The sequence below is a fragment of the Photobacterium arenosum genome, from assembly GCF_014841115.1.
GTDB lineage: Bacteria > Pseudomonadota > Gammaproteobacteria > Enterobacterales > Vibrionaceae > Photobacterium > Photobacterium arenosum.
On record NZ_JACYTP010000002.1, the window covers coordinates 229,750 to 286,530 of the forward strand.

The following is a 56,781-nucleotide window of genomic DNA, read 5'->3' on the forward strand; positions in this document are numbered from 1 at the left end:
GGTAGGGGTTTTGCTCGGGCAGCAAGAGCGCCGGGTTGTTGCCCGGCTCAGCCCAGGCAGTTAACTGTGCTTCGGTAAACGGCGTGACCGAATAAGGGGTGTGATACCAGTCGGCCACTCTGTCGTGCTTTTGGCCTTTTGCCACCAGCGTCAGGCGAAGATTGTCCGGGCGAAGATAGCCAAGTACGTCTTTCAGCAGCGCTTCATCGTACTGGCTCATCATATAATCGCCGTAGACGATATCGTCCGGGGCGTAGTGCAGCAGGTTCATCACCAGATAGCTGACGGTATCAAGCGGCCTGCTTTTCTCCTGATAGCGGAACGCCTGCTCCAGCACTGCTTGCTTTTCCAGGTAGCGCCATTCTGCCAGCCCTTGCTCTGTGATGAGCCGGATATACTGGAAAATAGTGGTGACGATATGATCGACACGGTTCAGGCCATCGGGTGTCAGGTTCAGGCCGATGGTAAATTCCCGGAAATTACTGCCACTGATCCCGCCGCCCGCTGCCAGAGTATTGATCAGCCCTTCACTTTTGAGGACAGACATCAGGCTGCCTGTGCCTTCATTGCCCAGTAAATGCGCCAGATAGGACAATGGCTTGCTACGATAATGGGCATCCATGGGGGGCAGAGTAAAAGACAGCGTGAGTTTCCGTACTTCCTTAATTGGCTCAATCGCAATAAAACAGGCGTTTTCTCTGTCTGTTATCAGGGGAACCTCAATGGCGGGTTTGTCCTGGCCTGAGTTGGGAATAGCGCCAAAGAACTGTTCGGCGTAGGTCGCCAGTTCGTCCAGAGATTGCGGCCCCAGTAGTACCAGCCCCATCTGATTGGCGGAATAATGTTGCTGGTAGAACGCAATCAGTTCATCGCGAACCGGGTTATCCGGCCTGTCTTCCAGGGTGGTGATATCGCCCACTGAAAATTTAGCAAACGGGTGCTCAGGGTTAATGGTTTCTTTGTGCACCTGATAAAGACGGCGTACATCGTCTTTGAGCTTGAGTTTGTACTCGGAATCGACAGCCTGACGTTCTTTGTCAACCGCGTCGACATTGAACAGCGGGGCAATAAAAAATTGCCCGAAACGTTCCAGACCGGCAGCAAAGGCCGGCGGGGCGATTTCAAAAAAGTAGGTGGTGTTTTCCGTGCCGGTCCAGGCATTGTTGCTGCCGCCGTACTGGTTAACAAAAGACTGGAATTCGCCCGGATTGGGAAACTTTTCCGTACCCAGAAATAACATGTGTTCAAGAAAGTGCGCCATTCCCTGACGATCCAGCGGATCATCAAAGTGGCCGATGCCGACAGACAGCGCTGCTGCAGCCCGGGGTGCCGTTTGATCATGAACCAGCAAGACCCTGAGTTGATTGTCCAGTGTCAGATAGCGGTACTCTTTGGGATCGTTCGGACTTTTGAACACAGGAAGCGCCTATATTTACAGGGAATTAGGGTAATTATGACGCCCATTAATGGCACTGGCAAATTCTGTCTGGCAATGATGTGTGACTGCGCGTCAGTAATAAGAGCGATTCAGCCGTCACGCTTTCACATCGCGTAATATGAAATGGCTACCCTGTCTGTACCAGCCTTTGCTAGCATAACGACAGAAACGCGCAATCGGACTGGAGACTATGCGAATTTTTATCATGCGTCATGGCGAAGCACAGCATTTTGCCCCAAGTGACGCGGAGCGGCCCCTGACAGCCCAGGGCAAGACGTATTCCCGGCAGATGGCCAAGCAGTTAGCGAGTCATCTGGACGGGCAGCTTGATCTGGTGTGGATCAGCCCGTATCTGCGCGCTCAGCAAACCTGGCAGGCGATGTCAGAAGAGCTGCCTGTGCCAAACACTCTGATGACGGTTGATGATATCACGCCCTACGGTGACGCCAGTCAGGTGGCAGACTACCTCAAAGCCGTGATTGCGCTGGAGAAGCCGCAAACGGTTCTGGTGGTGTCGCATTTACCGCTGGTGGGCTATCTGAGTGCCGAGCTGGTGCCGGGATTGCAGCCGCTGATGTTCCGCACTTCTTCCATTGCCGCAGTGGATTTTCATGCTGAGGGGGAACCGTCCGCCTTATTATGGCAGGAGAATCCTGTTGATGTTGTCCAGCCTAATCACCATTGATTGGCTGCGGTACGCAGTTTTAGATTGCCGGCCTGTCCTGATCCGACAGGTCTGGTACAATAAACGATAAAAATAAAGACTGATAAATTAAGTGGTTATGAAAAAAATTGTATTCGTATTGCTTGGCTGTCTGGGACTGACGGCCTGTGTGGCAAACATGGTGACACCCAATATTGTCGCCAACGGCGCGATAAAATGGGCAAATGGTGTGAGAGAAGAGATGAACATTTCTCAAACCGGCAGCACCTTAACCTTTGTGAGCCCGCCTTCTATGCTGAATCCGGGCGGTATCACCATTTTTTCCCGTATCGACAGTGCCCGTAACGGTAACTGTGAGCACTATTACAACGAAGGCTCGGTCAAAGTACGGATGCAGGTGTGTGATACCGGCGAAGTCACTCTGATCCAGGATGGCCAGGTGGTGAACGTCGGTTCATTGTCTCAGGCTGTGTATTGATCAGATCAGATCCGCTGAGCGAGGCGTCAGGCGCAGCTGCCTGACACGCTGTCGCTCCGGAGAATTGTGCTACCGCTCGGGCACTTCAATCAGCACCAAGAGGGCACCGGCGCCACCAAACTCCAGCGGCGCCTGGTGAAATGCCATCACGTCCGGATGCTGTGCCAGCCAGAGTGGCGCTTTTTGCTTCAGAATATGCTTGCCGATCCCGTGCATCACACAGGCACACGACACCCCGTCTTTAATGCAGGCCGCAATCATGGCCGCCAGCTCACGTTTGGCTTCTTTTTGTGTCATGCCATGCATATCCAGAAAAATATCCGGCACATAGACACCGCGCCGTAACTTTTTCACTTCATACTTGGAAACGCCGGATCGGGCATATTGCATCGGGCCATGTTCGCTCAGATGAGGTTCGAACTCGTCAGAGAAATAAAACTCGTGATTATGGCTCTCTTTGGCATTCACATTGCGCTTATCGGCTTTCGGGCTCTGTCGGCGCGAAGTGATTATGGTATCATGCGACAACTTTTTAATGCCCTTCACTGCATCCCGAAAGAGCGAGAAATCGTCTTCCAGTGCAGGGTCTTTTTTACTCATAATGAATTTCCAACTACTTTATCGCGGTATTGTAGCGCCATTTGGAGGCTATTTTGGATAAGATTTTTGTCGACGAAGCTGTCAACGAACTTCACACACTGCAGGATATGCTACGTTGGACCGTCAGCCGATTCAACGATGCAGGTCTGTTTTATGGCCATGGCACTGACAATGCGTGGGATGAAGCGGTGCAGCTGGTGCTGCCGACCCTGCATCTGCCGATTGATATTCCGGCTGACGCGCGCTTCTCGCGCCTGACCAGCAGCGAGCGCCGAACGATTGTCGAGCGCGTGGTTCGCCGGGTGACTGAACGCACCCCTGTGTCTTACCTGACCAATAAAGCCTGGTTCTGTGGCCTGGAATTTTTCGTCGACGAGCGTGTGCTGGTGCCTCGCTCACCGATTGGCGAGCTGATTGATAACGGCTTCGAACCTTTCCTGACCCGTGAACCCACCCGTATCATGGACTTGTGTACCGGCAGCGGCTGTATCGGTATCGCCTGTGCCTATGCGTTCCCGGAAGCCGAGGTGGATCTGGTAGATATTTCTACCGATGCCCTGGCCGTGGCCGAGCAGAATATTCACGACCACGGTCTGGAACAGCAGGTAATCCCGCTGCATTCGGATCTGCTGCGTGACGTACCCAAAGACAAGTACGACATCATCGTGTCCAATCCGCCTTATGTGGATCAGGAAGATATGGACAGCCTGCCGGAAGAATTCCGCCATGAGCCGGAACTCGGCCTGGCCGCCGGTTTTGACGGTCTGGATCTGGTGCGCCGTATTCTGGCCAATGCCCCGGACTATCTGGCCGACGACGGTATTCTGATCTGTGAAGTGGGCAACTCCATGATTCACATGGAAGCGCAGTACCCGCACATTCCGTTCACCTGGCTGGAATTTGAAAACGGCGGCCACGGCGTCTTCATGATGACTCGCGAACAGCTGGTCGATTGTGCGGGCGACTTCGCCGACTACAAAGACTGATCTCTGCTTCACCGCACTTAAATAACGAAACAGCCAGATTGCGATCTGGCTGTTTTTGTCAGGCATGACTTTGCGGTTGGTCGCAAAAACGGCGTTTCGTTTTTTCACTCCGGCAGTTGAGGCCTAAACATGATGCAAGTATGCCAGGCGCTTATTTATCTCCGTACCAACAATCAATTAAAAAAGGAACTTAAGATGAGTCAGATTCAATCAAAACATGGATTCGCTCTGGGAGTTGTGCTGACAGCGTTATCCATGACCCTGTCCGGATTTGCATCGGCGGCTGATCAAACAGGGACGACACAGCTGATCATCAATGATGGCAAGCAGGATCAGCTGACCGAGGATGTAAAAGCAACGTCAGATTCACTGGAAAAAAGCGCTGTTCAGAAAGAAGCGTCACAAGAGCAATTAAAGCATCCTGATGCGGATAAAGAGAAACATCAGCAGGATAGCCAGAAGGGGCATTCATCATACGGCAATACAGCAGTTTCTGATTGAATTCATAACGCGCTGAAATCTCAGGGGACGCGCTCAGCGTCCTCTGAAGATTGCAAAGACCACAATTTCCCGTGCGAGCCCCTCTCAAGAAATATAATGCGATGACGCATCTTTGACGAACAGACGGGCGTGGTTGCTTGTTGCAAGCGCACAAGTGCAGCCAGGCTAATACCGGATAATCTGGTTATGTCTTCATTGACAGTTCTTATCACCTCCCCGCGAAACTTGCCCTAAACCACAAAGTTGACACTGCGATGCCATGTTTTAGTGAAACCTGTCCCATATGCCAATAATATGTCTGACTCATCAGACGAAAATACCCTGCTTACGTGACTTCACTGTCAGGGGCGGTAGCGTCTTTCACCGTGAGCATGAATTGAACCGAGGGGGATCGAGATGACACCTTCAGCGCTCCTGGTGCATGTTCCAGACGTGCAAGCCGGGCTGGATTGGTACCGCAAAGCTTTCCCGCAAGCTAAACCTGTCTATATAGAAGTATTTGATTTCACTGTGCTCGACATGAACGGATTGTCACTGGAAGTCGTTCAGGCCGATGAAAAAGTCAGCGCAGGCGCAAAGGGCACAGTGCTTTATTGGTCCGTCCCTTGCCTGCAAACCGCCCTTGATCATTTTCTCGGTTTAGGCGCTGAACTTTATCGTGGCCCGATCAATATCGAAAACGGATTGAGCATGTGCCAGCTTCTGGACCCCTTTGGGAATCTGATTGGGTTGCGGGGGAAGAGGGTGGAATGAAAAACAGTATCAGCTTTGATAGCGTTATATGGTGTTATTTAATTTAAGCCATTTAAAATAAATTTTTAATGGCTTAATCATTTTTACTTAAAGTGGACATAATACTATAGACAGATTGCGGTACGGTAGCCATTAGACTTATCAAGTGTGGCAAAGCCTGATGAGGGGAGTTCATGTCATTCGTTAGCTATCAGTGTTTATCGAAATTATTGGATTATATTAATATTACTAATTTTTAATAGGAACTTTTGTGAAAGAATTAGATCCAAATAAAATTGCTCTAGAATTAGTTAAGCAGTTTTCTAAACCCATATTTGATGGTGTTAGTAAGATGACTAAAGATGGGTGTGATAAATTAAAGGTTACTTTAAATGCCTGTTTTTATAAGTATATTTCTAGAAGTTATGATAGGTACTCAAGAACAAAAACACTCTTGTATCGTGATGCTCCAGTTAAAATTAATGAATTCTATGTTAGAACGGATCTTGAATTAGGATTTGATCATAAAATAAAGGAGTCTGATTTTATAAGTGAACTTCAGAAAAACAAACGATTGGTTATTTCTGGTACTGCTGGATCGGGGAAGTCGACATTTTGTAAAAGTGTTCTTTTGGACTTAATTGAAAACCCAATAGGGATTTTTCCTATTTTTGTTGAGTTAAGACATTTAAATTCTGACTCCGAAACTAGTTTGTTTGATTTTATATTAAAAACTTTAACCGAAATAGAGTCTACTTTTACAAAGTCACAATTAGATTATTCTTTAGATTTAGGTAAGGTTTTACTGATTTTTGATGGTTTTGATGAGCTGAATAATGAGTTGAGAGAAAGATACGAGAAAGAAATTGTTGGAATAGCTTCAAAATACCAAAACATATTGTTGCTACTTTCTAGCCGACCAGATGGGCGTTTTCATTCATGGGAGGAATTTTATGTATACAAAGTTCTCCCTTTAGATAAAGAAAAATCAAAAGCCCTTATAAGCAAACTAGATTATGACAGACAAGTCAAACGTAAGTTCTTAGATGTTCTTGATAAAAAACTTTATGAAAAACACGAGAGTTTTGCGAGTAATCCTTTGTTATTAACAATGATGCTTTTAACTTACGAACAAATTGCAGAAATACCAAATAAGATACACTTGTTTTATGAGCAAGCATTCTTAACTCTTTTTAATAAGCATGATTCATTAAAAAGCTTATATAAAAGAAAGTCATTCTCTAATTTACCTTTAGACGACTTTAGGAAGCTATTGTCGGCATTTTCAATAGTTAGTTATTCGGATAGGAAGTATTATTTCTCTGAAGTTGAAATAAAAAGATACTTGGAAAATGCTTTAAGGATCTCAGGGGTTGAAGTAGACCAAGTTCACTTTTTAAATGATCTATTAGATACAGTTTGCATCATGCAGCGTGATGGTAACGGATATACTTTCACTCACCGTTCATTTCAAGAGTATTTCACTTCTATTTTCATTGTTAATTATGCTTCGGATAATAAATTCAAAATAATTGATAAAATTGCATTCGTAAATGATAGAGATGATGTAATACCTATGATTTACGATATAAATCAAGACTTTTTGGAGCAGGAGTGGGTGATTCCACGAATGGAAAAGATGATTAATGAATTATCTATTATTCCGGATACTAAAGAAGGGAAAGCAAAGTTATTGTCTATGATGTATAAAGGCTTAACAACTATCGACAATGAGGGCGAATTTAGTATTGCTTTCAGGCTATATAGTCGAGAAGGTGACCATACACGCTTTGTGCATATCCTTTTCAAAATATATGGTGATGAATTTCATCAATATTATAGAACTCAAAGAGATATTGATGAAAGTGATGAAGTAAAAGAAGCACGAAAGCAGTTAGTTGAATTAATTATCAAAGGTGATGGGAAAGAACATGATTTCCTAAGTTTGGAGGATACATGTTCAATGCCATCCGAAGTAATTACATTGATCTATAATTCTAAATGTTACTGTCACGTAAATACTAATCTAAATTTTTCAAAAGAAAAACTATCATCTTTGAGAGAAATATATACTTGTAAACAAAAAGAGTTGTCTGAGTTATTATTTGGCTAAATACGGATAACAAGTAATAATACGTTTGCGCAGCAGATATTTTATCCGGTGATGGATAAGCCCAAAGCGGAATTATTATGGAAATAGCTTGGTTGAACGCCGTAGGGCGGCGATGCTGGCTGTTTTTAACTAGCTCTCGGGCCCTGTAACGAGAATCACTGCAGGCTTCCATCCCGATAATCGCGGGTGGGATATTAGCAAACGTCTCAAGGACTTTTGAGAGCGTGATTGATTTGTGGATTAACACCTTGCCTTGGTGAACCTCACCGTGGGTACGAAACTATATTTGGCTAAATCAATGCTATACGTAGAATTGCGGAATGATAATCTCCAGTGATTTCGTGTTCAAATATACCCAGTGTGATAACGCCTGATGAAAGGAAACCCATGTCATTCGTAATATATGAATAAGGAAATTTTATGGCATTTTCTGATCGTGAAAGAGAAGTGCTCTTGGCTGTGAAAGGCGTCGGCCCGACTGTCATCAAAAGGTTTGAGGAAATTGGAATCAACACATTGTCTGATTTGGCCACTTATCAAGTTGATGAAATCGCTGAAATGGTGGCTTCTATGTTACGAACCACGTGCTGGAAAAATAGCCCCCAAGCAAAAGCCGCTATCGCGGCTGCCATTTTATGTGCCAAAGAAAGTGTGTAATCAGGGCTGCAATAATACAGAGTAAGCGATTTAGATGTAATCACGGGTTTGCGCTGTTTTTGTCAGTAACAATGCCATGTTCTGATTTGTTTCGGAGAGAAAATGCAGTTATCTAAAGCGTTTCAATATAAACAATGGGCCAATGCTGAGCTGCTTCAATTAGGGGAACAGCAGTTTTCAAAATTACCGGAAATTGATGCCACATTTTTCGTTCGGATTCTAAATCATACAACAGTTGTCGATAGTCTGTTCATCAGTCGAATCATCGGTGAATCTGAAAAATACAGTAGCGATAATACAGTAGAAACTCCTTCCTTATCCGAACTGCGTCAGACAATGAATGAGCATGATTTGTGGCTTGTAAATTATACGCAGTCAGCCACGCCGGAAGAACTCAAGCGCATTGTTTCGTTTAAGTTTATAGATGGTGCCTTAGGGCAGCTCACCGTTGAAGAAATCTTGCTGCATTTACTGACCCATGGCAGTAACCACCGAGGCATGGCTTCAAGAGTGTTAGCTGAAAATGGTCTTGAGCGTCCAAAAAGATACATTTACGCGTTATCTGCATGAAACAGAGCCCACAAGAAGAGCGCGTGCTGGCACCGAACACTGATGAGTCTTCTCGAAGGTAAAAGGGACTGCCAACGCATGACATTATTAGTTTTGCAGTCAGTGCGATGACTCGGCTAAATCAATGCCATAGATAGGTGGCATAGTGGCCTCCGGCTCATCCAGTGCAGTAAAGCCTGAGAAGGGGGCGATGTCATTCGCTATACATCAGAAGGGAGACGTAAGATGAGTAACACATACCAAGGGTCTTGTTTGTGCCGGGGCGTTCAGTTTTCTGTTAGCGGTTTCAGTGAAAAGGCAGCGAACTGTTATTGCACAATGTGTCGTAAATTTCATGGTGCAGCCTTTGGAACCCTGGTTGGGGTGCAGGGTTTAAACTGGCTTTCAGGAGAGCACTTGCTGAAAGAGTTTGTTGCCCCCAATGGCACGATACGAACCTTTTGTTCCCATTGCGGTTCCAGTTTAGGTTTTCGCGTGAAAAATGCGATTCCTAATGACATTGAGTTAGCTATCTCGACGTTTGACGACGATATACCCGTCAAAGTCGATGCTCAAATTTACACCGCCTACAAGCCAAACTGGTGTCAATTGCATTCCAATTTACAGACGTTTTCCGAAGGGCGTGAAGATTAAGTGTCTGTGGTTGTCTGATGCGGGTTATCTTATTGCGGGTTACATGAACATCTGGAGAGTATTGTGCTGGATAGAGATATCGCTAAGTTTTCGTACTCGTGTATGTCCAATGCGAAATGGAGAAAACTATTTCGCATAGTGAATGACTCACACTTAGGACTGAAAAATTGTATTTGGAAACTCGTAGGTGAAGACGAGCCAAAACATGGTTTTGTTCCCGATGACGAGCAACTTGGTGAAAACTATGTTGGTGATTGTGGGGCTTTGAATGGGCCGTTTGAATTCAAGAAAATTGAGTGGCTTAAACTGCCAAATCGCGTTGGATACAAGCCTTATGAAAATGCACCGACACAGTATAAAACGCAAGATCTTTCTATCATTATCGAACAGCTCTGTACGATAGGGAGCTTTGAAATTGATATCGATTCCGAAGGTGTCACAATCTACGGGTACAAGGCGTAATTAGCACATGTTGTTGGTCAAATATCTCAATGAGGGATAAACAATAAAATCAGTCTTCATCAGCCCAAACAGGGAGTCAGAAAACAATGGAAGAGATTAATTATCTGCTCATTATTGTGTCTGCTTTCGCAGCGATTGCCAGTCCCGGACCTGCGACGCTGGCGATAGCCGGTGCTTCCATGAAGCATGGGCGCTATTTGGGTTTATCACTGGCTGCTGGCGTGCTTACCGGTTCATTGTTGTGGTCTGCTTTTGCTGCGTTTGGGCTGGCAGCCTTAATGCATACGAATGTGTGGTTTTTTGAAACGATGAGGTACTGCGGGGCGTTGTATTTGCTGTATTTAGCATGGAAGTCGTTGCGGTCTGCTTTTCAATCGGCTTCGTCCACACTGCCAGACAATCAAATATCCACAGTTAAGGGCAATTACTTCAAAGGTCTGCTGATTCATCTGACGAACCCCAAAGCCGTGTTGTTTTTTGGCGCTCTGTATTCCATGGGCGTGCCAGCAGCGGCCGGATCCGCTGATCTGATCTCTGTCATTCTTGTGGTTGGGGTGGTCAGTTCATCCGTTTTTCTGGGTTACGCAGCGCTTTTTTCACGCTCAGGGATCCGGCAGCTTTACCTCAGGTCCAAAAGGGGATTTGAAATTCTGTTTGCACTGTTTTTCGGAGCCGCCAGTTTGAAGTTGCTGCTCGGTGCGAGTGGAAAATAAGCTTTACTGTGACATGAGCAATTGATAGGGCTTGGCTCGCAAGTCTGGTAAGATCACCGCTCTCCAGCAATCGTGTTGATTGCCATGGCATACCTAAGACTAGGATCTATTTTGACCAATAATGATATCTTGCGTCGTGTACGTGATACCTTTGATTTTAAAAACAATACTATGATTGAAATCTTCGCGATGGCGGATTTCAGCGCAACCGAAGAACAGGTTGCGGGTTGGTTAGAAAAAGACGCTGCCGAGACCTTTATCAAGCTGACTGACACTGAGTTAGCCGTGTTTCTGAATGGGCTGATTAATTTCAAACGTGGTAAGCGTGATGGCGAGCAACCCAAACCGGAAGATCATCTGAACAACAATATGGTGTTCCAGAAATTACGTATTGCGTTGAATTTAAAAGCGGAAGATATTCTTGAGATGCTGCAGACTGTCGGTGTGAGCTTAAGCAAGCATGAACTGAGCGCCTTTTTCCGCAAGCCAGACAACAAGCACTTCCGGGAATGTAAAGACGAAGTCCTTCGTCAATTTTTATCCGCTGTTCAGCGCCAGTCAGGTGCCAACGCTAGCGAGTAAGAATCCGGCGCGTAATGATAAATCAATAGCTTACTCTGTGCTATTCAGGACAGACTGAAGATGGCGTCAATCAATGAAGTGAAGGTGTATGACTCAGCTTTATTCGCGATTGACGTCATTTCACCACATTGCACCTGGCGGCCTTCAACTTTCTCACTTCTATGCTATCGTTTGCAAACGACATCATCTTAACGTTCAGAAATAGAAAGGAAATCGAATGACAAGTCGCGTTTATGTGTTGGCACAATTTAAACCCAAAGCAGGCAAAGAAGCCGAACTGTTTGACGTACTGAAAGCACTGGAGCCGGATTCGCTTCGCGAGCAAGGCTGCGTTCAGTACACACTGACCCGCCAGATCGACCACCCGAGTGCGACAAGAAACGACTATCCCATCGTGTTTAACGAGATCTGGGCAAGTGCAGAAGACTGGTCTGCGCATGGTCGCCGGCAACAAATTCAACACTTTTTTGAAACCCAGGTTAAAGCGGAATCAGGCCTGGTTGACGATGCAATCGTGACCGCTTATTCCGATGAAGGGTACAACTTTGACGCTCCTGTTTACGACTAACCTCAGCTTGTAGTGTTCATCTTGCCTTCTGTTAATCGCAAGCGGCTCAGAGACTTGGGCCGCTTTGTTTCCCGAAGCATCATCTCCCCTGAATATTTCTCAACAACTCTTCACTCAGCTCGCGCAACACACCAGGTGCGGGGCAGGTGTGGGAATAGGCGCGGATGCCGTAAATTCCCATGACCAGGTAACGGGCAAGTGTTTTTGCATTGCGCTGATTTGACAATTCGCCGTTCCGTTGGGCAAGTTCAAATTTACAGACAAACAGCTGCTCCCAGTCTTTCAGTTTATGGCTGATCAGGCGCTCAATCTCTTTATCGTCCCGCGCCAGTTCACTCAGGGCTTTTTGCAACAGACAATCTTTAATCTCTTCCTGCTCGCATTCGATCACCATTTGCTCCAGATAAGCCGCAATACCAGCCATGATTGTGGGTTGGCTGTCAAATAACTGCACAAAAACTTTGTCCCGTTCAGCCTGATAGTGCTCCAGAGCTGCCACCAGCAAGCCGCGTTTATTGGTAAACGCACAATAGATGGACCCCGGATGCAGCCCTGTGGCCTGTTTGAGATCCTGCATGCTGGTTTTGCTGTAACCCTTGGCGATAAAGGCATCCATTGCGGAATGTAATACCGTTTCGCGGTCAAATTCGGCGCTGCGCATTAATTTTCTCTTATCCATGTGGCTTGCAGGGATTTTATCCGATCTTGAATGGGCATTCAAAAAATACTTGAACGCACATTCAAGATCGACTAATTTGAATGGGCGTTCAAGAAATGATCACAGGGTGTCCCTAATGGAAAATTTGTTTCAACCTCTCGCACTGAATAGCTCAATCACACTGAAAAACCGTATTCTGATGGCGCCGCTAACCCGCTGTATGGCGGATGATGAGCTGGTGCCGACTCAGGCGATGGCCGATTACTACGCCCGTCGTGCGGAGATTGGTCTGATCATCAGTGAAGCCACCATCATCCGTCCGGACGGGCAGGGCTATCCGAACACACCAGGGCTGTACACACCGGCACAAATTGCAGGCTGGCGTAACGTTACCGATAAAGTGCATGACAACGGCGGTAAAATTTTTGCTCAGTTATGGCACACCGGCCGTGTGGCACATCCCCATTTCTTTGGCGGCGATTTTGTGCTGGCTCCTTCCGCGCTGGGTGTGGAAGGCACAGTGCCGCGGATGCGTGAGCTGACGTATCTCGAACCGAAACCGGCGAGCAAGGAAGAGATCGAAGAGCTGATTGCCGATTACGCTCAGGCCGCCATCAATGCACTGGAAGCGGGTTTTGATGGGGTCGAGATCCATGGCGCGAACGGTTATCTGATCGATCAGTTCCTGCATTACAGCAGCAACGTACGTGAAGATGAATTCGGCGGAAACCCAGAAAACATGGCGCGTTTCCCGTTGGCTGTGGTCGATGCTGTCGTGAAAGCCATTGGTGAAGACCGCACTGCGCTGCGCCTGTCGCCGGGGGCTTACTTCAATATTGATGCCGATGCCCGCGATCGCGAAGTATTTGACTACCTGCTGGGTGAGTTGGAAACCCGTAACCTGGCCTTCCTGCATGTGGGCGTGTTTGACGACCAGATGGAATTTGATTATCTGGGCGGCACGGCTTCTGAGTATATGCGCTCGCGTTACAGCAAGACGCTGGTCGGCGTGGGCGGTTTTACGCCGGAAAGCGGCAGTCAGGCGATTGCCAGCGGCAAGTTCGATTTGCTGGCGATTGGTCGTCCTTTGATTGCCAATCCGGATTATGTTGCCAAAGTCCGAGCCGGTGAAGCACTGACCGAATACTCAGATACCATGCTGGCCGAGCTGGTATAAGCAAAGTTTTACCTTGTTACATAAATCGAACGGAAGGCTCTGCCTTCCGTTTTTATGTGAAGGGCCGAAGGTTAGTAACCGGAGCGGGACTCAGAATCAGATCAAAGCCATCATTGCCGATTACGCTTCATCGCTCTCAATATCGGGTGCTGATCCTGATACGATAGGGCAGTGAAATTACACGCTAGGGAAGGATGACAGTGATAGAAATAAAACGGCCGCAGGATCTGGCGCGTTTACGGCGTCTGGCGTTGGCTGCACAGGGGTTACTCCAGGCTCAGCCTTATGGACGCGGCCTGGCCGGAGCACGCAAAGCGATTAACCACTTAGGTTATGTGCAGATAGACACCATCTCTGTGGTGGAGCGCGCGCACCATCATGTTTTTCACGCCCGGGTACCGAATTTCAGGCCGGACATGACTCATCAGCTGTTGCTCGATGGCGACATTTTTGAGTACTGGACCCATGCGGCGGCATTTATCCCCATCGAAGATTTTCGTTTCTCCTTACCCTACAAACACGCGATCAAATGCGGCCAGACGCATTGGTACAAAGAGCGTGACAGCAAACTCATGACAGAACTGCTGGCACGCATTCGCGCCGAAGGCCCGATACGTTCGCGTGATGTGGACACCAATTCCAGCAAGCGGGCAGGCTGGTGGGACTGGAAACCCGCTAAAAAAGCGCTTGAACAGCTGTATATGGAAGGCGACCTGATGGTCAGCAGTCGCGAAGGCTTTCAGAAAACCTATGATTTAACCGAGCGGGTATTGCCTTCGCATGTGAACACTCAAATGCCGGATATGGCGGAATTCGCAGCGCATTTGCTGGGCCGTCAACTGCGTGGTCATGGGTTGATGTCGATGAAGGGGCTGACTTATCTGCGCCGCAGCACCGACCTGCGCAAAGCGGTGAAAGATTTAGTGCAGGAAAAGCTGGCGATGGGCGAGCTGGAACAAGTGAAAGTCAGCAGCGGAGAAGTCTTTGTGATGGACGCCGGGGCACTGGAGCGCCCGGTTCCCCGGCTGAATCAGCGGATGCTGATCCTGTCGCCGTTCGACAATGCCGTGATTCAGCGGGATCGGCTCAAATCGCTGTTTGACTATGACTATCAGATTGAATGCTATGTGCCCGCCGCCAAACGAAAGTATGGCTATTTCTGCCTGCCGCTACTGTACCGCGGTGAATTTATCGGACGGATGGATTGCAAGGCGCACCGAAAAATCAGCCATCTGGAAATCAAATCCCTGCACATTGAAAATCATAGTTTTGATGAGGAGCTGCTGATGGCGGCGTTTGCTGCGGCTGTCGCGCAGTTTTGTCATTTTCAGGCGTGCAGCACTGTGTCTCTGACTCAGGCTCATCCCAAACAGCTTGTGCTGCCATTACAAAGTGCACTGAAGGCGCTGGAAGACAAGCAGGAATTTGCAACAGGTCGCTGAAAAAGCCACAGACGGCTGGAAAAGAGGCGGAGCTGCCTGCGTATGAACATCAGGTTTTTGTCGTTCATAGGCAGGTCGCTGAAAGATGCTCTGGTATAGATGCTCAGGCAAAGCGACTCAGGTCGCGTTAGCCACAGCACTTTTTGAATTTTTTACCGCTGCCGCAAGAGCAAGGATCGTTGCGGTTGGGTGTCTTTTCAAAGGTGATGGTGGCGGGCTTGTTCAGCAGCGTATCCAGCTCAACCGTGTTTTCTTCCTGAGCGGCATCGACGACAATCTCGGCCACGAGCGCGTGTTCAGCTACGAGCGCTTCAATCTCCGCTTTACGTGCTTCTGTGTTCACCACGACAGAAACGGGCGCTTCTTCAGTACCTGCCTTGACGCCACGGTTTACGTTATAACCCGACTGCGCATGGTTTTGCATTACATCCCTGCGGCCTTTGAAAAAAAATTTTGACATTGGAGATTCATCACTCGTTGGTATGACGTAACAGAGCGGCGATTATACGCATAAATGGTCATTGATAAAGCAGTGATCAAACAAACCCGGTAAGAAAACGCCCTTCAGGCTATGGCTGAAGGGCAGTATGCAGATCACGCAAAATGGGTTGATGTTTTTCCAGCGGCCGTGCTTATTTTACAGCCCGTACCCGCCATTGACTTCCAGCACGGCATTACGCATGGCCAGCGATTGATTGGAAAGCAAGAACTCAATGGCACCGATTTGATCGTCAGGCGTTAGCACCCGGCCCAATGGCGTGCTATCCAGTGAGGTAAACAACGCCTGTTGCTGCTCAGTGGTCATCCCGGCTTTCGACTGAATTTCTGTCGCGGTGACACCGGGGCGAACCGAGTTAATCCGAATACCCTGCGGCGCGAATTCGAGATTAGCAACACGGGCAATCGCTTCAAATGCGGCTTTACTGGCAGAATACACTGCACTGTTGGCAAACGCCTTGTTGACGACAATGCTGGAAACAAACACCACGCTGGAAGGATTGCTGAGGATCGGATGAAGCTGCTGCAGCGTCAGCCAAGGCCCTTTGGTGTTGATGTCCATGGTCAGATCAAAGGCTTCTTCTGTGGTCGTCAGCATGGATTCGGGATAGAAAATACCGGCGTTGAGCACCAGACCATCAAGCTGAATATTGTCACGTTTCAGCGTGGCTGCAAGCTGTTTAATGTGTGCTGAACTGGCACTGTCTGCCACATACCCGGCGCAGCCAATGGCCTGTGCTGCCGTATCAACTCTGGCTTGATCACGGCCAGTGATGATGACCTGATGGCCGGACTGAACCAGATGTTCCGCCAGTGCCCGTCCGATACCGGCTGTACCGCCAGTGATTAAAAATGTCTTTCCTTTCATGGTATTTCTCCTGCCTGTGAGCTTGTCTCTAACTGTGTGGACAGCGTATCAGCTTGATCTGTTGCCAATAAGGCACCAATATGGCTACAGACTGGTTCCAAAATGGAAATAAACACACAGGGATGGATATGTCTTACCTTAATTTGCCGCTGCTGCACGTCTTTCATCTGGTGGCAGAGCGCGGCAGCTTTCAGGCAGCAGCGACTGAGCTGCATTTACCGCGATCTTCGGTCAGCAAGAAAATTCGCCAGCTTGAGCAGTTTATTGGTCAGCCTTTGCTGCACCGTTCCACCAGGCAACTGCAGCTGACGGATGTTGGCCGCAACCTGTTGCTGGGCACTGGTGATCTCAGGGTGGTATTATCGAACCTGCATGGCATCATTGACGAAACGCAACAGACACCGAAAGGGCGGGTGAAAATCAGTGCCAGTATTCTGATGGGGCAGCGCTTTGTGGTGCCGGTACTGAAACAGCTGCGCCAGACGTATCCGGATATTGTGATTGAGCTGAGTCTGGATGATCAGACGGTCGACTTGCTGGATGCGAAAATTGATATTGCCATTCGTATCGGTCAGCTACCGGACTCTTCCCTGATTGCCCGAAAGATCGGGAACAAGCACTGGGGATGGTTTGCCTCGCCGCGTTACCTCGCTGAGCGGGGCCGCCCTCAAGCGCCGCATGAACTGGCGCAGCACGATTGCCTGGTGTTTGAAAATACGACCAGTCGCTTTAATTTCTGGCCTTTTCAGGACGCGAGCGGCGACACAGAAACGGTTGAAGTGGCCGCGGCAATCAAAACCGACAACAGCCGGGCTTTGGTGGACATGGCGTGTGAAGGGCTGGGGATTATTATGGTTGACCCTGCTTTTGTGCAGCAGGAATGCCAGCAGAACCTGTTAGTGCCTGTGCTGACAGATTGGCGCCATCCGGAGCGCAGCCCGATACAGCTTGTCTGTGTCGGCGAACGGACCAAAGCATCGCAGGCGGTCTGGCAATTTCTGCTGACGCATTGGCCGGGGTAAAATCATCATCGGCATTCAATCAAGAAAAGGAGAGTCAGGTATGTATCAAGGCCAGTGCCATTGCGGCAATGTCCGGTTAACCATTGCACGACTTACCGAAACCGCCACCCGCTGTAATTGTTCGCTCTGCTACCGTTACGGGGCACTGTGGGGGTATCTGACCGAATCAGAGGTGGATATTCAGGTGGGGGAGTTTGGCTCCGAGTATTATGAGCACGGTGATAAATGCATTCATTTTCATCGCTGCAAACGCTGCGGCTGCGTGACACATTATTCTTCTGCGCCTGCTTCCGGCAGTGATCGGCTCGCGGTGAATTACAGCATGTTTTCAGCTCAGGAGATCAGGCCGATTCGCATCCGTTTATTTGATGGAGCGGATACCTGGCAGTTTATTGACGAGTGAGTGGGTAATAACTCAGCAACCCACCCAATGTAACAATTGCCAGCGGCGTTTCGTCGGCTTCAGTATGTAATGACTGGCTGATGTGACAGACCGCAATAAAAAGGAAAGTGACTTTACTGTTACTTTCCTTTTGTTCTTTTCCGGTTGTGTCAAAGGATGGTACTGAAAATTGAGCCGGAGTGCGGCTCAACCGAACGCTATTGATAGAGTTGTTTTAAATTATTGTTTTTTATTGTTATTTGTTGTCATTTCTGTGACGTATTTTTGAAATAAAACTGTCATAAGACCGGTGTAAATTGCCTGACTCAAATCTGTCATGATTCTGAAAATAATTTGTAACGTGAAACAATAAAAACATGGAGTGTCTGATATGTCAGTTTGCAATTTATTGGAATTTTCAGAGTCTGGTGGCTGCGGATGTAAAATCCCGCCTCAGATGCTGACGAATATTCTGAAAACAACACAGCAGAAAAACACCGTTAAAAATAACGATATTTTATTGGGCTTTGAAACCTCTGATGACTGCGCCATTTATAATTTTGGTGGTAAAAAGCTATTATTTTCGACTGACTTTTTTAGTTCAACCGTCAGTTCTCCCTATCTGTTCGGGAAAATAGCTGCAGCCAATGCACTGAGTGATATTTATGCGACCGGCGGCCGTCCTTTAATTGTCAATTCCATCCTGGCTTTTCCACCCGATGATATCCCCATGCCGTACATTGAAAAAATGATTGAGGGTGCCCAGGAAGTGATGGCGGAGTGCGGGGCAACTGTGGTCGGTGGCCATACCATTAAAAATGCGCAGCCCTTGTATGGCTTTGCGGTGATTGGTGAAGTTGAGGATGCGCATATCCGGCAAAATAATACCCCCCGAAATCATGATCTGGTGATTATCACCAAACCGCTGGGGATTGGCATTATTTCAAATGCCCTGAAAGTGGGGAGATTGAGCGAAGCAGAGTTACCCGAGTCAACGCTCGAAATCATGAGTCGCGTGAATCGGATTGGTTACACTTTGGCTCAGCATCCTGGTGTCAGTGCGATGACAGATATTACCGGTTTTGGTCTTGCCGGACATTTGAGTGAGCTGGTGGACAACACTGGGTTTAACGTCAGCATTGATGGGGATGCGGTGCCTGTCATTGAAGGTGTGGAAGCTCTGAGTCTGGCGGTGACTAAGAATCCGAGCGGTACTTACAACAATATCAGCCGTTATGCCCGGTTTGTGAAATATGAAGCCGACATCAGCGATGCGCTTCGTCTGATTCTGCACGATCCGCAGACGAACGGCGGATTATTGTTTACCGTCGACGAGGAAACCTATCGGGATCATATTCTGCCGCTGTTTGAAGCGGAACAGTCTGACCATTATGTGATCGGGACAATCAGCGCAGGGCAAGGGCAGATCATCATCAAATGAGTCAGGAAATTATCGTTGGCCTGTTAGGGATCATCACAGGCAGTTTGTCGGGTTTACTGGGTATCGGTGGCGGCATTTTGCTGGCACCTTTACTGATTATTTGCATGCCCTGGCTAAACGGAATAGCACTGCCGATGGTGACCATTACCGGATTGACGGTCGCCCAGAGCTTCTTTGGTTCCGTCAGTGCCCTGTTTCATCACTCAAAATATCAGCAACGGGATAGAAATCTGATTTACCGTTTCGGCGTCCCTATGGGCGTCGCCAGCCTGGCGGTTTCTTTATTCACGTTTCATTTATCCGACCAGGTGATTTTAATCACGTTCTCTGTGCTGGCGATCAGTTCCGTGGTGATCACGACCTTAGGCCCGGAATTCTGGCGAAAGTGGCTGGGTGAAATCCGGTTAGATTCTGTGGTGTTGCCGATAATTGGTCTGTTGCTGGGCTTTACTTGCGGGATTGTCGGTCAGGGCGGCGGCTTTATTTATCTGCCGGTGATGATTGCTCTATTTGGCTGCCTTCCCAAACTGGCCATTGCGACAGCGCCTGTTATCGGGATTATCTCTTCTTTTTCATTGTTTTTCGGACGTGCGGCTTCAGACACTCTGGACTGGACGCTCTGTGGTTATCTGGTGGCGGGCATATTCGTCGGCGCAAAGCTCGGTAGCTACCTGTATTTTCGGTTGAACGAAAAGATGCTTGCGCGTTGCGTGAATATTTTCGTGCTGCTGAGTTCTATCAAAATCATGTCGATGGCTATCGGCTGATCCAAACCGATTGGTGGAAAAATGATTAATGCGGATGTAAGCGGGTCTGACTGGATCAAGCCCGAGGTTTTTGATTACCTGAAAAAGCAGTTTTCAGAACAACGTTTTGGCAACCCGAACTCGAATCATTTCATCGGAAACAGATTGTTTCAGGAGATTGAGATGGCGAGGGGGACATTGTGCGGGGTATTGTCCTGTGACAGCCACCAGCTGATCTTCAATGGTGGTGCAACCGAAGGGATCAGAAATGTGTTTTTCAGTTTCTTTGAGCACCACAGTTATCAGGATGCAGTGATCCTGCATTCGCCCTATGAACATTCTGCGACGCTGGAAAACATTCGTTACTGTCGTGCGAAAGGTGCTGATTCTATTGTCCTTGCGCATGAACAAAACGGGCTGCTGGATTTGGCCGGGTTACAGGTCGCACTGAAAGCCTGTCAGGGGAAAGCGGTTCTGGTGGCGGTGATGGCTGCGCATAATGAAACGGGGGTGATTCAGGATTATCAGCAGATTGCTGAATTGTGCCATGCATATGATGCGGAATATCTGTGCGATACCACGCAACTGATTGGCAAGCAGCCTTTTGATTTCGAGCGAAGCGAAGTGGATTATGCCGTCGCTTCTGGTCATAAGTTTGGCGCTTTACCCGGCACCGGTTTTCTGCTGGTGAAAAATTCCTGGCATTTCAGCCCGCTTTTGCTGGGCGGCGGACAGGAATCCAGCCTGCGGGCAGGTACCCAGAATTATCTGGGCATTGCTTCTATGGCCATTGCTTTGCCGCTCGCACAACAACAGATGGTGAATCAGGCGGAAGTTACCGCGGTGCAGCGACGCTTTGAACAAGCGCTGAAGCACCACTTTCCCGGAACCGTCATTATCGGCGAAACGGCACCGCGTGTTCCTGGACTGACTTTCTGTGCTATTGGCGGCGTCAGCCGGGAAGTTTTGCAGACGGTTCTGGATGATGCCCGCATCATGGTGTCATCCGGTTCGGCCTGCTCAGACCGGAAATCAGCCTTGTCGAAAGTGGCTATAGGGCTGGGGTATAGCAATGATGTGGCAAAAAATACCCTGCGTTTCAGTTTGGGGTACTCCGGGACAGAAGCCGTCTACGCCAGCCTGGCAGATACGCTCCGGCGTGTTGCGCCCAAAGCGCTGGTCGCCTGATGTTCAGGGACAGTCTTTGTGTAAAGAGCCAGCTATCTAGCTGGCTCTTTTTTATTTTCACCGTTTCAGTACGACAGCGGTCATCGTTAAACCAGTGCTGATGTTCTCTGGTGATCTCAGAGTCACCACGAGAAAACGTTCGCCATCAGAATTAATGAAGCTTATTTCATATTGGTTTATGATGCTCTGCCATGCGCCGCTTGCAGGCGCTGAATCCAGGAAGCATTGCCGGTGAGTGGCCGGCGGTGAAAGCGAATCTGCTCAGTAAGCTCAGAGACTAGGGAAGGGCCCGATAGAATCATTGGGTTGGGCTGTTCAAGTCGGTCCGGTAGGTTCAAGCATCGGCCATTTCAGCTTTCAGCCACGCCATGAATACCTTTAGCCGTGCCAGTCTGGCTGAGTTCGGGTCATAGACCATATAGCGCCTGACCGGATTAGGGTGAGGCAACTGAAAAGGGATCACCAGTTGCCCGGCGTCAAGCGGGCTCTGATATAAATAGGGCACGGCCAGCGTGACGCCATGGCCGTTTAACACCGCAGTCAGTGCCATATCTGTGCTGTTGACCCGAGTCCACTTGGCGTGTTGGTTGCTGGCCTGCACACCTGCATTTTCAAACCAGCTTTGCCAATCGTAGGCGCCGGGGTTTTCCAGAGTGACTAGCCAGGTGGACAGAAGATCGTCGGGGGAACTGAGTGCCAGATCGCGGGCAAGTTGCGCAGAACAAACCGGATAGACAGCGGATTGACCAAAGTACTCACAGGACAGGCTGTCCTGTGTGTATTTTTCCACCTCAGTGCCGAAACGAATTGCCAGATCAATATGTGCTTGTCTGAGATCATCAAACCCCGCGGACGAGATCACACGAATCTGGATGTCCGGATGCAGTTCGGAAAAGCGTTGCATCCTTGGCATCAACCAGAGCGTGGTAAAAGCCTGTGTTGAGCTGATGGTGAGCTCACCAGCAATCTCTTCCTGATGAAGTTGGTTCACCCCCTGATGAATGATGGCCAAAGCTTGTTGCGCGCACTTGAGCAGGCTTTGGCCTTGTTGGCTCAGCAGCATTCTTTTGCCTTTCCGGACAAATAAGCGACATCCTAAACTCTGTTCCAGCTGTCGCATTTGTTGGCTGACGGCGGCCTGGGAAATACAGAGTTCAGCGGCCGCCAGACTATAGCTGTTGTGTCTGGCAGCGCATTCAAAGGTGACCAGTAGATTGATATTTTTCAGCAAAATAGGGGCGTCTGTCTGTATTCGGGTGCAATATTATAAGTTTTTCTTATATTTAAAGTCGATTCGTATCGTTGGTGTTAAACCTCGCCTGAAAACAAAATAGGCATTCCAGGGATCAGCCCTGCCTATTCGTGGTTTTCCAGTCAGGAGACAGACATCATGCAAGAATTTAAACAATTACATCAGCAAACGACGCCTTTCATCATCGGAAATGTTTGGGATGCTGCCAGTGCCCGTTGCGCCCAGCAGGCTGGTTATCAGGCGTTAGGGACTTCCAGTGCAGCCATCGCCAGCCTGCTGGGCTATGAGGATGGCGAACAAATGCCGTTTGCTGAGTTAGTTTTTATGGTTCGGCGCATTACCGCAGTCAGCCAGCTTCCCGTTAGTGTGGATATTGAAGCCGGGTATAGTCGTGAGCCGCAGCATATTGCCGATCATATACAGCAATTGACCGGGTTGGGTGTGGTCGGAATCAATATTGAAGATAGCCGTGTTGATGAATCCCGAATGTTAGTGGATGTCGATCAATTTGCAGCGAAATTATCGGCAGTGCGCAATATATTGCGGCAACGTCAGGTTGAGGTGTTTATCAATGTCCGCTGCGATGCATTTTTACTGGGTTTAGATAATGCTTGCGCCGAAACGGTGAAGCGCGCCCAAATCTATCAGATGGCAGGTGCTGATGGCTTATTTGTGCCCTGTCTCACACAGGCTGACGATATCAAAGCCGTTGTTGCAGCAAGTTCGCTGCCGGTGAATGTAATGGCAATGCCTGATCTCCCTTGCTTTGAAGTGTTGGCAGGCTTGGGAGTGAAACGGATCAGTTCAGGCAACTTTGCTCATGATGCGATGCACAGGCATCATCTCAATCAATTGGTTGAGATGAAACAATCCGGATCGTGTAAATCGCTGTTTGATTAGAGCACAGTCGGATGAGCTGATTCGCTGCTGATCTTTTTCAAGTTCAGAATGGGAGCGGAGAAAGCGTTCTCAAGTGAGGAGGTTAAGTCTGTGTGAAACAGCATTAAGGTGTTGTGGCTGCCGACCGCATGATGCGGCCGGCTTTGGCTGGGATGACCCAGGCTTTCATTTAAGCCTGGTTTGCAGCCTGCTTGTCGGTCAGCGCTTTCATCACTATGTCTTTGTTGCTCTGGTAGGACTCCAGGCCTTCACGGCGCAGATCGCAAGACGGGCAGTTGCCGCAGCCGTCGCCAATAATGCCGTTGTAACAGGTCAGGGTGTAATTGCGGATGTAATCCAGCTTACCGTGCTGATCGGCCAGCGCCCAGGTTTCAGCTTTGTTCAGCCACATCAGTGGGGTGTCTATTTTGAGCGGACGATCCATGCCCAGTACCAGTGACTGATTCAGTGACTTCACAAATTCATCACGGCAATCCGGGTAGCCGGAGAAGTCGGTTTCACACACACCGGTAATGACGCCTTCTGCGCCTATCTGGTAAGCGTAAATGCCTGCCAGCGTCAGGAACAGTATGTTACGACCCGGCACAAAGGAATTGGGTAAGCCGTTATCTTGCAGCTCATGGGACACAGGAATATTGTCACGGGTCAGTGAGCTGATGGCCAGTTCATTGAGCAGGCCGACGTCCATCACCTTGTGCGCGGCAACACCTAAGTCTTTGCCAATGGCCTCTGCAACTTCGATTTCCAGTTTATGGCGTTGACCATAGTCAAAAGTGATGCAATGGACTTCATCATAATTGGCCATAGCCTGAATTAAACAGGTGGTAGAGTCCTGTCCGCCACTGAAAACGACAACGGCTTTGCGCATGGTGTTGCTCCGAATCTGGTTCAAAAAAGAAGGCACATCCTACCCTGAGAGTCAGGATATGCCAAGCCACCTGCCTTGTTACAAGCACTTACCGGGAGAGTAGGATCAACTGAGTTGCCCTGTCTGTTCGAAGACCGCCAGTTGCTCAAGGTAAGGCTGAATATCACCTATGTTACTGGCCACCCAATCGGTGTCGAAATAGGTATCCAGGTAGCGCTCGCCACTGTCGCACAGCAAGGTCACGATGGAGCCTTGTTCGCCGCGTGCTTTCATATCACTGGCCAGTTGCAGCACGCCGTACAGGTTGGTGCCGGTAGAAGCCCCGGCTTTTCGGCCCAGCAGTTTTTCCAGCCAGTGAACGGTTGCGATACTGGCTGCATCCGGAATGGTGCGCATGTCATCGACCACGTCCGGGATGAAGCTTGGCTCGACACGCGGGCGGCCAATCCCTTCAATACGGCTGCCGCGCTCACCTTTCAGGGCGGGATTCCGGGTGAGGTAGTAATCGTGAAACACCGAATGCTCAGGATCCACCACACATAGCTGGGTGTCGTGCATCTGATAACGAATATAGCGGCCTATGGTGGCGGAGGTGCCGCCTGTGCCGGCGCTCATGACGATCCAGGTTGGTATCGGGTGCGCTTCTAACTGCATCTGTTCAAAAATGCTCTTGGCAATATTGTTATTGCCGCGCCAGTCGGTGGCACGTTCCGCGTAGGTGAACTGATCCATGTAATGACCGTTCAGTTTTTCAGCCAAACGACGAGATTCGTCATAAATCTGGCAAGGGTCGTCTACAAAATGTGCCTGGCCGCCATAGAATTCAATTTGTTCAATTTTTTTACGGGCAGTCCGGCGGGGGACCACGGCAATAAACGGTAAGCCCAGCAAGCGGGCAAAATACGCTTCAGAAACCGCGGTGCTGCCAGACGAGGATTCGATGATAGTCGTGTGCTCGCCAATCCAGCCATTGCACAGGCTGTAGAGGAACAGAGAACGGGCAAGACGGTGCTTCAGGCTGCCGGTCGGGTGAGTACTTTCATCCTTCAGATACAGGTCGATCCCTTCAATGGCCGGAATGTCCAGCTTGATGAGATGGGTATCGGCTGAGCGCTGAAAGTCGGCTTCGATTTTTCTGATGGCCTGGTTCACCCAGAGTGGATCGTGACGCATGAAACATCCTTGAAAATTGGCTGATTAACTCAATGAAAGTTTACGCTAACGGGAGGAAATTTCTTTGCTATTATTATTGTTGCTTTGATTAATTATAGAAATTTTTTCTTAAAAATAAACATTTCAGGGAAAAATATGGCCGAAAAGAATGCAGCGGAAATAGATACCACGGACCGATTGCTGCTGGACTTGCTGCAAATGGATGCCAGTCTGTCGCTTAATGATTTAGCAGAAGCGGTCAATTTGACTACTACTCCTTGCTGGAAACGTTTAAAACGGCTGGAAGAAGCGGGGATACTGAAGCGGCGGGTGGCTTTGCTGGATCCGGTCAAATTAGGGCTGTCATTCATTGCCTTTGTCCAGATAAAAACCAGCGATCATTCTCAGGACTGGTATCACCGTTTTGTCGCGACAGTGAGTGAGTTTCCGGAAGTGATGGAGTTCTACCGGATGGCCGGAGAATACGACTACATGATGAAAGTTCAGATGGCAGATATGTCTGCGTTTGACAGCTTTTATAAAAAACTGGTCAACAGTATCAGCGGATTAACCAATGTGACCTCTACGTTTGCCATGGAACCCCTGAAATACACCACAGCGCTTCCTTTATAAATCTCTGATTTGTATTGAAAAAGTACTGTATAAAAACAAATATTCCGTTAACGCTGTGAAAATAGGCAGCATCACCTGCTGTTTTGCTGCCATTCCTTACATTTGGGTTGATAACCAGCCTGCCTTTTTGCCAATATGTTGCTAGATTGTCACCTCAGTGTGACGAGTGATTTTATCCTCTCGATCCACCCGACTTTATAATATTTTTCTGTTCTTCGGCTTACTTCTCGTGAGCAGACCGTGCTTTGCTGGAGGAAACATGCAGGTTTTTTGGCAACTCAGGTGGTACTTTCGGCAAGAGTGGCGGCGATATGGCGGCGCGATCGCTATTTTTGTCATTATTGCTTTTTTTGAACTGATTCCACCCCGGGCCATAGGCTGGATAGTCGACGGTGTGGTTGAAGGCAAAATGACCATCAACACCATGCTGATGTGGCTGGGCGGACTGGCCGCGATGTGGGTGCTGGTGTATGTGTTGCGGATAGTCTGGCGTCTGTGGTTGTTTGGCAGTGCCGCGAAACTGGGCACTGTGCTCAGAGACAAACTCTATCGCCATTTTACCCGGCAGGCGCCGAATTTTTTTGAGCGCCACAAAACCGGTGATCTGATGGCCCGTTCAACCAATGATGTCAATGCGCTGGTGATGACAGCCGGAGAAGGCGTACTGACTGCGGCGGATTCGCTGATCACCGGATTGGCGGTTTTGCTGATCATGACGACCCAGCTCAGCTGGCAACTGACGATTTTAGCGCTCCTGCCTATGCCTGTTATGGCCTTGCTGGTCTCGCGCTTTGGCAGCCAGCTGCATGACAGATTCAGCGAATCGCAGGCCGCTTTTTCCGCCCTGACGGACACCACGCAGGAATCGCTGAACGGCGTCAGGATGATCCGTGCTTTTGGTCTGGAGCAAAGGCAGCAGGCCGCGTTTGAGAAAGTCGTTGACCATGCCGGTGAAAAGAATTTCGGGGTGGTGCAAGTGGATGCCAAGTTTGACCCTGTGATCCAGCTGACAATCGGGATGTCCTTTTTCCTCAGTGTCGGTGGCGGGGCCTATTTAATTCATCAGGGGGAACTGACTCTGGGCGATCTGACCGCTTTTACTCTGTATCAGGGGTTGATGATCTGGCCGATGCTGGCCATTGCCTGGCTGTTCAATATTCTTGAGCGCGGCTCTGCGGCATGGAAACGCCTGCAGGAAATTTTAGATCAGGCCCCGACTATCGTCAGCGGCGCCAAAGCACTGGCGGACACCCGTCAGGCGCTGGATATCCGGATTGAGGCATTTTCCTGGCCGCAGCAGCGCCAGCCTGCCCTGCAGGAGCTGGCGATCCACTTGTCGGCAGGTCAGATGCTGGGGCTGGCCGGGCCGGTAGGTTGCGGTAAATCTACCTTGCTGGCGCTGCTATTACGCCAGCAAGAGCTGAGCCATGGGCGCATTGCGTATGGCGGCGTGTGTATCCGCGATGCACTCCTGGAGCAATGGCGCAGCCGTTTTGCGGTGGTTAGCCAGAGTCCCTTCCTGTTTTCCCGCTCGATTGCCGATAACATTGCGCTGGGCAGGCCGGATGCCAGTATAGATGCCATCCGTCACGCTGCCGGATTAGCCTGTATTGATGAAGATATCATGCTGTTTCCTGAGGGGTATAACACTCTGGTCGGAGAAAAGGGCATCACGCTGTCCGGCGGCCAGAAACAGCGCATTGCGATTGCCAGAGCGCTGCTGCTCAATGCTGAAATTCTGGTACTGGATGATGCGCTGTCGGCCGTCGACGGCAAAACAGAACACAGGATCCTGCGTAATCTGCGCAGTCAGCCTCAGCGGCAAACCGTGATTGTCATTGCCCATCGCCTGACCGCGCTGGAGCAGGCCGATGAAATCGTCGTGCTGCAGCACGGTCAGGTGAGCGAGCGCGGAACGCACGCGGACTTGCTGATCAATGATGACTGGTACGCCGAGATGCACCGCTACCAGAAACTGGAACAAGCCATTGAGGAGGGGCAATGAAAAGACAGGCAGTTAACCGGGCGGTATTACAACGGCTGCTCAGGTACGCGCTGGACGATAAGCGCAACCTGTTCATTGCTATCGCGTTATTGTTCGTGGCCTCACTGGCGGATGTGTCCGGTCCCTGGTTATTGCAGCGCTTTATCGACCATTATATTGCCGTCGATCAGTTTCCGGCGGCCGATGTCGCGGCGTTAGTGGCGGTGTATATTGCGCTGATGATGCTGGCGGGAGCGTTTAAATACGCCCAGTCGCTGCGTTTTAATCAGATTGCCATCGGCGTGGTGCAGAAAGTCCGCAAGCAATTGTTTACCCGGGTGATGAACCAGCCTCTGTCGGCCTTTGATTACATGCCCAGCGGCAAGCTGATCTCCCGGCTGACCAATGACACTGAATCGATTAAAGATTTCTACGTTTTTGTGATTGCGACCTTTTTAAAGAACGTCACTTTGATTGTGGTGATGCTCACTGTGATGTTTATCATGAGCTGGCGTCTGACCCTGGTGGTAATGGCGTTGTTGCCGGTTGTGGTGGGTGTGATGGTGGTGTACCAGCACAAAAGTGCCAGTGCCTATCGACGCATGCGCGATTTGCTGGCGGACATTAACTCCTCGATGAGCGAGTCCATCCAGGGGATGAGTCTGATCCAGCTCATGCGGCAGGAAAAAGCCTTCAGTGCCTATTTTGCCGGGCTGACCGATCAGCACCTCAAGGCGCAAATCGGGGTGACCAAACTGAACAGCGTGTTATTGCGGCCCCTGATTGATCTGCTGTCCGGGATAGCCTTGCTGACGCTGGTGGCGCTGTTTGGTTTTGGTGGCACAGATCTTATCGGGGTCGGGGTGCTGTATGCGTTTCTGAGCTATCTGGGCCGGGTCACCGAACCGCTGATTGAAATGACACAGCAATTATCTTTGCTTCAGCAGGCACTGGTGGCCAGCGAGCGGATCTTTGCGCTGATCGACTCGCGCCAGCAAGCATACGGTGAGGATGAAAGGCCGCTGACCAGCGGGCATCTGGCATGCCGTAAGCTGAGCTTCAGCTATGACGGCAAGCAGAAAGTGCTGGACAACATCGATCTTGAACTGCCGCATCAGGGATTTCTGGCACTGGTCGGGCATACGGGCAGCGGCAAAAGTACCCTGGCTTCGCTCATGATGGGCTTTTATCCAAGCTCCGAAGGCGGCGTCGAGTTAGATGGTCGTCCGCTGGAAAGCCTGAGCCGGCCTGTGCTTCGTCAGGGCATCGCCATGGTCCAGCAGGATCCGCACGTACTGAGTGATACCGTCAGGGAAAATGTCAGCCTGGGGCGGGAGATGACTGATGATCAGATCTGGCACGCATTAGAGACGGTCGGCCTGGCCGGACAGATAAAACAGTACGAGTTTGGTTTAGACACTGTGCTGGGAGGCGGGGAAGTGAACCTGTCTGCCGGACAGAAGCAGTTACTGGCACTGGCCCGTGTACTGGTGGAGCAGCCGAAAGTGCTGATACTGGACGAAGCGACTGCCAATATAGATTCAGGAACAGAGCAAAAAATTCAGCATACGCTCTCGGTGCTGCGTCAGAACATGAGTATTGTGGTAATTGCGCACCGGCTTTCAACCATCATGGATGCCGATGAGATTGTGGTATTGCATCATGGGGAAGTGATTGAAAGAGGCACGCATTTCAGCTTGCTTTCTGAGCGCAAACAGTACTGGCAAATGTACCAGTTGCAGCAGGTAAGTGATCATCTCCAGCATTTGGAAGAAGCACCTGCCGAGACAGCAGAAAATTGACATCAGCCTGACAAAAATGTACAAGTCATTCACTATAAATGGCTCCCGGGATAATGGTGGCATATTGCTATTCCGGGAGCTTTGCCGTTAGTGAGTGCTTAAGGTCTGTAAGGTGAATGTCTGCAAGATGAACGTCTTTTAGATGATCGTTTTCCAGATAAATCAGTCTTCACGTTTACGCATCAAACCTTCCTGTACGGCGGAAGCAACCAGCTCGCCGTCACGGTTATAAATCTCACCCCGAACCAGACCGCGTGAGCCGCTGGCTGATGGACTGTCAATGACATAAAGCAGCCAGTCGTCCATACGGAACGGGCGGTGGAACCACATGGAGTGATCTATGGTGGCCACCTGCATTTTCGGGGTCAGTAACGTGACGGCATGTGGTTGAAGGGCGGTGACCAGGAAACCCCAGTCTGAGGCATAGGCCAGCAGGTACTGGTGAATGCGAGGATCGTTCAACATTTCACCATTGGCTCTTATCCATAGGTATTGTTTAGCCGCCTCTGATTGAGGATGGAGCGGATTGACCACAGTGACCGGACGAACTTCAATCGGTCGCTCGCAGCCAAAGGTCTCGACAAATTTGCGGGGCAGCTGGTCTGCGATGGCTTTGACATGATCCTGTTCAGGCTTCAGAGACTCGGGTGGTGGGGCATCTTCAGGCATTGGGAACTGGTGGTTAAAGCCGTCTTCCAGCGCCTGATAAGACGCTGTCAGGTAAAAGATAGGGCGACCGTTCTGAATTGCTTTTACCCGGCGGGTGCTGAAGCTTTTACCGTCACGCAGGTTTTCGACATCGTAGATAATCGGTTTTTGCGGATCACCCGGCAGCAGGAAGTAGCTGTGGAAGGAATGGACAAACCGGTTCTCAGGCACAGTTTCTTTCGCTGCTGACAAGGACTGTCCGATGACCTGGCCACCATAAACCTGGGGTAAACCAAGATGTTCACTCTGGCCGCGGAACAAACCTTGTTCCAGTTGTTCTAAGTGCAACAGATTGAGAAGTTCGTTCAGTTCTTTGCTCATCGGAGCTCCAGTTATAATGCTATTATTAGCCAAATTTTTACAGTTAGTTATCCATAAACTCAAGGCGAAAGGTTCTGAAGTGTTAGAACCATCAGTTTGTGGGAGGAATATCAAGGGCAGGGTACAACGATGAAAAAGATGTTTGCGTTACTAACCTTATTGGTCACGGCTATGGTTATCTCAGCATGTACAAATATGATCAATAAAGAAGCAGGTGTCGAAAAAGTTGAAGGTAATCTGACGTATCGTGAGCGTATGGCGCTTCCGGATGATGCGCTGATTACGGTGACCTTGTCAGATGTTTCTCTGATGGATGTGCCCGCGACAGTGATCAGCCGCCAGTCGTACCTGGCTGCAGGCAAGCAGGTGCCTTTTTCATTCAGCCTCCAGTATATGGAAGAAGAGATTAAGCCATCTCATACCTATGCCGTGAGCGCGCGAATCGAAGTGAACGGTAAGCTGCTGTTCATCACAGATACTGCCAATCATGTGATTACCGATCCGGCCAAAACCACTCAGTTGGATCTGATGCTGGTACGCGCAGCACAATAACTGCATAACCGCACCCTTATACTTAAAACCCGGCTTTTATGCCGGGTTTTGCTTATTCAGGAGATCTCTCTTCTGGGTATCCATCCCAACGGTAACGCTTCAAAGCAATCCTGCCCGTAACAGAAACCTCAATGCCATCAGCAATCAGACATTGCCGCTGGCGCAGGAAGTCATCACCCTGCTGTGAAATTTTCCCCTGACTGTTGATCACCCGGAACCAGGGCAGTGTAGAGCCTTCCGGCAACTGGCCTAACAATTTTCCCACGTGACGGGCATAACCGGGAAAGCCCGCAAAGCGGGCAATATCACCGTAAGTCGACACTTTGCCGTCGGGGATCTGCGCGATCTGGCTGTAGATTTGATTCTTAAAGTCGTCCATATTGGGATCCTGGGTAACAATTTGTGCAGGGAGGTGCAAATGTTATATACCACAATCCTGGCTGTCATGAGCATGTTACTGACCATTGTCGGGGTCAGCGCCCTTGGGCTCGCACAGCATCATTTAACCGTGCTTGCGGTGGCCATCCCCGCACTGTGGCTGTTGCCGCAAGGCGGCGTGTCCGCTGTGTTGCTGTTAATGGGTATCGGCATGTTTGGCGCCGTATTGCCTTTTCAGCCGCTCGCCCTCTCGGTGAGCCTGCTGATGATGCTCCCTGTCCTGACTGTCTCTTTCTCGCCCCGGGGCAACTGGCAGGTTGCGGCGTTACTCTTTGCTGTGGTGATCGCCATGGATGCCGGCTTACTGGCCTTGCAGGGCGAAGAAAAACTGGCAGGCCAGGCCGCGTATACCTTGCTGCAGGTGCTGGCGGTCTGTTTCATCTGGCTTGCCGCTCGCTACTGGCGCCCGGTTAAAGCGAATTATGGCTGGCCATTACTGCTGGCAGTGCCTTTATGGCTCGGTGGGCTGACACCGGCCGCCTTGGTTGTACTGTGCATCATAGGTGTCATCGTCGCACTTCAGACACTGTACCAGCAGAATCAGCTTGTCTGGGTAACAAGGCTCAACTGGGTATTACCGGCGATTGCCTTTGCCACCCTGGTGGTGATCCCCGAATTTGAAGTGCCTAATCCCGTTTTAGTCGCCTGGCTGCTGGTGCTGGGCAGCGCCTCGCTGGCCGAATATTTACTCAACGAATTCGAAAGTACATAAAGGGAACCCGGCAGATGGGTAATAATCCAGCAGTCAGCAGCACGCGGCTTGCCAATGCCTTGCATTGTCTTTGGGGTTAGTGGATAATCCGTCCCGTTCTCGCAATTACCTGAAAGGGTTATCAGTGAGACATCGAATCTATGGAGGCCCCCATTGGTCCTCCCGCAACACTAACTCGTGAACCCGGTCAGGCCTGGAAGGGAGCAGCCGCAGCGAGCGACGTGTGTGCCGGGATGTGGCTGGCGGGGGTCTCCACCCATCTGGCGTTTGTGTAGTTTTCACCATAAGCCTGCATAATTCCCCTAAAAGCGTACATAATTAGCACCATAAGCGTGCATAAGCTATTTTTGTTGTAGTTTAACAACAAAACGGGCTAGGCATTATGTATCGTCGTCAGCTCAAACACTCCCGCGTAAAAAACTATTTAAATTTGTAAGTACCAAGTGCAGTGGTAATGACCCCGAACAGCATTTTAGGTGGTCAAGACAGCACTAAAGAAAGAGCTGTATCATTATAAGATAACGTCGTTCATTTTCTGCAAAGATCCAACTTGAAGCTGCATGTTTGGTGCTTAACCAGAGGTACTCAATTTCTAAAGCCAGTCACTTCTAAAATATGAATGAAACGGTACTATTCTGAGAACTAGCTATTTAGGAACCTTAACTTTTATCTAATATGAGACCAGAGGCACAAAAGAATAGGTAAACAATTTAGTTCTTGCAATTCCAGTCAATCGGTTAATGATTCTACTCTAAATGTTTATCCTAGCCTAATCTTCTGATTTTTATGAATATGGTATGTAACTAGGCTGTTTGTTTTTATTGGGAGCACTTTGAAAGATAAGTTATTTTCTGTGACAATACAAAAATTGGGAATGTTAAAAATTAAGAGATCTTGCCCATGTTTCGCCGGGAAGCGGTAAATCATCAATATAATAAACTTTGGGGAGATGTAACTCTTTCTCAACCATTAAGCCACCGGGCTTTTTTCTTTCTTTTGGTTTTAATATTCCTCAGTGGTATGTTTTTTATTTTTAATGCAGAGTATAAGAAAAAACAAACAGTAAGTGGTTATTTACTGCCGAATAAAGGTGTTATTAAAACTTACTCGCCTGGCAGTGTTTATGTGACAGAGGTTTTTATTCAGGAAGGGCAGTACATAGAATATGGAATGCCTTTGTTTAGGCTTAAATACAAGCACAGTACAGATTTAGGGATAGACCTGAATGATATTCTTTCAGAAGAAATTAATAAGCAGCTTTCAATAATTAATGATCAGAAGATTCGAACACATAAGATTTTCGAAAACAGGAAACGAGCATTCAATGAAGAGATTAACTCGAAACAGACTCAGATCGAATTGATTAATCTGAAAATTATTCAGGCCGAATCGCGTAAATTAATGGCTGAAAATCGACTTTTTAATTATGAAAAGATGTCAGAGAAAGGCTTTTTGTCAGACATTGATGAAGAGAGTCAAAGAGACCTTTTGTTAACACTACAACAAGATATTGTCACCCTAAAAGCAAAAGTTGCACTTCAAGAGCAGGAGATACGTAACCTCAATATAGAACTCGAACAGTTACCCCTCGAAGAAGAAAAAGAAATACAAGACCTGTTATTATCTGAGTCTCAGAAAAAGAATCGTTTGACTGAATTATCCGGAAAAAGTGAAATCCTTTTACGTAGTTCATCAACTGGCCGAGTGACGGGTTTAGATATAAAAGTAGGTCAATTACTTCGGCCACAGCAGTATATGTCGAGTATTTTGCCTGAAGGATCGGTTTTATATGCAGAGCTGATGGTTCCCACGAGTGCTTTCGGCTTTGTTTCTAAAGGTCAGGTCGCAAGAATAAAACTCGATGCATTTCCGTTTCAAAAATTCGGCATGTTGGATTCTGAAATATATGAAATGACAGGAAATATTATTCTTCCAGGAGAATTCACTCTTCCTATTGCGAATACTGAACCTATGTATCGAATTAAAGCAAAGCTTGCCAAACAAACAGTTCAGGCATACGGAAAAGAAGTGCCTTTACAAGCAGGAATGCAACTTGAAGCTGACATTATTACTGATACACGGTCATTAGCTGAGTGGTTAATGGAACCGTTGTTTAGTTTGAGAGGAGTTGTGGAGTTTTAGGGCTTTAGGTCTATCTGCATGGTAAGGTTAATAAGGGAATATTAAGCATTGAAAACAATACTCCAGTCAGAAGCTGCAGAATGTGGCTTGTCGTGTTTAGCTATGATTGCGGACAGTTATGGTTATAAATCAGATTTGAATTCTCTTAGAAACAAGTATGCGCAGACCCTAAAAGGCGTTAATTTACAACAGCTTATTAATATTGCTGACGAGTTGAATTTAGCTGGTCGAGCGTTAAAACTGACTCTCGAACAGCTGGGCCATTTAAAATTACCCTGTATCATTCACTGGGACATGAATCATTTTGTGGTGCTTCTATCTGTATCTAATAAGTCTGTGACGATTGTTGACCCTGCTATAGGTAAACGGACTCTGTCTCTGGAGAGTATAAGTGATCATTTTACCGGAATAGCGCTAGAGTTAACGCCGACAAAAGCCTTCAAAAAACAAGATGTCAGGGTGAAGATGAGACTTTCTCAGTTTATTCACTCGGTAAATGGCCTAAAACCTGTTCTTTTTCAGCTTTTTGCGCTGTCGTGCATATTGCAGGTGTTTGCTTTGGCGAGCCCGTATTATATGCAACTCGCGATAGACGAAGTGATCGTGAGTTTTGATCAAAGCCTGCTCTCAATGCTCGCACTGGGCTTTGGCTTAGTGGTTTTACTTAATGTAGCGACCAGTGCATTGCGTGGCTTTGTTGTTATCCACCTTGGTGCGACCCTTAACCAGCAACTGGCCTTCAATCTTTTCCAGCACTTAATGCGTTTACCCTTGAGCTTTTTTTCAAAGCGCCATATGGGCGACATCGTATCCAGATTTGGGTCGTTGGAACAAATAAAGCAAATGCTAACAACAGCTATGGTGGAAGCCGTTATTGATGGCATCATGGCAGTGATGACGTTAGTCATGATTTATCTCTATAGTCCGCAACTTGCGTGGGTAGTATCAGCGGCTATGCTGCTATACCTCTTATTGCGTTGTTTGTGGTACCGACCACTTCATGAAATTTCCGAAGAAGCCATTGTGGCTGATGCAACTGAAAACACCAACTTTATGGAAAATGTGCGTGCAATGCAGACCATAAAGCTTTTTGGTATTGAAGCAAAACGACAGGCTCTTTGGCAGAACCATTATACAAAGGCGTTGAACCTCAATGTACGAGTAGAGCGGTTAAATCTGGCCTATAACCTTTCCAAGAATTTTCTTTTTGGTGTTGAAAATGTTCTGGTTATTTTTCTTGGCTCACAGCTTGTTATGGCTTCAGGTGGAGATGAAATTTTTACTATCGGCATGTTCATGGCGTTCATGGCCTATAAAATGCAACTTATACAGCGCTTCTCTTCACTAGTCGATAAGCTCATTGAGTTCAAAATGCTGGGTTTACATTTAGAACGCCTTTCTGATTTGGCACAAGCTGAACAGGAAACCCACTTACACTCCAAGCAAAATCATGATATGTCAGGTCAGCTGAGCATCAATAATATATCTTTTCGCCATTCCTCGGGAGAGCCTTATTTATTCCAGAATCTGAGAGCAACGTTTGAGTCCGGAGAGTGTGTGGCAATCGTTGGGGCTTCAGGAGGTGGAAAAACGACATTGATGAAAGTCATGCTTGGGCTGTATCAACCTGAATCTGGTGAAGTAACTGTCGATGGGAAAAGCCTGGATGAACTGGGACACCTTCAGTATCGACGTCAAATAGCGACCGTTATGCAGTCGGATGAATTGTTGTCGGGATCTATTGCCGAAAATATCGGTCAATTTGATCCAAATCTCGATATAGATAGTGTTAAGGCATGCGCAAAAATGGCAGCCATTGATCAAGATATTATGGCGATGACAATGCAGTACAACTCGCTTGTTGGTGACTTGGGCTCAAGCCTTTCGGGTGGACAAAAGCAGCGAGTGCTTCTTGCGAGGGCGTTATATCGCAGCCCTAAAATTCTGTTCTTAGATGAAGCGACTTCTCATTTGGATATTGCTTCAGAAAGTGCCGTTAATCGTTCTCTTTCTGAACTTAACATTACTCGCATTCTTATCGCTCACCGCAAGGAAACAATACAAATGGCTGATCGAGTATTGGAGCTTAGGGATGGGCAGTTGTTTGAAGTAACCGCTCAGTACAAAAGTATCAGCAAGATTACTGAATACTCCCAGTGACTAACATAACAACCAGAGAACAAGCTATGAGTTCAATTTGGGCGAAGGAACCTGATCGTATAAACATTATTAACAGCTTACTTCATGATATTTGTTCTTACTTAAATGAAAAAGCGACGGACACTGATCCATCGCTCTATCGTGGATTGGCAGGTCAATTGCTCTTTCAATGGAATTTGAGAAAGTATAACGAATCCTTAGTCGACCTAACGCGCTTTGAAAAAAAGTTCGATATGTTTCAATCTCAAATGAGTGATCTGAAGGATATCTCGTTTGGTAAAGGATTGAGTGGGTGCTGCTGGCTCCTTGAGTTGTTGTCTGCTGAAGCTGATGAAGCAGAGTATGATCAGGAGATTAATCGAGATTTCGAATTGTATCTGGCTGAAACGTTTAGCGATCATCAATGGAGTGGTGATTATGAACTCGTATTTGGTCTGGCTGGCTATGCGGCTTTTTGTCGCAGGCGTTTTATTAATAATCCCCACGAAAAGGCGTATCGTTCAATACTTGAAACATTAACCAGAAGTGCAGTGAATACAAAAGACGGATTGAGCTGGAGTACACCTGTCTCATCAGCACTACGTTTTAATTGTTCCTCTGATAATGAATTTAATCTTGGTGTAGCGCATGGCGTAGGCTCTGCTATTGCAACACTCAGTTTTGCTCTTCCGCTAATTGGGGACGAATGGCAGCAAATCAAAGGGATCTTAGTGCGCTCTTGCCAGTGTTTATTGGCTAATCACAACTCGCCCGAAGCCAGTACATTTTTTGGTTATTATGCTGGACAGACATGCGAGACACGCCTTGGTTGGTGTTATGGTGATCTTAGTGCTGCCTGGGTACTGTCAAACGCCGCTTCAGCATTGAAAGACGAAGCAATGTTGAGTCGTGCAAAGGAAATTGCATTGGCTTCGACTCATCGTACATTGCAGGAATCGGGTGTGGATGACGGTGGATTATGCCACGGCAGTTCAGGTTTGTTTCATATTTATCGTAAGCTGTACAAAAAATTTGGTTTATCTGAGTTCTATGACGCCGCTGACTACTGGCTTGACTATACATTGTCTCTTTATCGGGAAAAAGGATTATCCGGACTCAATCAGTATGTATCTGAACAGGGTGTTTCTATCGAAAATGCAGGACTTTTGGAAGGCTATTCTGGTATTGGTCTCTGTCTACTAACTGCAGTTGGCGTTGATGACAGTTGGGATGATTGTTTGCTCCTCAGTTAATCAGAACTTCCTTTACAATAATCAATCACATTAAGCACCGCTGCTTTTCTTCATTCAATTTACCGTCAATCTAGCCTTAGTTTACTTAGGGGGGAATGACGATTTAAGACATGGACAATGATATGAAAAAAATAAAGTGTGACAATTTCTTTGTTATGAGAACACCAAGTCTGCCTGTGACTGATTATTTTTCATGGGAAGGTGACGACGAGCAACTTACCAACACTTTGGAGAACTGGCTCGAATATCCGAAAGTCAGGGAAGCACTGTATCTATCTAGTCCATCATTATTGTCAAGAATCCCGATATGGAAAAAAGATCCCAACAGCAAACAAGGGAAAAAAATTGGGTGTGCATTGCTCAAATACTATATACGGATGCATTGTCGCCCTACGCCATTTGGCTTGTTTGCTGGTATCAGCAAAGGGGAATTTAGCCATACAACAGATTTGTGTTGCTTACCGTGGGAAGAAGATAAACGAAAAACCAGGCTCGATATGTTATATCTTTCAGGGATACGTGATTATCTTTCCCTGGAAGAAAATATTACAAAACACACTGTAGTGAAATCGAACACTACCCTTTATCACTCAGGCCACCGCACATTGAGGTATATCGAGTCTTATCAATCTGGTAATGCATTGAATTACCAACTTAGTGAGGCTGAAACAGATGAGTACCTTGACTCCATACTAGAGCTCACAAATAAAGGCATAACTTTAAATGTGTTAGTAGATAAATTTTCAGATGCTTATCCGTTAATTGCAAGGGACGATATAAGGCAATACGTAGAAGATCTTCTTAGTGAGAAGATCTTAATATTGGATATGCCTTTGCCTCTCACAGCAGAAGAGCCATCTTCGCATTTGGTGAAATCTCTCTCTATGTCAGGGCTAATGAAGTACTCGTCGGTATTACATTCGGTAGTTGACACCCTCCAAGATTTCGACACCAAAACGCATGTCAGCACTGAAAGTTATTCAGAGGTGGTAGATAAGCTAAAAGCATTACCTTTTCCGCTTAATCCTACAAAGTTGATTCAGGTAGATACGGAGCGTAATTTTTCATCAAAGCTCCTCAGCAGGGATATTGCTGATTCCATTGAAACAGCATGTTCATTACTAGCAGGGGTCACGCACGAAGCAGCGAATCCACTCAAAAATTTTATCACTCAATTTCAGCGTCGATATGAGGGGCGTTTTGTCCCTCTCAATAAAGTGCTAGATGATGAATCAGGGATTACCTTTGGATCTGAGAAAGGCTACGAATCACCTCTATTGGCAGGTATTCCCCTGAGTGTGAGTTCAGCTAATGGTAAAGCTCTAGAAAGCACACCGTTGGATGACCTGCTCTTGAAAAAATTATGTCGTAGGGGGGCCTTTGCTGAGGAAGAAATTTACCTGGATCGGAAAGAGCTAGAAAAGTGTGCAAGGCCGGGTAAGACGGAGTTGCCGGTTTCGTTTGGAGTTCAGGCCTCCTTATTCGAAACAGGAGATGAAAAGGAAACCTTGATTCATTTTCAGGGTTGCTATGGTCCATCAGCAGCGAATTTTTTAGGTCGTTTTTGTCATCTGGATAAGGATCTCACAAAAAAAGTAAGAGAGCACCTTCAAAGAGAAGAAAATTCGCGACCTGAAGCTATCTTTGCGGAAGTGATCCATTTACCGGATGGTAGACCTGGAAACGTTATTTCACGCCCTAAGCTGAGGAATCATGAAATTGTATTTTTGGCGGATTCGGATCTCGATGAAAATTTTCAAATCCAGCCTAAAGAGCTTTTTGTTTATGTTGAAAACAATCGGGTACGTCTGTGGTCAAAACGGTTGGGTAAAGAAGTGATTCCCCGAATGTCTTGTGCCCATAACTTCAATGCAAACAGTTTGGGAATATATAAATTTCTCTGCCAGATCCAACAGCAAAATATACAACTCCCCCAATTTATTTGGCCTAAAGCACTGAGCGTGGCGGAAGTATTACCAAGGGTGAAGCTTGGTAATATTATCTTATCTCCCAGAACGTGGAACCTTCAAAGGAAACTATTCATTGAATTAGAAAAGATGACGAAATCTCAGTTTACTGAGCAAGTTAACCGTTTTCTTTCTAAGTATGACCTGCCAGAAAATGTTGTATTTTCACTACATGACAATGCATTGACATTGAACTTAAGAAGCGCTAAGTGTCTTCAGGTTCTTTTGAGCGAAACGCAAGGTTTGGATACCGTAAAGCTTCAGGAGTCTCTAAATCATATTTATTCACCACTCGTGAAAGAGCAGAGTGATAGCGTTAAAAGATATGCAAACGAAGTTCATTTTTTGTGCATGAATCAGGAAAAGAAGGGAGTCGGTTCAGTGCCGGAATCGACAGCAACATTTAGTGAGCCGAGCCAAGAGAAAAGGCGTTTTATGCCAGGAAATGAATGGCTTTCTTTGCATATTTATGGAGGAAACTCAGATGTTGAGAACCTTCTTACTAAACATTTATCTCCTCTTATTAAAACAATGCAGAAAGAGAATCTTTTCAGCAATTGGTTTTTCATACGATATAGCGATCCTGATTGGCACCTCCGTCTTCGATTTAGAGGCGAACCGAAAACCTTGCTAAGTCGAGTACTCCCTGCGGTTTCAGAGGTGCTTTGCTCATTAACAGAGGTTGATAAGCTTGCTCATTTCACAGTCGCACCTTATGAGAGAGAAATAGAAAGGTATGGGGGGGATGCTACTATTGCTATTGCTGAGTCCTTGTTTGAGGTTTGCTCAGAAACCACACTTAAGGTTTTAAGTCAAATTGATATGCATGGAGAAAGTCTACGCTGGAGAGCTGCTATTATGATTTCAGACAGCGTACTTTCATCATTTGGTTACGAGTTAACTGATAAACTTTCGTTAATTAGTCGGTTACGTAGGGCGTTTGGGAAAGAATTCTCTGAAACGTCAGCGCTTCGTAAAATATTGGGGCGTAAGTACAGAGAATTGTCTGGTTTCCTTCATTCCGATTTATCTAGAGATAACTCTTTCCCTGTGAATTATCCCCCTTCTGAGCTCTTTTCAATTGTCCAGTCTCATGAAAAAAGTGTTTCAGTATTCAGCAGTAAGTTACTTAGTTTAAGTGGTGATGAAACAATAATATCGAAAGACGAGTTGTTGGCTTCTCTTCTTCATATGCAACTTAATAGAATTTTTAGGGCTTACAATAGGCAGCACGAGTTTGTAGTCTACGATTTTCTTCGAAGATACTACTTGAGTACACAAACACTTACGACTAATAACTAATTTATCATTTTCATAATTACGTGACTAGCCGCATAATAGAGAATAAATTTATATTATTGTTGCTACTTGACTGTTCTTGATATGTTACGTTCTATCAAGTCAGTCTTGAATGCTGGCATTAAAAAATAGGAGAAAGTAATGAAACTTAATGTAAAAAAAACTGTAGTCGCAAAATTATCGAAAGATGCAGACAACATGCCTGTTGAAATTGAACGTGAAGCAGCAGAGCAAGTTGCAGGTGGCTGGCCAACTTTATCAGTTGGCCTTTCTTGCATGAAAACAAAGCCTGTTCAAGCATCAAGTGAAAGTGAATAAATACCAAAAAGGAATATGACATAGTTGCTATTGAGCTAAATTATGTAATTAGTCTGTTTCCTGCTTTGTAATTGTGTTTATGGCAGATGTATACAAAGTTAAAATGTCTTACTGTCAGGCACTCAAAATAATAGAGTGCCTGATTTTTTTTCACATCTATCTTCTTCTGAGACAATAACCATGATCAATACTTCATCGCTATTGCATGTTTACCCCGGCTTCATTAATGATTTAATTCAGCATGTAGAGCGCTTTGATAGTCTCGGTAGTAGCAATGGAGGTGAGGTGTATGGATCCTTAATGGAACCATTGCTGCTTAAAGAGGCATTCGATGTTGAATCTCTCTCTGAAGACGTTATTTTTACATTGCTTACAAGTTTAAAGGAAGACAGCCGTCAGAATGGCTCTTCCAAATTTCGTCTTTACATTGAAGGAAAGGAAAACCAAGCGGAGGAAAAGAGGTTTATAGGAGAAGAAAGAGAAGCGTCAGAAAGCATTGAACAATTTTTTATGCGGGTTTCTGAAGGGAAGAAATTCGGTATCGTCATTAACGGTGTTCAACAGTGGTCAGATGATATTTCCCGGTTCGCTGCAAAAGTATTCAAGCCTTTAGTTGAAAGATATGGCTATTCATGCGCCTCTGTTGAAGCAACATTGTTTATGGGAAATTACGGATATACTCCATTTGGTATTCATGTTGATGATCCCTATACGCATGTTGTTCACTTTCATCTTGGTCCGGCGGCTAAATCGATGACACTCTTTGAACCGGAATTATTCCATCAACTAAACGGGCCAGAAAAAAATTGTTATCAACCTGAAGACCTGATCTCCTACGGGGATACATACGAAATAAGTGCAGGGTCTATGTTTCTTCTGCCTGCTAATTACTATCACGTGGGTAATACTCAGTCATTTTCTATTGGGCTGGCATTATCAATTTCCAAGAATCCAGAGAGTGCTATAACACAATTCCTGCTCTATGATGCAGTTAATGACAATCGCTTTGCAGGTGATGTTCACGAAGTGATAGAACGTTTAGAAATCAGTCAGATCACACTGGCTGAGTGGATGTCAGAAAGACTTGAAGATCACTGTCTGAGAAATAAAAGTCAAAAAGGGCTAAGATATTCTTTTATCGAACGCGAGGTTCCAGAATTTGAAAATAACACCGTATTTCTGCTTGATCCTGATTTCTCCATAGAGTTTGCGGATAACGGGGAAAAAATAAGGGTTTTTTGTAGAGGGAATAAAATAAAGTTGTCTTCTGAAAATCAGTTTATAGGTTTCCTTCAGTGTCTTACTTCCCAAAAAGATACTTTTACAATTAGAAAATTATATGAGTATTTTAATGGCGAGGTTAATATGGATACGATAACTTTTTTAATTGCATTATTTTATTCATTTGGTGTGATTCATATACGCGAGTAGATTTTTAAATATTTTAATAAATATAATGGGAGTTAACTGATTCTGACAATAGCAAAAGGTATCTTAGGTTCACCTTTTGTCAGTGTCCAGGGTTAGTGGATCGGATCATATATAGTACGTACTCTGTCGCCATATTCAGTGGTTTTTTCTGCACCTGCGAAATTATTGATACTTGCTACTTTCTCAAGTGTTGGGATTTCTACTCTTGCCACTATACGCGTAATAATCAGAGCAACCACTCCTCGTCGAACTGGCCACTCATCCATATATTTGTAGAAACCCTCAGCTCCATCAATTCTGCCAAGTGCCCCGATTACTCCGTGACTGCATGCCTCACAGGTTTGGTCCGAATCATGATTACCAGAATGAAGCTGAGCAGCGTGGTGATGGCAGCCGTTAAATAAAGTGGCCTGATCCCCCAATGATCTAATAGCCCGGCCCCTGCCATGGCACCTGCTCCGATGGCTCCGTTGAAGATAGCAGCATAAATCGCGGAAGCTGGTAATGCATCAGCTCCTGCTAATCGTATGATCCAGGCCTGAATTCCGACAAAGAGTATAGCGATGCCAAGGCCCCAGCCGGAGAGCAGCAAGAGTGCGATAATCCCATCTTTCACTGTGACTGTGCTGATCAACAGCAGACAGAGGGATACCAATAGCAGGCCGATGCTAAGCACAGCTTTCAGGTGTTTATCGATGAAGACTCCGCACAGTAAATTACCGAGTATTCCCGCAATGCCGAAGGCAAGCAGGCAGATGACGACCCAGTTTTGAGGAATGGCCAGTTCTGAGGAAAGCAGGACTTCGATGAAGGTAAAGGCAGCAAAGTGTGCAACGATACCGCATGCTGCAATCAGATATATCCGTCTTAAATCTGTATTGCGCAGCACCGAAACAAATTGGTTTCGGCTCAGAGAGGCAGTGCCGGCTACACGGGGAAGACTGAATGCCAGAGTAAGCGCGGTGGCGACAGAGAGTAACCCCAGCAAACCAAAGGACAATCGCCAGCCGGCGTCATGACTTATCCAGTTGATGAGCGGAACTCCGAGAACACTGGCAGTGGAGACGCCGCCAAAGATAATTGCAGTTGCCCGGCCAACGCGGTTCGAAGCGACCAGTTGTGCTCCCATTGTGCCAATCATCGCCCAGAAGGCACCATGCGCGAGTGCGCCCGCTAATCGGGCGATGAGAAGTACAGTGAAGCTATGGCTCGCTGCCGACACGGCGTTAGAGATTCCCAGTAAGAGCATCAGTCCGACTAACAGTGGCCGGCGGGGCAAATGGCTGATAGTCATCACAGACAATAATGCGGCTGCAGCGCCCAGCCACGCATACAGGGTGACAACTAATCCAGTCACACTGGTATTCTGATCCAGATCGGCAGCAATGGCTGACAGCATACCAATGGGGGCTAATTCAGTGGTGACCACAGTAAATGCAGCGACCCCGAGCATGGAAACGGCCGCCCAGTTGCGCCAACCCGTAGCGTTGGATGTATTCATGAGTTGACTCATTCCATTTCCTCGGAGGTGTAACGGTCACCTGTCGGCTGAAAATCCCCTGTGGCTTGTTGTCGCTGATTCAGATCATCAGAGGACGGAGTGATACTGGCTCTTTGCGGCAAATAGAATTCGCTCATACCCGTATAGCTCAGTCCTATCGCAGACACTTCCAGCTCTTGGCTCAGAAAACGCTTTCGCATGATTATTTCTCCTTGGTTCGTTTTATGATTCTCAATATACTTTCCGAAACTGGAGGTTTGTATGGCGAAATATGGTAATCCGATTTCCGATATAGGAAAAAGGGGAAGGCATAACACGTTGAACTGGGATGATGCCAGGATTTTTCTGGCTATTGCCCGGTCAGGTACCTTAAGTGGCGCCTCAAAAGCGTTGGGAATTGGGTTAGCAACAACATCGCGTCGTATAGAACGGCTGGAGGCAGCGCTGGGACTGAGCCTGTTCATTCGTGATCAAATCGGCTACAGGCTGACAGATGAAGGAGTGATGCTGATTGCTCAGGCAGAGGCACTAGAGCAAGCTGGCCATGCGTTTGGTGCGGCTGCTCAGGGCAGCAATGATGACGTGGCGGGGCATGTACGCCTGGCAACAGCGCAAGGCCTGGCTGATCACCTTATTATTCCTGCACTTCCCCGGTTAATGTCATCACACACCAATCTGACCATCGAGGTTGTGACCGGTGTCTCTACGGTCAACTTGCATCGATATGATGCTGACATGGCAATACGTATGGTCAGGCCGGAACGCGGCAATGTGAGTATCCGGCGGTTAGGTGAGCTTGGTTTTGGCCTGTATGCATCACAAGAGTATTTGCAGCAGAGAGCCGCACCAGAAAATGGCGGGTTGTTCGAAGATGATGATTTTATTGGCTGGTCTGAGAGCCAGCAGCACCTTCCGGCGGCACAGTGGTTAGAAAAAAGGTTGCGTGGGAAGCCTTGTCGCCTGACCACCACCAGCATGTCATCTCAGGTAACAGCGGCTCAAGCTGGAGCGGGGATAGCCGTTCTCCCTCATTTTATTGCTCAAAAGCAGGGACTGACTTGTGTCCAGAGTGATATAGGGTGTAGTCAGCCGATTTGGCTGGCGATTCATTCCGATCTGGCACACTCCAGAAGAGTACGGCTTGTTGCCGATTTTCTGAGTGATCTTGTTCTTCAGAATAAAGGGCTGTTGGTGAGCGGGCACGCATGATGGTATACAGCCGGATGATGATATCAGGCACAGTCATCATTAATCTGGCGGCATTAATCGCCATTTATCTGATTGAGTATGACAACCCCAATACGCTGGACCCTTTGAGGGGATCCGGCAAGTGGCTGGCATCTTGGTTTCAGGCGGTGACGCCGTGTACAGCGGGTTTCAATACCCTGGCGGTTGGCTAATGTGACCTGCGTTGCTCGGAAAGCACTCAGTGCATTCCAGCCAGTACATCGGTCAGGCGTTGATGGGCAAATATCCCCAACATTTTCTGCAACTTGCTCATTTATCGCCATAATTAGACGTAGTCATCATAAAAAAGTGACAACACATTTTTCGAGCCGACTAGGGTAAGGAGACCAAATGAAGCATCAGTTGTTGGGGTTAAGTTTGACGGTGATATTAACGATTCAGCTTTCGGGGTGCGGTGTGTTGCTACACCCTGAACGAAAAGGTCAGCGGGGAGGTCAGGTGGATCCGGCTATTGCCGTTTTGGATGCGGCGGGCTTGCTCCTGTTTGTTGTCCCCGGGTTGATCGCTTTCGGGGTGGATTTGTATTACGGCACGATTTACTTACCGGGAACAGCCAAAACCTTAAATGAAGAAGAACTGAACAGGCTCAGGACAGTAGATGGACAGATCCAGCCAGAACAGCTCGCCAGGTTTGTTTCAGAGCAAACCGGTCAGACTATCCATGCTGAAGAGATGGTGTCCTATCCGGTCGGCTCAGTGGATGAGTTAACCTTTATGCTTGCTGAGGTACCAAAGAAGACCTCCTCTTAGATTGATGGCAGTATTATCAAAGGTATATTGCTGAAGGTATCTTACTGTCGATGGGTAGTGATCCTGAATATCAACACCAGCGCTCACGGCTGATGCTTTAAGTATTGCTACTCATCTGACTGCCAGGGTTCACTATGCATGGCGCGAGTTTCAACAAGGTAGGGCAATACATCATACATTTCTGGCGTTATGCAGAAGCAGGTGTTGATATTTGGTCTTTGACGTGCTCAATGAAAAGCTCGACCGATCGGGATAGCCTGTTTGGATTCCATACCATATGAATATCCCAGCTTGTTTCTTTTGGAAACGGGATTAATTGAATGGCGTCATAAATTCCGAGAATTGATTTTTTCGGTAAAATAGCAACACCTGTATTGGATAAGATCAATGTAATAATGGTTTGCAAATCTGCTGAAATATTGGTGATCTTGTATGTTCTGTTTTTTAACAGAGACATAGTATTCAAATTGATCTGAGATTTACTGTGATTACTCATCATCAGCAAATTATATTTCTGTAAATAGAAGTCAATATGATCACTGTCATACTGGCTTTTTGAAACAGCTAGAACAAATTCATCACTTGAAACACGAATACTGCCGAGTGACTGCGAGGCTGGTTTTCTCATGAAGCCAATATCTAAGGAACCTGAAAGTAATTGATCTTCTTGATCTTGTGAGCATATATCTGACAGGGAAATAGAAATGTTACTGTGTTTCTTCTGGAAGTCACGAATAAAAACCGGCAGGAAATCATTACTTGATTTACCAAAACCAATAGATAAAGGTGTCAGGTTATTCTGTGAGATGCTGGATATCAATTCATCTGTTTTCTTAATATGCCGATTTAACGCTGTGATTTCATTAATGACGAGTTTACCTGTATCTGACAGGACCACGCCCTGGCTATCTCTGACAAACATTTCAATCTCATAGGCATCTTCAAAATTTTTAATCTGTTTTGACAGTGCAGGTTGAGAAATACAAAGTATCTGTGATGCAACCCTGAAGCTCTTCACTTTTGCAAGGATTTCAATAGAGCGTAAATGTTTTGGATTAACCTTCATAACTTTAAGTTATCGCCATTAAAATAAAATCACTATGCACTATAGCATAAACGTAGATAATTCTGATATCGAACACTGATGAATGGGTTTTATATGCAATATTGTGTGCTGGTGAAAGAAGAAGTGCTGGTTTTTGAAGAGATCCATGCAGAAAACGCATCGGATATCATCTTTAGCTTATTCAGGCAGGGGTTTGTATTAGCACCTGTATTAATTGAGGCAAACAACGCAGAGAACGCTAGAGCGTGTTATCAGCATCGTTATGAATGGAAGGATGTTTCCACTGCATTTCAGCAGAAAAAGGTATTGGTCTGTTAGTTTTTATTGGATGAATACCAGAATTCATCAAAAGGTGCCAGACGTTGCGGTTAATCGCTGCGCCAACAGTTAAGAAGAAATCCGTGTGTTCACTGTCGGATTGACTGACAGCGGAGCACACGGAAATCGACGTGAAAGCGTTGACGGATTATTTCAGGGCAGTTTCCAAAATCGCATAGGCGGCTTTGATGCGTTCGCCGTTGGGATAATTCTTGTTGGCCAGAATCACGATGCCGGTTTGCTCGGCAGGTATATAGGCGACATAAGCGCCGAATCCGCCGGTTGAACCCGTTTTGTTCACCCAGATGTTCTCTGGCAGAGGTTTGGGTGACGCGATTGCATCAATAGGCATCGGGTTGAGAATGGTCTCAGTCGAATTTCCCGCAAGCAAGGTGTTCAGTGATGCCGGATAATCATACATTTCCCAGGCCAGCCCTTGCGTCAGGGTGCTGGCTTGATAATAACCTGTCTTGGTATTTGCCAGCGCTTGCTTCATCAGAGGCTGGACAGAAACTGTCCCGATATTGGCTTCGATATAGCGCACCATATCCGCACTGGTCGATTTAACACCGTAGGCTTCAGCATCCAGAACACCGGGATTGACTCTGACAGCGTCGCCAGCAGCGTTGTAGCCAAAGGCGTATTCGTGCATTTTAGCTTCCGGCACATTGACAAAGGTGCTGGACATCCCGAGTTCCGGCAGGATGAGATCTTCCATCAGCGCCGGGTAGGCATCCCCCATACTCTGAGCGGCGAGATAGCCAAACAGGCCAATGCTCGGATTAGAGTACAGCCTGTGAGTACCTGCCGGAAAGGCAGGCTGCCAATGGCGATAATAGTTCAGCATGCTCGTGTGGTTCGTGACGCTGTCAGGGAACTGAAGCGGCAACCCTCCAGCCGAGTAAGTGGCTAACTGAATTAACGGCGTGTTTCCAATCGTACTGCCTTTTAGCGCCGGTAAATACTTCGACACCTGATCGTCGAACGATAGTTTTCCTTGCTGTTGGGCATAGCTGGCCAGCGTCGCGGCAAAGGTTTTACTGACCGAACCCAGTTCAAAAATAGTGTTCTCCGACACGGGCTGCTGTTGCTGAATATCTGCCAGCCCATAGTTATAGTAATAGGTTTTGCCTTTGATAGTGATGCCAAAGGTTATACCCGGAATCTGGTAGGTGTCCATTAATCGTTCAGCTTGCTGATCCACGGCCTTGCGGAGCGTTGCTTCCTTCCCAGTTGTCTGACTGTAGGCAGGTGATGCGGCTGAGGCCAGAAATGCAGCAAAGAGTATCAATGATCGAGTATTGCAGATGGTGCTTTTCATTGTGACTTCTTAATGAGTATAAGGTGAATGTTAATTATCGGCCCCCATGGAGACAGGGCGGATATTAAAGTGAGTCAATTTGATGCACAATGTGCGAAATCTAATAAGAGCAATAAGAAAATCTAGGGTCAGAAAGTCTGAGGTCACAGGAATGAATATTACCCACCTGCCGCTGAACGCGATTCGTGCTTTCTTAGTGTCGGCAAAACATCTGAATTTTACCAAGGCAGCGGTTGAATTGTGCGTGACTCAGGCTGCAGTCAGTCAGCAGGTGAAAATGCTGGAGTCCCAGCTGGGCGTGTCCTTATTTATACGTCAGTCCCGGGGGTTAAATTTATCAGAAGAAGGCATGATGCTGCTGCCTGTGGTGCAAGGGGCGTTCGACAATCTGTCTGAAGCTCTGGACATGCTGGCGCAGGGTATCCACCGGGAAGTGGTTACTGTGGGTGTGGTCGGTACATTCGCGGTGAACTGGCTGCTTCCCCGAATTGCTGATTTTCAGGCACGGTATCCCCTGGTTGACCTGCGCATCTCAACCAATAACAACACGGCCGATCCGGTCGCTGAAGGTCTGGATTATCTGATCCGTTTCGGGAAAGGCAGCTGGCATGCCACGGAGGCGACTGAGCTTTTTCCCGCGCCGTTTACTGTCCTGTGTCCACCGGGAATCGGCCAGGCATTGGCCTCGCCGAGAGATGTGTTGAACTACACCCTATTGCGCTCCTACCAACCCGATGAATGGCAACTGTGGCTGAATGAAGCCAAAGTGGCAGTGCCAAAAGCGAAACTGAGTGCCATAGTGTTCGATTCTTCAATCGCCATGATCGAAGCGGCAATTCAGGGCTATGGTGTGGCACTGGCCCCACCTGTCATGTTTGAAAGGCTGTTGATGGAAGAAAAGCTGGTGCAGCCGTTTGATCTTTATCTGCATAAGGGGTCTTACTGGCTCACCAAGCTGCATGCGCAGAAAGAGAGCCAAGCGCAAATTAATTTTAAACAATGGTTGCTCGCCTGTGCCAGTGAAGCGTGCAGCACCTCAGTATGAGCAGCGATGCCGGGCTTGTTTTTTTTCACTGATCAGACAGGCTTCCGCCAGCAGCTGGCTGATCCATTCCTGAAATACATTGACCCGTAAAGAGAGGTTTTTCCGGCTTGGATACAGGAACGAAAGCGGGATGGGGCTGGGTTGGTTGTCGGGCAAGACCTCCTGCAATGTATTGTTTTCTAATAAATGCAGTACATCATATTTTGGGATTTCAATAATGCCTATGCCAGCTAAAGCGCTGGCGATATAGGCTTCTGCATTGTCGACCGTGACCCGGCTTTGCATGGGCACCGAGACAGTTTCCCCATCTGAATGGTATTCAAGACTTGCCTGCTGGGCTGGCATCTGGATGGCGTAATGGATGAGATGGTGCTGACTTAAGGCTTCCATGTTGGCCGGAATGCCAAATTTAGCTAAGTACGCCGGACTGGCACAGTAAATGACTGCCAGATCGCCGAGTTTTTTGCAGATCAGCTCTGAGTCGGATAATTCACCGACCCGGATAACACAATCAACCCCTTCAGCCACCAGATCAGCCAGCCGGTCTTTCATGCTGAGTTCGATGTTAATCCTGGGGTACCGGGATAAAAAATCAGGGAGAGCAGGGATCACGATACGGCGGGCAATCCGGCTGGGCATGTCGATACGCAGTCGTCCTTGTACCTGATGGGGGGCAGTATGAAACATTCGTTCCGAAGCGTTAAATTTCTGCACAACATGGCTGGCGGTGTCCAGATAGCGAAGCCCGTCCTGAGTTGGCGTCAGTTTGCGTGTGGTACGGTGTAATAACTGAACACCCAGCCGGTTTTCTAATGTTTGTATCACAGTCGAAACCGTCGATCTTGGCATATTTAATGCTTCCGCAGCTTTGGTGAAACTGCCACTTTCCAAGACCTGAATAAAAACTTCTATTTGCTGGATTCTGTCCATCTTGTCTCTGCCATTGTTCGTAAACGCTGACAGGTTCTGTCAGGAATTCGGATTTATCTAGTGTAGAACACTCACTATAGTCATTCAGTGCTGTAATGAAAATGGATATAGGGAGAGAGAGCATGTCTAGAAATAGTATTGAAGGTAAAGTTGTGCTGATTGCGGGCGGGGCGAAAAACCTGGGGGGATTACTGGCTCGCGAATTTGCCCGGCAAGGCGCGAAAGCTGTGGCTATTCACTATAACAGCGATGCGACCCAAGCTGCTGCAGAGGAAACCGTTGCGGCCGTCCGGGCTACCGGCGCCGAAGCTGTCGCGTTTCAGGCCGATTTAACCAAGGCGGCGGCAATGGAGAAACTGTTCAACGATGTTGTTGCTTCTGTGGGGCGACCTGACATTGCAATTAATACTGTAGGTATGGTTGTGAAACAACCGATCATGGAGGTAACTGAAGCTGTCTTTGATCAATCTTGCGCAGTCAATGTGAAAACGGCCTTTTTCTTCCTTAAAGAAGCAGGAAATCATGTGAACGATAACGGCAAAATCTGCACGATTGTCACGTCACTGCTTGGTGCTTATACGCCTTTCTATGCGGCTTATGAAGGTTTGAAAGCTCCTGTCGAGCACTTTACCCGCTCGGCGTCGAAAGAGTTTGGGGCGAGAGGAATTTCAGTAACGGCAATCGGTCCTGGCCCGATGGATACGCCTTTCTTTTATCCGGCAGAAGAGAAAGAAGCGGTTGAATACCATAAAACGGCTGCGGCACTTTCGCCATTCTCAAAAACCGGTCTGACTGATATCGAAGATATTGCTCCCTGGATCGTATTCATGGTCTCAGACGGGTGGTGGATGACAGGTCAGACGATTTTGGTCAATGGTGGCTATACCACGAAATAAACCATGACCGGCAGCGGGCAAGCTCGGAAAATCAAGCCCGCTGTTATCTGGCCGGGACACCTGTGAGGAGGCGTCATATGAGCCACGCATTTCAAGCCGTTTTTGATCGCCAGAAAGCGGCATTTATGACAGACCGGACGAAATCGCGGGACTGGAGGCTAGATCAGTTGGCCCGAATGGAGCGCATGTTGCTTGATCACCAGAAACGGTGGTGTGCTGCGCTTCATCAAGACTTCGGAAAACCGCCTTTTGAACAGTTATTCGAGATCACTGTGCCTATGGGCAACATTGCATTTTACCGTGACAATCTCGATCTGCTGATGGCGCCGGAAGCGGTGATGATACCCGACGGACTAGCAAAACGTGGCTTGCGTGGTGAGGTACGGAAGGAGCCTTACGGTGTCACCTTGGTGGTTGGCCCGTTCAATGCACCGATACTCTTATTGCTTGATCCGGCTGTTGCTGCATTGGCTGCTGGGAATCCTGTTATTCTGAAACCAGCAAATACCACCCCCGCAACTGCGGCATTATTTGCCGAGTTGATCCCGCAGTACTTTGCACCTGAAGATGTTGCTGTTGTCACTGGTGGCCGTCAGGAAATCTCAGCTCTGCTTGAATTACCTTTTGATTTCATTTTCTTTACCGGCAGCGCGTCGGTGGGCAAAGTCGTGATGCGAGCTGCCGCAGAACATTTGACGCCAGTTATTCTGGAGCTGGGAGGACAAAATCCGACAGTGGTTGATGAAACAGCGGATCTTGACCGTGCAGCCAATGCCATTGCATGGGGGCACAATGCGATATCGGGGCAATGGTGTATTGCTCCCGGTTTTGTTTGTGTGCATACGTCTGTTGCGGATGCTTTTGTTGAAAAACTGTCCGCTTCGGTGACCCGAATGTATGGTGCCGATCCGTCACAAAGTCCCGACTTTGCAAGAATGATCAGTGAAAAGGATACGGCCAGGGTGGCTTCATACATAGTGCCGAAGAAGACCGTATTGGGGGGGCGTGCTGATGTCTCTGCCTGCTATGTCGAACCGACCTTACTGTACCCGTCTGACTGGACGGATCCTGCTATGCAGCAGGAGGTCTTCGGACCTGTGCTGCCCATACTCCGCTATAGTGATATACAAGACGTAATCACTCGGCTGAAAACCTTTGAAAAACCGCTTGCCGCTTATATTTTCAGCCGTGATGAAGCCACCATTGAGCGATTTCTGCACTCACTCTCGTTTGGTGGCGGTTGTGTGAATCTGGTCAACCTGCACTGTTGGATTAGCGCTTTACCCTTTGGCGGTGTGGGTTCGTCTGGGATGGGAAAATACTACGGCAAGGCGGGATTTGATGCGCTGAGCAATGCTAAATCTTTGTTGCTGTCACCAGCAGACATCAGTGTCGACGTTTATCCGCCGTATCAGGGTAAAGACATTGATGCGATGCTGGACCCCTTTTCCTGAAAGAAGAGCCAGAAACAGGAGCATTGAATGCATACGATCTATGTCATTGGCGGGGGCTTGCTGCTACTCGGACTGTTCTTTGTGGTGTCCTGGTTCACCGGGCAGCCTTTTGCACGATTTCTGAAACCGTTTCTGCTGGCCTGGCTGATTTGTGCCGCTGTGAATCTCTGGGTGGGGGTTGTTGATGCGGGATACAGCCTGGCAGAGGAATTGCCTATTTTTGCTGTGGTATTTGCCATACCGGCCGTCATTGCCTGGCTGTTGGCAAAGCATCGCGGATAAGTGATTGCCTGTGCCGTTCACTGGCTCAGGTGAAAGGCACTGAGATGAGGTATTTTCCGGGAAGGCAGATGATACAGTCCATGATTCTTAAGCTTGCTCCAAAAGCCGCGTTGCGCCAGCTGGCGACAGACGAGCATCCCCATGTGACCAATATCGAGTTGTTTTTCGATTTGGTGTATGTGTTCACGATTATTCAGCTCTCGCACTTCTTGCTGGCACACAGTTCCTGGCTGGGGGCACTGGAGGCTTTAACGCTGTTTGCCGCGGTATGGTGGTCCTGGAACTATACCGCATGGGCCACTAACTGGCTGGATCCGGATCACGCCCGCGGCCGGATGCTGATGGTTGTGCTGATGGCCTGTGCATTGCTGATGGCGATTGCTATGCCTCTGGCGTTTTCTTCACGGGCTGGGCTCTTTGCCGGTGCTTACGTGGTGATGGCCTTGACCCGTGCTGGATATATGGCGCTTGTTTTCCGGGGCGAAAGGATGGGGCAGAACTACGCTCAGCTTGGTGCCTGGAGTGGAATATCCGGTCTTTTCTGGATGGCAGGCGTTTGGCTGCCTGAACTCCGTTTAGGGTGCTGGATGCTGGCTGTGGTGATTGACTACGCCGCTCCATACGTGGGGTTCTGGTTGCCCGGTAAGGGGGCGACGCCAATGGAAAGCTGGCCGTTGCGCGGATTACATCTGCTGGAGCGGAATCAGCAGGTGTTCATTATTGCATTGGGTGAATCCATCCTGTTGTTGGGTGGGTTGTTAGTGGGAAATGCGCTGCATGCTGACACGCTGGCTGCGGCTACTGTGGGCTTTTTTCTGATTGTCACGCTGTGGTGGATATATTTTGTGCACCTGACGGAAGCGGGGGAGCATCGTTTTCTGCAGGAAGCTGATCATACTAAGCTAGCCAGAGCCAGTCTGGCTTATGCGCATGGCATTATGGTGGGTGGTGCAATAGTGACAGCGGTTGCGATTGAACTCATTGTCGATCACCCCCTGGAGCCGGTCCATCTGCCGGTTGTGACGGCGGCTGCTGCCGGCCCGTCGATTTTTCTGTTCGGCAGCGCTATGTTTCGCCGGACCATAGCGAAGAAAATGCCGTTTGCTTACCTGATTGCTGTTGTAGCGCTTGTCCTCTGGAGCTGGCTGGCCTTTTCTTTCCATTGGCTGGGGCTCTGGCTCGGCACTGGTGTGTTGGGCATTCTCTTATCACTTGCCCGATTCGGGGGGGAGGGCAATCGGGCATGACGGGGCAACCGCTGGCTGCAACTCGGGGTGTGGCCGTCAACCTGACCCTGCTATGCGCCATCCTTTTGCACAACCTGACCTATCCGCTGTCGGTGGCAGGCGGGATATGGCCTGCCGTGTTTTATTGTTTTTACGCTGTTATTTTCGTTGCTGCGACATGGGCGCTAACCGGCGATGTCTGGTTGCGGGGCTTTGTCGCTGTAAGTGGTCTGGCCGTTCTGATGGCGGGTTTGAACAATTCTTACCTTCCGAGCCAGTCAGCGGCGCTGGCTGTTTTTCTCACTTCAATTGTCTATCATCTCGCGATGGTCGTGGTACTGGCATTGTATACATTTCGCGCCCGTACCGTGATGGCCGATGTGGTACTTTCAGCGACCTCTTTATATCTTGTGATTGGCTCAGGGTTTGCCGCCATTTTTGCACTGATTGAATGGGTTGCTCCCGGTTCGTTTATCGTGAGCTCTGGCGCAATAATCAACTGGCAGCAGATGGTGTATTACAGTTATATCACGCTGACTACCCTGGGGTATGGTGATATAACGCCAGTGGGATTTTATGCTCAGGCTGTTGCATCGCTCGAAGCCGTCATCGGTGTGCTTTATACCGTGATCTTGCTGTCCAGACTGGTCGGGCTGTACGCGTCAGGCAGAAGATAAGGTCAGTGATGCGCTATCTGGTGAGGCAAATTACGGGTGATTCCAGTCAATCAGTGCGTGACTCGTCATAATATTGCCCCATCACTTCTATGACGTCTTTCATTGCCTGGCGCAACGCTTCAGGCTGGATAACCTGAACTTCCGGTCCGAATCTCAGCATTTCCACCACCGCTTGTTCGGTTTTGCCTGAGGGTAAGGTGACGCTTGTCCAGCCCGTATTATCTGTGTGAGTAATTTGTGTGTGTTGCCGGACATAAGGGGGACTCAGGCTATGTAACATCTTGAGCCCTTTGGCGGTGAGTTTGATCTCTGCTGTGTAGGGGTAGAGTTCAGTCTCCATCTGGCGGGTGCTTTGCTGCCAGTATGCGGATAAGTCAAAGGGCATCGGTGATTCAAAAGAGTGATTCAGGATACTCAGATCCTGAATGCGGGCAACCCGGTAAGTTTTGACCTGCATCTGAGACTGAGCCACCAAATACCAGGTGCCAGCCTTTAACACCATACCCAGCGGATTCACGACCCGCTGGCTGCTGCCACGCCAGCTTTGATAATCAAACTTGATCTGGTTTTTCTGCCAGATTGCGTTGAACAGCTGCGGCAGGTCGCCAACGGTTTCCTTTTCTGTAAACCAGCCTGGGGTATCCAGTAGAAAACTGGACTGAAATCGTTCGGCGTGAGTGCGGAGACTGACCGGAATGGCAGCCAGTAACTTCAGTCTGGCTTCCGACATGGCGGGCGCGAGTCCCAGTTCCTGCATCGGGCCGGACAAACCTAGCATGAAAAGTGTTTCGATTTCCTGTTTTGAGAAACCATTGAGCTGTGTTCGGTAGCCTTCCAGCAACCGGTAACCCCCATTGACGCCCTGTTCGCTGTATACAGGGATACCCAGCGCACTCAGGCTGTCGATGTCGCGGTAGATACTGCGGACAGAAACCTGACAGTCGCGGGCGAGCTCTGCTGCACTGACTTGCTCGCGGGATTGCAGGGTCATCAGAATGGTCAGGAGTCGACTGGCGCGCATCAGCTTTTCCACCGTTAAAGAAAGAAATCAGAAAGAGTCAGGATCGTTTATAAACC

Annotated in this window: 56 protein-coding genes, 1 other RNA gene and 2 pseudogenes (1 of these 59 only partly in view); 43 read left to right on the plus strand and 16 right to left on the minus strand. The window is 47.9% G+C overall.

What is annotated here, in order from left to right:
• Nucleotides 1-1,417: the 5' portion of an insulinase family protein gene (locus IFO68_RS04270; protein WP_192014735.1), read on the minus strand. The gene continues 1,349 nt to the left of window position 1, outside the view; the window shows 1,417 of its 2,766 coding nt (coding positions 1-1,417); it begins with the start codon at nt 1,415-1,417; the stop codon falls past the left edge of the window.
• 211 nt (nt 1,418-1,628) lie between these two features.
• Here IFO68_RS04270 and sixA point away from each other — a divergent pair, with 211 nt between their 5' ends.
• Together sixA and IFO68_RS04280 are read left to right on the plus strand one after the other, a co-directional pair.
• Nucleotides 1,629-2,123, plus strand: a complete 495-nt coding sequence (sixA, locus tag IFO68_RS04275; protein WP_192014736.1) for a phosphohistidine phosphatase SixA — start codon at nt 1,629-1,631, stop codon at nt 2,121-2,123.
• Between the two features lie 97 nt (nt 2,124-2,220).
• Nucleotides 2,221-2,580, plus strand: a complete 360-nt coding sequence (locus IFO68_RS04280; RefSeq protein ID WP_225445039.1) for a hypothetical protein — start codon at nt 2,221-2,223, stop codon at nt 2,578-2,580.
• A 69-nt stretch (nt 2,581-2,649) separates the two neighbouring features.
• Here IFO68_RS04280 and smrB read toward each other — a convergent pair whose 3' ends face one another.
• A complete protein-coding gene (gene smrB / locus IFO68_RS04285) occupies nt 2,650-3,180 on the minus strand; it encodes an endonuclease SmrB (protein WP_192014737.1) in 531 nt (176 codons plus the stop codon).
• 53 nt (nt 3,181-3,233) lie between these two features.
• On the opposite strand from smrB, the gene prmB reads away from it, so the two are divergent.
• The 11 genes and pseudogenes from prmB (at nt 3,234) to IFO68_RS04340 (ending at nt 11,697) form a co-directional block, all read left to right on the plus strand.
• Nucleotides 3,234-4,166 carry a 50S ribosomal protein L3 N(5)-glutamine methyltransferase gene (gene prmB / locus IFO68_RS04290; protein WP_192014738.1) on the plus strand — a complete coding sequence of 311 codons (933 nt, stop codon included), beginning with the start codon at nt 3,234-3,236 and terminating at the stop codon, nt 4,164-4,166.
• 195 nt (nt 4,167-4,361) lie between these two features.
• Nucleotides 4,362-4,667 carry a hypothetical protein gene (locus IFO68_RS04295; protein ID WP_192014739.1) on the plus strand — a complete coding sequence of 102 codons (306 nt, stop codon included), beginning with the start codon at nt 4,362-4,364 and terminating at the stop codon, nt 4,665-4,667.
• Nucleotides 4,668-5,063: 396 nt separating this feature from the next.
• Nucleotides 5,064-5,420 (plus strand): VOC family protein, encoded by a 357-nt coding sequence (locus IFO68_RS04300; RefSeq protein WP_192014740.1) that lies wholly within the window; start codon nt 5,064-5,066, stop codon nt 5,418-5,420.
• A gap of 250 nt (nt 5,421-5,670) precedes the next feature.
• On the plus strand, nt 5,671-7,512 hold the full coding sequence (locus tag IFO68_RS04305; RefSeq protein ID WP_192014741.1) for an NACHT domain-containing protein: 1,842 nt from the start codon (nt 5,671-5,673) through the stop codon (nt 7,510-7,512).
• Nucleotides 7,513-7,932: 420 nt separating this feature from the next.
• Complete coding sequence (locus tag IFO68_RS04310) at nt 7,933-8,169, plus strand: helix-hairpin-helix domain-containing protein (RefSeq protein WP_192014742.1); 237 nt, start codon at nt 7,933-7,935, stop codon at nt 8,167-8,169.
• A 102-nt stretch (nt 8,170-8,271) separates the two neighbouring features.
• Nucleotides 8,272-8,782: pseudogene (locus IFO68_RS04315) on the plus strand (DinB family protein).
• 182 nt (nt 8,783-8,964) lie between these two features.
• Complete coding sequence (locus tag IFO68_RS04320; RefSeq protein ID WP_192014743.1) at nt 8,965-9,372, plus strand: GFA family protein; 408 nt, start codon at nt 8,965-8,967, stop codon at nt 9,370-9,372.
• 63 nt (nt 9,373-9,435) lie between these two features.
• On the plus strand, nt 9,436-9,834 hold the full coding sequence (locus IFO68_RS04325) for a DUF6678 family protein (protein ID WP_336510260.1): 399 nt from the start codon (nt 9,436-9,438) through the stop codon (nt 9,832-9,834).
• 86 nt (nt 9,835-9,920) lie between these two features.
• Nucleotides 9,921-10,547: a LysE family translocator gene (locus IFO68_RS04330; protein WP_192014744.1), complete on the plus strand. Its 627-nt coding sequence runs from the start codon at nt 9,921-9,923 to the stop codon at nt 10,545-10,547.
• A 111-nt stretch (nt 10,548-10,658) separates the two neighbouring features.
• Complete coding sequence (locus tag IFO68_RS04335) at nt 10,659-11,129, plus strand: YehS family protein (RefSeq protein WP_192014745.1); 471 nt, start codon at nt 10,659-10,661, stop codon at nt 11,127-11,129.
• Nucleotides 11,130-11,346: 217 nt separating this feature from the next.
• On the plus strand, nt 11,347-11,697 hold the full coding sequence (locus IFO68_RS04340) for a putative quinol monooxygenase (RefSeq protein ID WP_027253994.1): 351 nt from the start codon (nt 11,347-11,349) through the stop codon (nt 11,695-11,697).
• A 79-nt stretch (nt 11,698-11,776) separates the two neighbouring features.
• Here the strand turns inward: IFO68_RS04340 and IFO68_RS04345 are convergent, their stop codons facing one another.
• Nucleotides 11,777-12,358, minus strand: a complete 582-nt coding sequence (locus tag IFO68_RS04345; protein ID WP_192015046.1) for a TetR/AcrR family transcriptional regulator — start codon at nt 12,356-12,358, stop codon at nt 11,777-11,779.
• Between the two features lie 133 nt (nt 12,359-12,491).
• Here IFO68_RS04345 and IFO68_RS04350 point away from each other — a divergent pair, with 133 nt between their 5' ends.
• A complete protein-coding gene (locus tag IFO68_RS04350; protein ID WP_192014746.1) occupies nt 12,492-13,532 on the plus strand; it encodes an alkene reductase in 1,041 nt (346 codons plus the stop codon).
• Nucleotides 13,533-13,732: 200 nt separating this feature from the next.
• Complete coding sequence (locus tag IFO68_RS04355; protein WP_192014747.1) at nt 13,733-14,974, plus strand: DNA glycosylase AlkZ-like family protein; 1,242 nt, start codon at nt 13,733-13,735, stop codon at nt 14,972-14,974.
• 127 nt (nt 14,975-15,101) lie between these two features.
• Here IFO68_RS04355 and IFO68_RS04360 read toward each other — a convergent pair whose 3' ends face one another.
• Both IFO68_RS04360 and IFO68_RS04365 read right to left on the minus strand, forming a co-directional pair.
• Nucleotides 15,102-15,434 carry a PBPRA1643 family SWIM/SEC-C metal-binding motif protein gene (locus IFO68_RS04360; protein ID WP_192014748.1) on the minus strand — a complete coding sequence of 111 codons (333 nt, stop codon included), beginning with the start codon at nt 15,432-15,434 and terminating at the stop codon, nt 15,102-15,104.
• A gap of 177 nt (nt 15,435-15,611) precedes the next feature.
• Entirely contained in the window at nt 15,612-16,340 is a 729-nt protein-coding gene (locus IFO68_RS04365) for an SDR family NAD(P)-dependent oxidoreductase (protein ID WP_192014749.1), read from the minus strand.
• Between the two features lie 128 nt (nt 16,341-16,468).
• Between IFO68_RS04365 and IFO68_RS04370 the strand changes: the two genes are divergently transcribed.
• From IFO68_RS04370 to IFO68_RS04390, 5 genes are all read left to right on the plus strand, one after another.
• On the plus strand, nt 16,469-17,362 hold the full coding sequence (locus IFO68_RS04370; protein WP_192014750.1) for a LysR family transcriptional regulator: 894 nt from the start codon (nt 16,469-16,471) through the stop codon (nt 17,360-17,362).
• 40 nt (nt 17,363-17,402) lie between these two features.
• Entirely contained in the window at nt 17,403-17,765 is a 363-nt protein-coding gene (locus tag IFO68_RS04375; RefSeq protein ID WP_192014751.1) for a GFA family protein, read from the plus strand.
• 370 nt (nt 17,766-18,135) lie between these two features.
• Nucleotides 18,136-19,185, plus strand: coding sequence for a selenide, water dikinase SelD (selD, locus tag IFO68_RS04380; RefSeq protein WP_192014752.1), 1,050 nt, complete (start codon nt 18,136-18,138; stop codon nt 19,183-19,185).
• A complete protein-coding gene (locus IFO68_RS04385) occupies nt 19,182-19,952 on the plus strand; it encodes a sulfite exporter TauE/SafE family protein (protein ID WP_192014753.1) in 771 nt (256 codons plus the stop codon). Before selD ends, IFO68_RS04385 begins: the two co-directional genes overlap by 4 nt.
• 21 nt (nt 19,953-19,973) lie before the next feature.
• A complete protein-coding gene (locus IFO68_RS04390; protein ID WP_192014754.1) occupies nt 19,974-21,119 on the plus strand; it encodes a cysteine desulfurase family protein in 1,146 nt (381 codons plus the stop codon).
• 334 nt (nt 21,120-21,453) lie between these two features.
• Here IFO68_RS04390 and IFO68_RS04395 read toward each other — a convergent pair whose 3' ends face one another.
• Complete coding sequence (locus IFO68_RS04395; RefSeq protein WP_192014755.1) at nt 21,454-22,350, minus strand: LysR substrate-binding domain-containing protein; 897 nt, start codon at nt 22,348-22,350, stop codon at nt 21,454-21,456.
• Nucleotides 22,351-22,509: 159 nt separating this feature from the next.
• Here IFO68_RS04395 and IFO68_RS04400 point away from each other — a divergent pair, with 159 nt between their 5' ends.
• Nucleotides 22,510-23,271, plus strand: a complete 762-nt coding sequence (locus IFO68_RS04400) for an isocitrate lyase/PEP mutase family protein (RefSeq protein ID WP_192014756.1) — start codon at nt 22,510-22,512, stop codon at nt 23,269-23,271.
• A gap of 169 nt (nt 23,272-23,440) precedes the next feature.
• Here IFO68_RS04400 and queC read toward each other — a convergent pair whose 3' ends face one another.
• Both queC and IFO68_RS04410 read right to left on the minus strand, forming a co-directional pair.
• Nucleotides 23,441-24,139, minus strand: a complete 699-nt coding sequence (queC, locus tag IFO68_RS04405) for a 7-cyano-7-deazaguanine synthase QueC (RefSeq protein ID WP_192014757.1) — start codon at nt 24,137-24,139, stop codon at nt 23,441-23,443.
• Between the two features lie 105 nt (nt 24,140-24,244).
• Nucleotides 24,245-25,312 carry a PLP-dependent cysteine synthase family protein gene (locus tag IFO68_RS04410; RefSeq protein WP_192014758.1) on the minus strand — a complete coding sequence of 356 codons (1,068 nt, stop codon included), beginning with the start codon at nt 25,310-25,312 and terminating at the stop codon, nt 24,245-24,247.
• 135 nt (nt 25,313-25,447) lie between these two features.
• Here IFO68_RS04410 and IFO68_RS04415 point away from each other — a divergent pair, with 135 nt between their 5' ends.
• The 3 genes from IFO68_RS04415 to IFO68_RS04425 all read left to right on the plus strand — a co-directional run bounded on the left by IFO68_RS04415 (nt 25,448) and on the right by IFO68_RS04425 (nt 29,710).
• The gene (locus IFO68_RS04415) at nt 25,448-25,924 is read left to right on the plus strand and encodes an Lrp/AsnC family transcriptional regulator (protein ID WP_192014759.1); all 477 of its coding nucleotides are present in this window, start codon (nt 25,448-25,450) and stop codon (nt 25,922-25,924) included.
• A gap of 259 nt (nt 25,925-26,183) precedes the next feature.
• On the plus strand, nt 26,184-27,929 hold the full coding sequence (locus tag IFO68_RS04420; protein WP_192014760.1) for an ABC transporter transmembrane domain-containing protein: 1,746 nt from the start codon (nt 26,184-26,186) through the stop codon (nt 27,927-27,929).
• Nucleotides 27,926-29,710: a SmdB family multidrug efflux ABC transporter permease/ATP-binding protein gene (locus IFO68_RS04425; protein WP_192014761.1), complete on the plus strand. Its 1,785-nt coding sequence runs from the start codon at nt 27,926-27,928 to the stop codon at nt 29,708-29,710. The genes IFO68_RS04420 and IFO68_RS04425 overlap by 4 nt, the downstream gene beginning before the upstream one ends.
• A 162-nt stretch (nt 29,711-29,872) precedes the next feature.
• Here the strand turns inward: IFO68_RS04425 and tesB are convergent, their stop codons facing one another.
• Nucleotides 29,873-30,739 (minus strand): acyl-CoA thioesterase II, encoded by an 867-nt coding sequence (tesB, locus tag IFO68_RS04430; protein WP_192014762.1) that lies wholly within the window; start codon nt 30,737-30,739, stop codon nt 29,873-29,875.
• Between the two features lie 129 nt (nt 30,740-30,868).
• Between tesB and IFO68_RS04435 the strand changes: the two genes are divergently transcribed.
• Nucleotides 30,869-31,291, plus strand: a complete 423-nt coding sequence (locus IFO68_RS04435) for a YbaY family lipoprotein (protein WP_192014763.1) — start codon at nt 30,869-30,871, stop codon at nt 31,289-31,291.
• A gap of 52 nt (nt 31,292-31,343) precedes the next feature.
• Here IFO68_RS04435 and IFO68_RS04440 read toward each other — a convergent pair whose 3' ends face one another.
• Nucleotides 31,344-31,670, minus strand: a complete 327-nt coding sequence (locus IFO68_RS04440; RefSeq protein ID WP_192014764.1) for an MGMT family protein — start codon at nt 31,668-31,670, stop codon at nt 31,344-31,346.
• Nucleotides 31,671-31,709: 39 nt separating this feature from the next.
• On the opposite strand from IFO68_RS04440, the gene IFO68_RS04445 reads away from it, so the two are divergent.
• The 8 genes from IFO68_RS04445 (at nt 31,710) to IFO68_RS04480 (ending at nt 42,990) form a co-directional block, all read left to right on the plus strand.
• Nucleotides 31,710-32,441: a VP0952 family biofilm-associated protein gene (locus IFO68_RS04445; protein ID WP_192014765.1), complete on the plus strand. Its 732-nt coding sequence runs from the start codon at nt 31,710-31,712 to the stop codon at nt 32,439-32,441.
• Nucleotides 32,442-32,592: 151 nt separating this feature from the next.
• Nucleotides 32,593-32,689, plus strand: an RNA gene (gene ffs / locus IFO68_RS04450) — signal recognition particle sRNA small type.
• 652 nt (nt 32,690-33,341) lie between these two features.
• On the plus strand, nt 33,342-34,583 hold the full coding sequence (locus IFO68_RS04455) for an HlyD family secretion protein (protein WP_192014766.1): 1,242 nt from the start codon (nt 33,342-33,344) through the stop codon (nt 34,581-34,583).
• A gap of 48 nt (nt 34,584-34,631) precedes the next feature.
• Nucleotides 34,632-36,743 carry a peptidase domain-containing ABC transporter gene (locus IFO68_RS04460; protein ID WP_192014767.1) on the plus strand — a complete coding sequence of 704 codons (2,112 nt, stop codon included), beginning with the start codon at nt 34,632-34,634 and terminating at the stop codon, nt 36,741-36,743.
• A 26-nt stretch (nt 36,744-36,769) separates the two neighbouring features.
• Nucleotides 36,770-37,975, plus strand: coding sequence for a lanthionine synthetase LanC family protein (locus tag IFO68_RS04465; RefSeq protein WP_192014768.1), 1,206 nt, complete (start codon nt 36,770-36,772; stop codon nt 37,973-37,975).
• Between the two features lie 122 nt (nt 37,976-38,097).
• Nucleotides 38,098-41,244, plus strand: coding sequence for a lantibiotic dehydratase (locus tag IFO68_RS04470; RefSeq protein WP_192014769.1), 3,147 nt, complete (start codon nt 38,098-38,100; stop codon nt 41,242-41,244).
• A 138-nt stretch (nt 41,245-41,382) separates the two neighbouring features.
• The gene (locus tag IFO68_RS04475) at nt 41,383-41,559 is read left to right on the plus strand and encodes a hypothetical protein (protein ID WP_192014770.1); all 177 of its coding nucleotides are present in this window, start codon (nt 41,383-41,385) and stop codon (nt 41,557-41,559) included.
• 300 nt (nt 41,560-41,859) lie between these two features.
• Nucleotides 41,860-42,990 carry a cupin domain-containing protein gene (locus tag IFO68_RS04480; protein ID WP_192014771.1) on the plus strand — a complete coding sequence of 377 codons (1,131 nt, stop codon included), beginning with the start codon at nt 41,860-41,862 and terminating at the stop codon, nt 42,988-42,990.
• A gap of 313 nt (nt 42,991-43,303) precedes the next feature.
• On the opposite strand, the gene IFO68_RS04485 is transcribed toward IFO68_RS04480, so the two are convergent.
• Together IFO68_RS04485 and IFO68_RS04490 are read right to left on the minus strand one after the other, a co-directional pair.
• Nucleotides 43,304-44,503: an MFS transporter gene (locus IFO68_RS04485; RefSeq protein ID WP_192014772.1), complete on the minus strand. Its 1,200-nt coding sequence runs from the start codon at nt 44,501-44,503 to the stop codon at nt 43,304-43,306.
• The gene (locus IFO68_RS04490) at nt 44,500-44,691 is read right to left on the minus strand and encodes a hypothetical protein (RefSeq protein WP_192014773.1); all 192 of its coding nucleotides are present in this window, start codon (nt 44,689-44,691) and stop codon (nt 44,500-44,502) included. The genes IFO68_RS04485 and IFO68_RS04490 overlap by 4 nt, the downstream gene beginning before the upstream one ends.
• A gap of 61 nt (nt 44,692-44,752) precedes the next feature.
• On the opposite strand from IFO68_RS04490, the gene IFO68_RS04495 reads away from it, so the two are divergent.
• The 3 genes and pseudogenes from IFO68_RS04495 to IFO68_RS04505 all read left to right on the plus strand — a co-directional run bounded on the left by IFO68_RS04495 (nt 44,753) and on the right by IFO68_RS04505 (nt 46,489).
• On the plus strand, nt 44,753-45,700 hold the full coding sequence (locus IFO68_RS04495; RefSeq protein ID WP_192014774.1) for a LysR family transcriptional regulator: 948 nt from the start codon (nt 44,753-44,755) through the stop codon (nt 45,698-45,700).
• Nucleotides 45,694-45,885, plus strand: a pseudogene (locus IFO68_RS04500) (Ktr system potassium transporter B); the annotation flags it as partial. The gene IFO68_RS04495 and the pseudogene IFO68_RS04500, both read left to right, overlap by 7 nt.
• Nucleotides 45,886-46,069: 184 nt before the next feature.
• Nucleotides 46,070-46,489, plus strand: coding sequence for a hypothetical protein (locus IFO68_RS04505; protein WP_192014775.1), 420 nt, complete (start codon nt 46,070-46,072; stop codon nt 46,487-46,489).
• 187 nt (nt 46,490-46,676) lie between these two features.
• Here IFO68_RS04505 and IFO68_RS04510 read toward each other — a convergent pair whose 3' ends face one another.
• Nucleotides 46,677-47,555, minus strand: coding sequence for a LysR family transcriptional regulator (locus tag IFO68_RS04510; RefSeq protein ID WP_192014776.1), 879 nt, complete (start codon nt 47,553-47,555; stop codon nt 46,677-46,679).
• A gap of 78 nt (nt 47,556-47,633) precedes the next feature.
• Between IFO68_RS04510 and IFO68_RS04515 the strand changes: the two genes are divergently transcribed.
• Complete coding sequence (locus tag IFO68_RS04515) at nt 47,634-47,873, plus strand: hypothetical protein (protein WP_192014777.1); 240 nt, start codon at nt 47,634-47,636, stop codon at nt 47,871-47,873.
• A gap of 148 nt (nt 47,874-48,021) precedes the next feature.
• On the opposite strand, the gene ampC is transcribed toward IFO68_RS04515, so the two are convergent.
• Nucleotides 48,022-49,194 (minus strand): class C beta-lactamase, encoded by a 1,173-nt coding sequence (gene ampC / locus IFO68_RS04520; RefSeq protein ID WP_192014778.1) that lies wholly within the window; start codon nt 49,192-49,194, stop codon nt 48,022-48,024.
• Nucleotides 49,195-49,345: 151 nt separating this feature from the next.
• On the opposite strand from ampC, the gene IFO68_RS04525 reads away from it, so the two are divergent.
• Nucleotides 49,346-50,239 (plus strand): LysR family transcriptional regulator, encoded by an 894-nt coding sequence (locus IFO68_RS04525; RefSeq protein WP_192014779.1) that lies wholly within the window; start codon nt 49,346-49,348, stop codon nt 50,237-50,239.
• On the opposite strand, the gene IFO68_RS04530 is transcribed toward IFO68_RS04525, so the two are convergent.
• The gene (locus tag IFO68_RS04530) at nt 50,231-51,169 is read right to left on the minus strand and encodes a LysR family transcriptional regulator (RefSeq protein WP_192014780.1); all 939 of its coding nucleotides are present in this window, start codon (nt 51,167-51,169) and stop codon (nt 50,231-50,233) included. The genes IFO68_RS04525 and IFO68_RS04530 overlap by 9 nt on opposite strands.
• A gap of 122 nt (nt 51,170-51,291) precedes the next feature.
• Between IFO68_RS04530 and IFO68_RS04535 the strand changes: the two genes are divergently transcribed.
• The 5 genes from IFO68_RS04535 (at nt 51,292) to IFO68_RS04555 (ending at nt 55,704) form a co-directional block, all read left to right on the plus strand.
• A complete protein-coding gene (locus IFO68_RS04535) occupies nt 51,292-52,065 on the plus strand; it encodes an SDR family oxidoreductase (RefSeq protein ID WP_192014781.1) in 774 nt (257 codons plus the stop codon).
• Nucleotides 52,066-52,142: 77 nt separating this feature from the next.
• Nucleotides 52,143-53,519: an aldehyde dehydrogenase family protein gene (locus IFO68_RS04540; protein WP_192014782.1), complete on the plus strand. Its 1,377-nt coding sequence runs from the start codon at nt 52,143-52,145 to the stop codon at nt 53,517-53,519.
• A gap of 27 nt (nt 53,520-53,546) precedes the next feature.
• A complete protein-coding gene (locus tag IFO68_RS04545) occupies nt 53,547-53,801 on the plus strand; it encodes a hypothetical protein (RefSeq protein ID WP_192014783.1) in 255 nt (84 codons plus the stop codon).
• Nucleotides 53,802-53,869: 68 nt separating this feature from the next.
• The gene (locus tag IFO68_RS04550) at nt 53,870-55,048 is read left to right on the plus strand and encodes a low temperature requirement protein A (RefSeq protein ID WP_225445043.1); all 1,179 of its coding nucleotides are present in this window, start codon (nt 53,870-53,872) and stop codon (nt 55,046-55,048) included.
• A complete protein-coding gene (locus IFO68_RS04555; protein WP_192014784.1) occupies nt 55,045-55,704 on the plus strand; it encodes a potassium channel family protein in 660 nt (219 codons plus the stop codon). Before IFO68_RS04550 ends, IFO68_RS04555 begins: the two co-directional genes overlap by 4 nt.
• 46 nt (nt 55,705-55,750) lie before the next feature.
• Here the strand turns inward: IFO68_RS04555 and IFO68_RS04560 are convergent, their stop codons facing one another.
• Entirely contained in the window at nt 55,751-56,725 is a 975-nt protein-coding gene (locus IFO68_RS04560) for a helix-turn-helix transcriptional regulator (protein ID WP_192014785.1), read from the minus strand.
• Nucleotides 56,726-56,781 lie beyond the last annotated feature (56 nt).

Excerpts from the sequence above, each read along its gene's own strand:
- sixA (WP_192014736.1), top strand. The coding sequence starts at position 1,629 with ATGCGAATTTTTATCATGCGTCATGGCGAAGCACAGCATTTTGCCCCA.
- IFO68_RS04280 (WP_225445039.1), top strand. The coding sequence starts at position 2,221 with ATGAAAAAAATTGTATTCGTATTGCTTGGCTGTCTGGGACTGACGGCC.
- smrB (WP_192014737.1), bottom strand. The coding sequence starts at position 3,180 with ATGAGTAAAAAAGACCCTGCACTGGAAGACGATTTCTCGCTCTTTCGG.
- IFO68_RS04295 (WP_192014739.1), top strand. The coding sequence starts at position 4,362 with ATGAGTCAGATTCAATCAAAACATGGATTCGCTCTGGGAGTTGTGCTG.
- IFO68_RS04300 (WP_192014740.1), top strand. The coding sequence starts at position 5,064 with ATGACACCTTCAGCGCTCCTGGTGCATGTTCCAGACGTGCAAGCCGGG.
- IFO68_RS04310 (WP_192014742.1), top strand. The coding sequence starts at position 7,933 with ATGGCATTTTCTGATCGTGAAAGAGAAGTGCTCTTGGCTGTGAAAGGC.
- IFO68_RS04320 (WP_192014743.1), top strand. The coding sequence starts at position 8,965 with ATGAGTAACACATACCAAGGGTCTTGTTTGTGCCGGGGCGTTCAGTTT.
- IFO68_RS04330 (WP_192014744.1), top strand. The coding sequence starts at position 9,921 with ATGGAAGAGATTAATTATCTGCTCATTATTGTGTCTGCTTTCGCAGCG.
- IFO68_RS04340 (WP_027253994.1), top strand. The coding sequence starts at position 11,347 with ATGACAAGTCGCGTTTATGTGTTGGCACAATTTAAACCCAAAGCAGGC.
- IFO68_RS04345 (WP_192015046.1), bottom strand. The coding sequence starts at position 12,358 with ATGCGCAGCGCCGAATTTGACCGCGAAACGGTATTACATTCCGCAATG.
- IFO68_RS04350 (WP_192014746.1), top strand. The coding sequence starts at position 12,492 with ATGGAAAATTTGTTTCAACCTCTCGCACTGAATAGCTCAATCACACTG.
- IFO68_RS04360 (WP_192014748.1), bottom strand. The coding sequence starts at position 15,434 with ATGTCAAAATTTTTTTTCAAAGGCCGCAGGGATGTAATGCAAAACCAT.
- IFO68_RS04365 (WP_192014749.1), bottom strand. The coding sequence starts at position 16,340 with ATGAAAGGAAAGACATTTTTAATCACTGGCGGTACAGCCGGTATCGGA.
- IFO68_RS04370 (WP_192014750.1), top strand. The coding sequence starts at position 16,469 with ATGTCTTACCTTAATTTGCCGCTGCTGCACGTCTTTCATCTGGTGGCA.
- IFO68_RS04375 (WP_192014751.1), top strand. The coding sequence starts at position 17,403 with ATGTATCAAGGCCAGTGCCATTGCGGCAATGTCCGGTTAACCATTGCA.
- selD (WP_192014752.1), top strand. The coding sequence starts at position 18,136 with ATGTCAGTTTGCAATTTATTGGAATTTTCAGAGTCTGGTGGCTGCGGA.
- IFO68_RS04385 (WP_192014753.1), top strand. The coding sequence starts at position 19,182 with ATGAGTCAGGAAATTATCGTTGGCCTGTTAGGGATCATCACAGGCAGT.
- IFO68_RS04390 (WP_192014754.1), top strand. The coding sequence starts at position 19,974 with ATGATTAATGCGGATGTAAGCGGGTCTGACTGGATCAAGCCCGAGGTT.
- IFO68_RS04400 (WP_192014756.1), top strand. The coding sequence starts at position 22,510 with ATGCAAGAATTTAAACAATTACATCAGCAAACGACGCCTTTCATCATC.
- queC (WP_192014757.1), bottom strand. The coding sequence starts at position 24,139 with ATGCGCAAAGCCGTTGTCGTTTTCAGTGGCGGACAGGACTCTACCACC.
- IFO68_RS04410 (WP_192014758.1), bottom strand. The coding sequence starts at position 25,312 with ATGCGTCACGATCCACTCTGGGTGAACCAGGCCATCAGAAAAATCGAA.
- IFO68_RS04415 (WP_192014759.1), top strand. The coding sequence starts at position 25,448 with ATGGCCGAAAAGAATGCAGCGGAAATAGATACCACGGACCGATTGCTG.
- IFO68_RS04420 (WP_192014760.1), top strand. The coding sequence starts at position 26,184 with ATGCAGGTTTTTTGGCAACTCAGGTGGTACTTTCGGCAAGAGTGGCGG.
- IFO68_RS04425 (WP_192014761.1), top strand. The coding sequence starts at position 27,926 with ATGAAAAGACAGGCAGTTAACCGGGCGGTATTACAACGGCTGCTCAGG.
- tesB (WP_192014762.1), bottom strand. The coding sequence starts at position 30,739 with ATGAGCAAAGAACTGAACGAACTTCTCAATCTGTTGCACTTAGAACAA.
- IFO68_RS04435 (WP_192014763.1), top strand. The coding sequence starts at position 30,869 with ATGAAAAAGATGTTTGCGTTACTAACCTTATTGGTCACGGCTATGGTT.
- IFO68_RS04440 (WP_192014764.1), bottom strand. The coding sequence starts at position 31,670 with ATGGACGACTTTAAGAATCAAATCTACAGCCAGATCGCGCAGATCCCC.
- IFO68_RS04445 (WP_192014765.1), top strand. The coding sequence starts at position 31,710 with ATGTTATATACCACAATCCTGGCTGTCATGAGCATGTTACTGACCATT.
- IFO68_RS04455 (WP_192014766.1), top strand. The coding sequence starts at position 33,342 with ATGTTTCGCCGGGAAGCGGTAAATCATCAATATAATAAACTTTGGGGA.
- IFO68_RS04465 (WP_192014768.1), top strand. The coding sequence starts at position 36,770 with ATGAGTTCAATTTGGGCGAAGGAACCTGATCGTATAAACATTATTAAC.
- IFO68_RS04470 (WP_192014769.1), top strand. The coding sequence starts at position 38,098 with ATGAAAAAAATAAAGTGTGACAATTTCTTTGTTATGAGAACACCAAGT.
- IFO68_RS04475 (WP_192014770.1), top strand. The coding sequence starts at position 41,383 with ATGAAACTTAATGTAAAAAAAACTGTAGTCGCAAAATTATCGAAAGAT.
- IFO68_RS04480 (WP_192014771.1), top strand. The coding sequence starts at position 41,860 with ATGGAACCATTGCTGCTTAAAGAGGCATTCGATGTTGAATCTCTCTCT.
- IFO68_RS04485 (WP_192014772.1), bottom strand. The coding sequence starts at position 44,503 with ATGAGTCAACTCATGAATACATCCAACGCTACGGGTTGGCGCAACTGG.
- IFO68_RS04490 (WP_192014773.1), bottom strand. The coding sequence starts at position 44,691 with ATGCGAAAGCGTTTTCTGAGCCAAGAGCTGGAAGTGTCTGCGATAGGA.
- IFO68_RS04495 (WP_192014774.1), top strand. The coding sequence starts at position 44,753 with ATGGCGAAATATGGTAATCCGATTTCCGATATAGGAAAAAGGGGAAGG.
- IFO68_RS04505 (WP_192014775.1), top strand. The coding sequence starts at position 46,070 with ATGAAGCATCAGTTGTTGGGGTTAAGTTTGACGGTGATATTAACGATT.
- IFO68_RS04510 (WP_192014776.1), bottom strand. The coding sequence starts at position 47,555 with ATGAAGGTTAATCCAAAACATTTACGCTCTATTGAAATCCTTGCAAAA.
- IFO68_RS04515 (WP_192014777.1), top strand. The coding sequence starts at position 47,634 with ATGAATGGGTTTTATATGCAATATTGTGTGCTGGTGAAAGAAGAAGTG.
- ampC (WP_192014778.1), bottom strand. The coding sequence starts at position 49,194 with ATGAAAAGCACCATCTGCAATACTCGATCATTGATACTCTTTGCTGCA.
- IFO68_RS04525 (WP_192014779.1), top strand. The coding sequence starts at position 49,346 with ATGAATATTACCCACCTGCCGCTGAACGCGATTCGTGCTTTCTTAGTG.
- IFO68_RS04530 (WP_192014780.1), bottom strand. The coding sequence starts at position 51,169 with ATGGACAGAATCCAGCAAATAGAAGTTTTTATTCAGGTCTTGGAAAGT.
- IFO68_RS04535 (WP_192014781.1), top strand. The coding sequence starts at position 51,292 with ATGTCTAGAAATAGTATTGAAGGTAAAGTTGTGCTGATTGCGGGCGGG.
- IFO68_RS04540 (WP_192014782.1), top strand. The coding sequence starts at position 52,143 with ATGAGCCACGCATTTCAAGCCGTTTTTGATCGCCAGAAAGCGGCATTT.
- IFO68_RS04545 (WP_192014783.1), top strand. The coding sequence starts at position 53,547 with ATGCATACGATCTATGTCATTGGCGGGGGCTTGCTGCTACTCGGACTG.
- IFO68_RS04550 (WP_225445043.1), top strand. The coding sequence starts at position 53,870 with ATGATACAGTCCATGATTCTTAAGCTTGCTCCAAAAGCCGCGTTGCGC.
- IFO68_RS04555 (WP_192014784.1), top strand. The coding sequence starts at position 55,045 with ATGACGGGGCAACCGCTGGCTGCAACTCGGGGTGTGGCCGTCAACCTG.
- IFO68_RS04560 (WP_192014785.1), bottom strand. The coding sequence starts at position 56,725 with ATGCGCGCCAGTCGACTCCTGACCATTCTGATGACCCTGCAATCCCGC.